Origin of the sequence: Pseudomonas sp. UBA6562 (assembly GCF_002434265.1) — a bacterium.
Classification (GTDB): domain Bacteria; phylum Pseudomonadota; class Gammaproteobacteria; order Pseudomonadales; family Pseudomonadaceae; genus Aquipseudomonas.
In genome coordinates this window covers 115344-173014 of record NZ_DJJS01000008.1, presented here as the reverse complement: position 1 = coordinate 173014, position 57671 = coordinate 115344, and the positions used below count along the sequence as shown (strand labels likewise).

Annotated in this window: 48 protein-coding genes (2 of these 48 cut by a window edge); 23 read left to right on the top strand and 25 right to left on the bottom strand. The window is 65.9% G+C overall.

Annotated elements, in window-relative coordinates:
- From lolA to B4M43_RS16490, 7 genes are all read left to right on the top strand, one after another.
- On the top strand, nt 1–37 hold the 3' end of the coding sequence (gene lolA / locus B4M43_RS16520) for an outer membrane lipoprotein chaperone LolA (RefSeq protein ID WP_296268553.1). 587 nt of this gene lie to the left of the window's left edge; the window shows 37 of its 624 coding nt (coding positions 588–624); its start codon lies beyond the left edge, outside the window; its stop codon occupies nt 35–37.
- Nucleotides 38–48: 11 nt separating this feature from the next.
- Entirely contained in the window at nt 49–1374 is a 1326-nt protein-coding gene (locus B4M43_RS16515; protein ID WP_296268552.1) for a replication-associated recombination protein A, read from the top strand.
- Nucleotides 1371–1745, top strand: coding sequence for a fluoride efflux transporter CrcB (crcB, locus tag B4M43_RS16510; RefSeq protein WP_296268551.1), 375 nt, complete (start codon nt 1371–1373; stop codon nt 1743–1745). Before B4M43_RS16515 ends, crcB begins: the two co-directional genes overlap by 4 nt.
- Before the next feature lie 29 nt (nt 1746–1774).
- Nucleotides 1775–3055 carry a serine--tRNA ligase gene (serS, locus tag B4M43_RS16505; protein WP_296268550.1) on the top strand — a complete coding sequence of 427 codons (1281 nt, stop codon included), beginning with the start codon at nt 1775–1777 and terminating at the stop codon, nt 3053–3055.
- The gene (gene cysG / locus B4M43_RS16500) at nt 3056–4447 is read left to right on the top strand and encodes a siroheme synthase CysG (protein ID WP_296268549.1); all 1392 of its coding nucleotides are present in this window, start codon (nt 3056–3058) and stop codon (nt 4445–4447) included.
- Between the two features lie 173 nt (nt 4448–4620).
- Entirely contained in the window at nt 4621–4947 is a 327-nt protein-coding gene (locus B4M43_RS16495; protein WP_296268548.1) for a hypothetical protein, read from the top strand.
- Between the two features lie 87 nt (nt 4948–5034).
- A complete protein-coding gene (locus B4M43_RS16490; protein WP_296268547.1) occupies nt 5035–6183 on the top strand; it encodes a PQQ-dependent sugar dehydrogenase in 1149 nt (382 codons plus the stop codon).
- A 144-nt stretch (nt 6184–6327) separates the two neighbouring features.
- Here the strand turns inward: B4M43_RS16490 and B4M43_RS16485 are convergent, their stop codons facing one another.
- From B4M43_RS16485 to B4M43_RS16475, 3 genes are read right to left on the bottom strand one after another with little or no spacing between them, the layout of a single operon-like run.
- Nucleotides 6328–8721, bottom strand: a complete 2394-nt coding sequence (locus B4M43_RS16485) for a hybrid sensor histidine kinase/response regulator (RefSeq protein ID WP_296268546.1) — start codon at nt 8719–8721, stop codon at nt 6328–6330.
- 10 nt (nt 8722–8731) lie between these two features.
- On the bottom strand, nt 8732–9193 hold the full coding sequence (locus B4M43_RS16480; RefSeq protein ID WP_296268545.1) for a response regulator: 462 nt from the start codon (nt 9191–9193) through the stop codon (nt 8732–8734).
- A 15-nt stretch (nt 9194–9208) separates the two neighbouring features.
- Entirely contained in the window at nt 9209–11449 is a 2241-nt protein-coding gene (locus B4M43_RS16475) for an ATP-binding protein (protein ID WP_296268544.1), read from the bottom strand.
- 330 nt (nt 11450–11779) lie between these two features.
- Between B4M43_RS16475 and B4M43_RS16470 the strand changes: the two genes are divergently transcribed.
- The 7 genes from B4M43_RS16470 (at nt 11780) to B4M43_RS16440 (ending at nt 18092) form a co-directional block, all read left to right on the top strand.
- The gene (locus tag B4M43_RS16470) at nt 11780–12286 is read left to right on the top strand and encodes a Csu type fimbrial protein (RefSeq protein WP_296269017.1); all 507 of its coding nucleotides are present in this window, start codon (nt 11780–11782) and stop codon (nt 12284–12286) included.
- 31 nt (nt 12287–12317) lie between these two features.
- Nucleotides 12318–12851, top strand: coding sequence for a Csu type fimbrial protein (locus tag B4M43_RS16465; RefSeq protein WP_296268543.1), 534 nt, complete (start codon nt 12318–12320; stop codon nt 12849–12851).
- A gap of 16 nt (nt 12852–12867) precedes the next feature.
- Complete coding sequence (locus tag B4M43_RS16460; protein ID WP_296268542.1) at nt 12868–13401, top strand: Csu type fimbrial protein; 534 nt, start codon at nt 12868–12870, stop codon at nt 13399–13401.
- Nucleotides 13402–13409: 8 nt separating this feature from the next.
- Nucleotides 13410–13910 (top strand): Csu type fimbrial protein, encoded by a 501-nt coding sequence (locus tag B4M43_RS16455; protein WP_296268541.1) that lies wholly within the window; start codon nt 13410–13412, stop codon nt 13908–13910.
- Nucleotides 13911–13966: 56 nt separating this feature from the next.
- On the top strand, nt 13967–14728 hold the full coding sequence (locus B4M43_RS16450; protein ID WP_414707874.1) for a fimbrial biogenesis chaperone: 762 nt from the start codon (nt 13967–13969) through the stop codon (nt 14726–14728).
- An 80-nt stretch (nt 14729–14808) separates the two neighbouring features.
- Complete coding sequence (locus tag B4M43_RS16445) at nt 14809–17130, top strand: fimbria/pilus outer membrane usher protein (protein ID WP_296269015.1); 2322 nt, start codon at nt 14809–14811, stop codon at nt 17128–17130.
- Entirely contained in the window at nt 17127–18092 is a 966-nt protein-coding gene (locus tag B4M43_RS16440) for a Csu type fimbrial protein (RefSeq protein WP_296268540.1), read from the top strand. The genes B4M43_RS16445 and B4M43_RS16440 overlap by 4 nt, the downstream gene beginning before the upstream one ends.
- An 89-nt stretch (nt 18093–18181) precedes the next feature.
- On the opposite strand, the gene B4M43_RS16435 is transcribed toward B4M43_RS16440, so the two are convergent.
- The 3 genes from B4M43_RS16435 to B4M43_RS16425 form a co-directional block, all read right to left on the bottom strand.
- Nucleotides 18182–19330, bottom strand: a complete 1149-nt coding sequence (locus B4M43_RS16435; protein ID WP_296268539.1) for a M14 family metallopeptidase — start codon at nt 19328–19330, stop codon at nt 18182–18184.
- Between the two features lie 41 nt (nt 19331–19371).
- The gene (locus B4M43_RS16430) at nt 19372–19887 is read right to left on the bottom strand and encodes a DUF4880 domain-containing protein (RefSeq protein WP_414707864.1); all 516 of its coding nucleotides are present in this window, start codon (nt 19885–19887) and stop codon (nt 19372–19374) included.
- Nucleotides 19888–20316: 429 nt separating this feature from the next.
- Complete coding sequence (locus B4M43_RS16425) at nt 20317–20622, bottom strand: DUF6124 family protein (protein ID WP_296268538.1); 306 nt, start codon at nt 20620–20622, stop codon at nt 20317–20319.
- A gap of 131 nt (nt 20623–20753) precedes the next feature.
- Between B4M43_RS16425 and B4M43_RS16420 the strand changes: the two genes are divergently transcribed.
- Nucleotides 20754–21422, top strand: coding sequence for a LexA family protein (locus tag B4M43_RS16420; protein ID WP_296268537.1), 669 nt, complete (start codon nt 20754–20756; stop codon nt 21420–21422).
- Between the two features lie 85 nt (nt 21423–21507).
- Here B4M43_RS16420 and B4M43_RS16415 read toward each other — a convergent pair whose 3' ends face one another.
- From B4M43_RS16415 to B4M43_RS16400, 4 genes are all read right to left on the bottom strand, one after another.
- Nucleotides 21508–23439, bottom strand: a complete 1932-nt coding sequence (locus B4M43_RS16415; RefSeq protein WP_296268536.1) for an acetyl/propionyl/methylcrotonyl-CoA carboxylase subunit alpha — start codon at nt 23437–23439, stop codon at nt 21508–21510.
- Nucleotides 23436–24254, bottom strand: coding sequence for a gamma-carboxygeranoyl-CoA hydratase (locus B4M43_RS16410; RefSeq protein ID WP_296268535.1), 819 nt, complete (start codon nt 24252–24254; stop codon nt 23436–23438). Before B4M43_RS16410 ends, B4M43_RS16415 begins: the two co-directional genes overlap by 4 nt.
- Nucleotides 24255–24258: 4 nt before the next feature.
- Nucleotides 24259–25863 carry a carboxyl transferase domain-containing protein gene (locus B4M43_RS16405; RefSeq protein WP_296268534.1) on the bottom strand — a complete coding sequence of 535 codons (1605 nt, stop codon included), beginning with the start codon at nt 25861–25863 and terminating at the stop codon, nt 24259–24261.
- 161 nt (nt 25864–26024) lie between these two features.
- Complete coding sequence (locus B4M43_RS16400; protein ID WP_296268533.1) at nt 26025–27188, bottom strand: isovaleryl-CoA dehydrogenase; 1164 nt, start codon at nt 27186–27188, stop codon at nt 26025–26027.
- Between the two features lie 301 nt (nt 27189–27489).
- Here B4M43_RS16400 and B4M43_RS16395 point away from each other — a divergent pair, with 301 nt between their 5' ends.
- Complete coding sequence (locus B4M43_RS16395; RefSeq protein ID WP_296268532.1) at nt 27490–29193, top strand: AMP-binding protein; 1704 nt, start codon at nt 27490–27492, stop codon at nt 29191–29193.
- A 187-nt stretch (nt 29194–29380) separates the two neighbouring features.
- Here B4M43_RS16395 and B4M43_RS16390 read toward each other — a convergent pair whose 3' ends face one another.
- The gene (locus tag B4M43_RS16390) at nt 29381–29539 is read right to left on the bottom strand and encodes a hypothetical protein (RefSeq protein ID WP_296268531.1); all 159 of its coding nucleotides are present in this window, start codon (nt 29537–29539) and stop codon (nt 29381–29383) included.
- 141 nt (nt 29540–29680) lie between these two features.
- On the opposite strand from B4M43_RS16390, the gene B4M43_RS16385 reads away from it, so the two are divergent.
- The 3 genes from B4M43_RS16385 to glgB all read left to right on the top strand — a co-directional run bounded on the left by B4M43_RS16385 (nt 29681) and on the right by glgB (nt 37495).
- On the top strand, nt 29681–31699 hold the full coding sequence (locus tag B4M43_RS16385) for an alpha-1,4-glucan--maltose-1-phosphate maltosyltransferase (protein WP_296268530.1): 2019 nt from the start codon (nt 29681–29683) through the stop codon (nt 31697–31699).
- Nucleotides 31700–31955: 256 nt separating this feature from the next.
- Nucleotides 31956–35270 carry a maltose alpha-D-glucosyltransferase gene (gene treS, locus B4M43_RS16380; RefSeq protein ID WP_296268529.1) on the top strand — a complete coding sequence of 1105 codons (3315 nt, stop codon included), beginning with the start codon at nt 31956–31958 and terminating at the stop codon, nt 35268–35270.
- Complete coding sequence (glgB, locus tag B4M43_RS16375; protein ID WP_296268528.1) at nt 35267–37495, top strand: 1,4-alpha-glucan branching protein GlgB; 2229 nt, start codon at nt 35267–35269, stop codon at nt 37493–37495. Before treS ends, glgB begins: the two co-directional genes overlap by 4 nt.
- A 144-nt stretch (nt 37496–37639) precedes the next feature.
- Here the strand turns inward: glgB and B4M43_RS16370 are convergent, their stop codons facing one another.
- The 5 genes from B4M43_RS16370 to B4M43_RS16350 all read right to left on the bottom strand — a co-directional run bounded on the left by B4M43_RS16370 (nt 37640) and on the right by B4M43_RS16350 (nt 42655).
- Nucleotides 37640–38506, bottom strand: coding sequence for an urea carboxylase-associated family protein (locus tag B4M43_RS16370; RefSeq protein WP_296268527.1), 867 nt, complete (start codon nt 38504–38506; stop codon nt 37640–37642).
- Nucleotides 38507–38542: 36 nt separating this feature from the next.
- Nucleotides 38543–39208 (bottom strand): GntR family transcriptional regulator, encoded by a 666-nt coding sequence (locus B4M43_RS16365; protein ID WP_296268526.1) that lies wholly within the window; start codon nt 39206–39208, stop codon nt 38543–38545.
- Nucleotides 39205–40707: an amino acid ABC transporter permease/ATP-binding protein gene (locus B4M43_RS16360; RefSeq protein ID WP_296268525.1), complete on the bottom strand. Its 1503-nt coding sequence runs from the start codon at nt 40705–40707 to the stop codon at nt 39205–39207. Before B4M43_RS16360 ends, B4M43_RS16365 begins: the two co-directional genes overlap by 4 nt.
- A 15-nt stretch (nt 40708–40722) precedes the next feature.
- Nucleotides 40723–41565, bottom strand: coding sequence for a transporter substrate-binding domain-containing protein (locus B4M43_RS16355; RefSeq protein ID WP_296268524.1), 843 nt, complete (start codon nt 41563–41565; stop codon nt 40723–40725).
- Between the two features lie 184 nt (nt 41566–41749).
- Entirely contained in the window at nt 41750–42655 is a 906-nt protein-coding gene (locus B4M43_RS16350; RefSeq protein WP_296268523.1) for a LysR family transcriptional regulator, read from the bottom strand.
- Between the two features lie 137 nt (nt 42656–42792).
- Between B4M43_RS16350 and B4M43_RS16345 the strand changes: the two genes are divergently transcribed.
- The 3 genes from B4M43_RS16345 to B4M43_RS16335 are packed head-to-tail and all read left to right on the top strand — an operon-like array spanning nt 42793 to nt 45151.
- Entirely contained in the window at nt 42793–43542 is a 750-nt protein-coding gene (locus tag B4M43_RS16345) for a 5-oxoprolinase subunit PxpA (protein ID WP_296268522.1), read from the top strand.
- Nucleotides 43539–44243, top strand: a complete 705-nt coding sequence (gene pxpB / locus B4M43_RS16340) for a 5-oxoprolinase subunit PxpB (protein ID WP_296268521.1) — start codon at nt 43539–43541, stop codon at nt 44241–44243. Before B4M43_RS16345 ends, pxpB begins: the two co-directional genes overlap by 4 nt.
- Nucleotides 44240–45151, top strand: a complete 912-nt coding sequence (locus tag B4M43_RS16335) for a biotin-dependent carboxyltransferase family protein (RefSeq protein WP_296268520.1) — start codon at nt 44240–44242, stop codon at nt 45149–45151. Before pxpB ends, B4M43_RS16335 begins: the two co-directional genes overlap by 4 nt.
- Before the next feature lie 184 nt (nt 45152–45335).
- Here the strand turns inward: B4M43_RS16335 and B4M43_RS16330 are convergent, their stop codons facing one another.
- The 6 genes from B4M43_RS16330 to speB all read right to left on the bottom strand — a co-directional run bounded on the left by B4M43_RS16330 (nt 45336) and on the right by speB (nt 53175).
- Complete coding sequence (locus B4M43_RS16330; protein ID WP_296268519.1) at nt 45336–46769, bottom strand: aldehyde dehydrogenase family protein; 1434 nt, start codon at nt 46767–46769, stop codon at nt 45336–45338.
- A 249-nt stretch (nt 46770–47018) separates the two neighbouring features.
- Entirely contained in the window at nt 47019–48617 is a 1599-nt protein-coding gene (locus B4M43_RS16325; protein WP_296268518.1) for a 5-guanidino-2-oxopentanoate decarboxylase, read from the bottom strand.
- 76 nt (nt 48618–48693) lie between these two features.
- Nucleotides 48694–50073 carry a sodium:solute symporter gene (locus B4M43_RS16320; protein WP_296268517.1) on the bottom strand — a complete coding sequence of 460 codons (1380 nt, stop codon included), beginning with the start codon at nt 50071–50073 and terminating at the stop codon, nt 48694–48696.
- A 76-nt stretch (nt 50074–50149) separates the two neighbouring features.
- Nucleotides 50150–51643 carry a purine-cytosine permease family protein gene (locus B4M43_RS16315; RefSeq protein ID WP_296268516.1) on the bottom strand — a complete coding sequence of 498 codons (1494 nt, stop codon included), beginning with the start codon at nt 51641–51643 and terminating at the stop codon, nt 50150–50152.
- 171 nt (nt 51644–51814) lie between these two features.
- A complete protein-coding gene (locus tag B4M43_RS16310) occupies nt 51815–52219 on the bottom strand; it encodes a YybH family protein (protein ID WP_414707863.1) in 405 nt (134 codons plus the stop codon).
- Entirely contained in the window at nt 52216–53175 is a 960-nt protein-coding gene (speB, locus tag B4M43_RS16305; protein ID WP_296268515.1) for an agmatinase, read from the bottom strand. Before speB ends, B4M43_RS16310 begins: the two co-directional genes overlap by 4 nt.
- Before the next feature lie 153 nt (nt 53176–53328).
- Here speB and B4M43_RS16300 point away from each other — a divergent pair, with 153 nt between their 5' ends.
- A complete protein-coding gene (locus B4M43_RS16300) occupies nt 53329–54234 on the top strand; it encodes a LysR family transcriptional regulator (protein ID WP_296268514.1) in 906 nt (301 codons plus the stop codon).
- An 18-nt stretch (nt 54235–54252) separates the two neighbouring features.
- Here the strand turns inward: B4M43_RS16300 and B4M43_RS16295 are convergent, their stop codons facing one another.
- The 3 genes from B4M43_RS16295 to B4M43_RS16285 form a co-directional block, all read right to left on the bottom strand.
- A complete protein-coding gene (locus B4M43_RS16295) occupies nt 54253–55047 on the bottom strand; it encodes an endonuclease/exonuclease/phosphatase family protein (protein ID WP_296268513.1) in 795 nt (264 codons plus the stop codon).
- Nucleotides 55048–55112: 65 nt separating this feature from the next.
- Entirely contained in the window at nt 55113–57260 is a 2148-nt protein-coding gene (glgX, locus tag B4M43_RS16290; RefSeq protein ID WP_296268512.1) for a glycogen debranching protein GlgX, read from the bottom strand.
- Between the two features lie 309 nt (nt 57261–57569).
- Nucleotides 57570–57671, bottom strand: the final stretch of a protein-coding gene (locus B4M43_RS16285) for a DUF2934 domain-containing protein (protein WP_296268511.1). It continues 282 nt past the right edge of the window; 102 of the gene's 384 nt are visible here — the last part of the coding sequence; the start codon falls outside the window, past its right edge; the stop codon is at nt 57570–57572.

The following is a 57671-nucleotide window of genomic DNA, read 5'->3' as shown; positions in this document are numbered from 1 at the left end:
CGATGTCCCGAAAGGTGCGGACATCATCCAGGAGTGACCTGACACACCATGGACCTGTTTCGAAGCGAACCTGTCGCCCAGCCTCTGGCCGCACGCATGCGTGCGACCAACCTGGACGAGTACGTTGGTCAAGCGCACCTGCTGGCGCGTGGCAAGCCGCTGCGCGAAGCCCTGGAGCAGGGCGCCCTGCATTCGATGATCTTCTGGGGGCCGCCCGGAGTGGGCAAAACCACCTTGGCGCGGCTGCTGGCGCAGTTTTGCGATGCGCACTTCGAAACGGTTTCCGCGGTACTGGCCGGGGTCAAGGAGATTCGCCAGGCCGTTGAAGTGGCTCGCCAGCAGGCGGCTCAATATGGCCGGCGCACCATTTTATTCGTCGATGAAGTGCACCGTTTCAACAAGTCCCAGCAAGACGCCTTTCTGCCCTTCGTCGAAGACGGCACGCTGATCTTCATCGGCGCCACGACCGAAAACCCATCGTTCGAGTTGAACAACGCGCTGCTGTCACGGGCACGGGTCTATGTGCTCAAGAGCCTCGACGAAACCGCCCTGCGCCAATTGGTCGACCGCGCTCTGAACGAGGAGCGCGGCTTGGGCAAGCGTCGCCTCAGCGTCAGCGACGAGGCGTTTCAGATGCTCTTGGCCGCCGCCGACGGCGATGGCCGGCGCATGCTCAATTTCCTCGAGAACGCCGCAGACCTCGCCGAAGACGGCGAAAGCATCGACACCGAAATGCTGCAAAGCCTGCTGGGCGACAGCCGTCGCCGCTTCGACAAAGGCGGCGAGGCGTTCTACGACCAGATTTCCGCACTGCACAAGTCGGTGCGCGGCTCCAATCCCGATGCTTCGCTGTATTGGTATGCGCGCATGCTCGACGGTGGCTGCGACCCGCTCTACATCGCCCGGCGTGTGGTGCGCATGGCCAGCGAAGACATCGGCAACGCCGATCCACGAGCGTTGAGCCTGTGCCTGGCCGCCTGGGACGTACAGGAGCGTCTGGGCAGCCCCGAGGGCGAGTTGGCGGTGGCTCAGGCCATCACCTATCTGGCCTGCGCGCCCAAGAGCAACGCGGTGTACAGCGGCTTCAAGAGTGCCCTGCGCGAGGCTGCCGAACACGGCTCGCTGGAGGTGCCGCTGCATCTGCGCAACGCGCCGACCAAGTTGATGAAGCAGCTCGGCTACGGCGACGAATACCGTTATGCCCACGACGAGCCTGACGCCTATGCCGCCGGTGAAGACTACTTCCCCGAGCAATTGCCGCCGCGCCCCTATTACCAGCCGGTGCCGCGAGGCCTGGAATTGAAGATCGGCGAGAAGCTGCGTCACCTTGCAGATCTCGACCGCACCAGCCCTCGCCAACGGAGAAAACCATGATTACCCTCATCGCAGCCGTTGCCGCCGGCGGTGTCGCCGGTACACTGTTGCGCTTCGCGACCAGTCAATGGGTGCTGGCCAATTGGCCACGCCACTTCTACCTCGGTACGTTGGCGGTCAACCTGGTGGGTTGCCTGCTGATCGGCCTGCTGTACGGCTCGTTTCTGCTCAAGCCGTCGGTGCCGGTAGAATTGCGCGCCGGACTGATCGTCGGCTTCCTCGGTGGTCTGACGACCTTTTCGTCTTTTTCGCTGGACACCGTACGTCTGCTCGAAAGCGGGCAAGTCCCCATAGCGTTGGGCTACGCCGGGCTCAGCGTGCTGGGTGGATTGCTCGCCACCTGGGCGGGCCTGGCCCTGACCCGAATCTGAACCAACCTATTACATAACGAGAGAACGCTATGCTCGATGCCAAACTGTTACGCGGCCAACTCCAGGACGTGGCGGACCGCCTGTCCACCCGTGGCTTCAGCCTGGATATCGCGCGCATCGAATCGCTGGAAGAACGCCGCAGGTCGGTGCAGACCCGCACCGAACACCTGCAGGCCGAGCGCAACGCGCGTTCCAAGTCCATCGGCCACGCCAAGGCCAAGGGCGAAGACATCGCGCCGCTGATGGCCGACGTCGAGCGCATGGCCGCGGAACTGGCCGAAGGCAAGGCCGAGCTGGACAGCATCCAGGCCGAGCTCGACAGCCTGCTGCTCACCCTGCCCAACCTGCCCGACGCCAGCGTGCCGGTCGGCGCCGACGAAGACGGTAACGTCGAAGTGCGCCGCTGGGGCACTCCGGTGCAATTCGACTTCGATGTCAAGGACCACGTCGCCCTAGGCGAAGTCAGCGGCGGTCTGGATTTCGAAGCCGCCGCCAAGCTGTCCGGCGCCCGCTTCGCCGTGTTGCGCGGGCCGATCGCCCGCCTGCACCGTGCCCTGGCGCAGTTCATGGTCAACCTGCACACCAGCGAGCACGGCTACGAAGAGGCCTACACGCCGTACTTGGTGCAGGCCCCGGCTTTGCAAGGCACCGGCCAGTTGCCCAAGTTCGAAGAAGACCTGTTCAAGATCAGCCGTGAAGGCGAGGCCGACTTCTACCTGATTCCCACTGCCGAAGTGTCGTTGACCAACCTGGTCGCTGGCGAAATCCTCGATGCCAAGCAACTGCCGCTCAAGCTCGTCGCGCACACCCCGTGCTTTCGCAGCGAGGCCGGCGCTTCGGGTCGCGATACACGCGGCATGATCCGTCAGCACCAGTTCGACAAAGTCGAAATGGTCCAAGTGGTGGCACCCGCCACGTCCATGGAAGCGCTGGAGGGCTTGACCGCCAACGCCGAGCGCGTGTTGCAGGCCCTGGAATTGCCGTACCGGGTGCTGGCCCTGTGCACGGGCGATATGGGCTTCAGCGCCGTGAAGACCTACGACCTGGAAGTGTGGGTGCCGAGCCAAGGCAAGTACCGCGAGATCAGCTCCTGCTCCAATTGCGGCGACTTCCAGGCCCGGCGCATGGGCGCGCGCTGGCGCAATCCGGAAACCGGCAAGCCGGAGCTGGTGCACACCCTCAATGGTTCGGGCCTGGCCGTAGGCCGTACCCTGGTTGCGGTCCTGGAAAACTACCAGCAGGCCGATGGCTCGATCCGCGTACCTGAGGTGCTCAAGCCGTACATGGCAGGTGTCGAGGTTATCCGCTAAATGGATTACCTGCCGCTGTTCCACAAGTTGCAAGGCGGACGTGTATTGGTCGTCGGCGGTGGCGAGATCGCCTTGCGCAAGGCGCGCCTGCTGGCCGACGCCGGTGCCGAGCTGCGCGTAGTCGCGCCTGTGGTCGATGCGCAGTTGCGCGAGATGGTCGATGCCGGCGGCGGCGAAATCCGCTTGCGCGGCTATGCGGCCGACGACCTGCACGGTTGCCGGTTGGTGATCGCCGCCACCGACGATACCCAGCTCAACGCGCAGGTGTCCCACGACGCCCAGGCCCTCAGCCTGCCGGTCAATGTGGTGGACGCGCCGGCCCTGTGCACCGTGATCTTTCCTGCCATCGTCGACCGCTCGCCCTTGGTGGTCGCCGTGTCCAGTGGCGGCGATGCGCCGGTACTGGCTCGCCTGATCCGGGCCAAGCTGGAAACCTGGATTCCAGCGGCCTACGGCGAATTGGCCGGGCTCGCGGCGCGCTTCCGCCATCGCGTCAAGGCGCTGTATCCAGACGTCAACCAGCGCCGTGGATTCTGGGAAGAGGTCTTCCAAGGCCCAATCGCCGAGCGGCAACTGGCCGGGCGGGGCGCCGAAGCCGAGCGCATGCTGCGCGACAAGGTCGAAGGCGCGCCGGCCCAGCAGGGTGGCGAGGTGTATCTGGTCGGTGCCGGCCCTGGCGATCCCGACCTGCTGACCTTCCGTGCCTTGCGCCTGATGCAGCAGGCCGACGTGGTGTTGTACGACCGCCTAGTAGCGCCGGCGATCATCGACATGTGCCGGCGCGACGCCGAGCGCATCTATGTCGGCAAACGCCGCGCCGAGCATGCCGTGCCGCAGGACCAGATCAACCGTCTGTTGGTCGAGCTCGCCAGCCAGGGCAAGCGAGTATTGCGCTTGAAGGGTGGCGACCCGTTCATCTTCGGCCGGGGTGGCGAAGAGATCGAAGAACTGGCCGAGCATGGCATTCCTTTCCAGGTGGTGCCGGGCATTACCGCCGCCAGCGGCTGTTCGAGCTATGCCGGCATTCCGCTGACCCACCGTGACCATGCCCAGTCGGTACGTTTCGTCACCGGCCACCTGAAAGACGGCAGCAGCAACTTGCCATGGCGTGACCTGGTCGCGCCCAACCAGACCCTGGTGTTCTACATGGGCCTGGTGGGGCTACCGGCCATATGCGCCGAGCTGATCGCCCACGGCCGCGCGGCCGACACCCCAGCAGCGCTGGTACAGCAGGGCACCACGCGCAACCAGCGGGTGTTCACCGGCACCCTGGCGGATTTGCCGGCGTTGGTCGCGCGCCATGAGGTGCACGCGCCGACCCTGGTGATCGTCGGCGAGGTGGTCAAGCTTCGTGAGAAACTGGCTTGGTTCGAGGGTGCCGAACAGCATTAGACGATGCCTGTAGCCCTTGCTGCCAACGCTTCGACAAGGCGGCAAGGGCGCGTATAGCGCTCTTGGAAACATCGCGAATCATCGTCCTCAGCACGCCGAGTCCTTTGTAACGAACCTGACGCCATTCCAGCCCTCCAAGCCTTGAGCACGAATCTTCGTACACGAGGTGGAGTATGCGTCCTACAGCACTTTCAGCCTTACTACTCAGTCTGCTGCTGAGCGCCCCGGCCTTGGTGCACGCCGCTACGGTGACTGTCCCGCGCACCCAGGCGCCGACCGCCAATCCGTACAACAGCCCAATCCAACGCGCCAACCCCAACAGCCATCAGGGCAGTGTGCCCGCCACACCGCCAGTGCGGGGGCCATCCACCATGCCCCGCCTCGTGCCGCCCACGCTGGAAAACCGCGGTGTCGGCAGCGGCGACAACCTGCGTCGCCAGCAGCGGACACCCACTCTCGAACCCTCGCGCCCGCCACGTGATGCCCAGCGCACCCCCTGATCGACCACTCGCGCGCTTCGACGGCCGGCCGCTTCGGCTTTCGCCTGATTGACCACTGCCCGTTTCGACTATTGGAAGGAATCGAACATGCCCCCACGCTTTCTGCTCACCTTGACTGCCGCCGCCCTGTTTCCCTTGCTGGCGCACGCGGCCGACCAGCAGCGCCTGCCCAGCGAAGAAGGCGAGCTGACCATCGACACCGTCGCCGAAGGCCTGCGCCAACCTTGGGCGCTGGCCTTCCTGCCCGGAGGCAAGGACATGTTGGTCACCGAACGCCCCGGCAACCTGCGGCTCGTCAGTGCCGATGGCCACGTCGGCCCCGCCATTTCCGGCGTACCCAAAGTCTGGTACGAGGGGCAGGGCGGGTTGCTGGATGTGGTGCTGTCGCCGAGTTTCCCCAAGGACCGCACGGTCTACCTGTCGTTCGCCGAGGTCGGTGAAGACGGCAAGGCCGGTACCGCCGTGGGGCGCGGCCAGTTGTCGCAAGACCGCGCTCGCCTGGAGAATTTCAACGTGATCTTCCGCCAGACGCCAAAGCTGTCCGAAGGCAACCACTTTGGCTCGCGCTTGGTGTTCGACCGCGAGGGTTACCTGTTCATCGCCTTGGGCGAGAACAATCAGCGGCCCACGGCTCAGGACCTGGACAAACTGCAGGGCAAGGTGGTGCGTGTCCTGCCCGATGGCGAGGTGCCCAAGGACAATCCGTTCGTAGGGCAGAAAAACGTCAAACCCCAGATATGGTCCTTCGGCCACCGCAACCCTCAGGGCGCGGCACTCAACCCCTGGACCGACCAGGTCTGGATCAATGAGCATGGTCCGCGTGGAGGCGACGAAATCAACATACCCGAAGCAGGCAAGAACTACGGTTGGCCGATCGCGACCCATGGCATCAACTATTCGATGACGCCCATCCCGGAAGCCAAAGGCAAACACGTCGACGGCATGGAAGACCCGCACCATGTCTGGGAGAAGTCGCCTGGCATCAGCGGGATGGCGTTCTATGACAGCCCGACCTTCAAGAAAGCCTGGGACCACAACCTGTTCATCGGAGCACTGGCCACCGAGGAGCTCATCCGCTTGCAACTCGAGGGCGACAAGGTGGTGCACGAAGAGCGCATGCTCGGTGAGCTGAAGGCGCGTATTCGCGACGTGCGGGTGGGGCCGGACGGCTACCTGTACGTACTGACCGACGCCAAGGATGGGGCTTTGCTCAAGGTGGGGCTGGGCGCGCAGTAAGGTACTGACTTGGCTGCTAGACCGCATCCGCCAGGGTACGGTGCCATGCGGGCAGCATCCTAGCCACCCGCATGCCATGGCCGACTATGGCAGGCCAAGCGTCTGCCTACAGGTGAACCTTCAAGGCGCCAACGCCGCCGGCGCTCACAACACCGGCACAGCCAGTAGATCCTTGAGGGCCTGGGCCAGCACCTGCGGCTGCACCGGTTTCTGCATCACCAGGCTGGTAGGCAGGTCCAGCCCCTCCAACTCCGGGTAACCGGTCAGGAACACCACCGGCAACGACGGGAAACGCTCGCGCACGGCACTGGCCAGTTGTCCGCCGTTGAATTCCGGCATGGCGAAGTCGGTCAGCAGCACGTCGATCTGGTCATCCAGCAGCGCCAGTGCCTGCTCGCCGCTGTGCGCCTGACGCACGCGGTAGCCATATTGGCGCAACACGTCGCCGAGCAGATCGCGCACCAGGTGGTCGTCGTCCACCAACAGCACGGTACGGTCCAGGCCGCTGTCTTCCAGGTCGGTCGACAGCGGTGTGTTCAACGTCGGCTCGACCACCGGCAGCTCGCGCACGGCGGGCAGGTAGACGCTGACCTGGGTGCCCTTGCCCGGTGCGGTATCGATGCGCACGCCGCCGCCGGATTGCTTGGCGAAGCCGAACACCTGGGCCAGACCCAAGCCCGAACCCTTGCCGATGTCCTTGGTGGTGAAGAAGGGTTCGAAGACCTTGGCCACCACCTCTTCGCTCATGCCAAACCCCGTGTCGCGGATCGCCAGCATCACGTACTCGCCCGGCTCCGGGTCTTCGGGTCGGCGCGCCGGCTCGTGCACCGTAGTGTTGCGCGTCATCAGCACCAGCTGGCCACCAGCCGGCATGGCGTCGCGGGCATTGATCGCCAGGTTGAGAATGATCATCTCGGTCTGGGTCGGGTCGGTCATCGCCTGCCACAGCGCCGGGTCCAGGTCCAGACGCACGGAAATGTTGCCGCCCAGCGAGCGTTGCAGCAGCTCTTCGACGCCGTCCAGCGTGCGGTTGAGGTTCAGCGCGACCGGGTCCAGGCGCTGGCGTCGGGAGAAGGCCAGCAACTGGGCCGTGAGCTTGGCCCCGCGCTCGCCGGCTTCGCGGATGTGCTGCAGACGCGAGCGGGCCTTGGACAGGTCTTCACGGTTGAGGTCGCGCTCGAGGAAACTGGAGCCGGTGATGATCACCGTCAGCAGGTTGTTGAAGTCGTGGGCCACGCCTGCGGTGAGCTGGCCGACCGCCTCCAGGCGCTGCATCTGCTGCAAGGCCGCCTCGATGCGTTCGCGCTCGGCGATCTGTTCGCGCAGGCGGCTGTTGGCCTCGACCAGGCCCAGGGCCGACTCGCGCTCGCCGGTGATGTCGCGGGCCACGACATAGAGCATGTTGTCTTCGCGCACCACCACCCACGACAGCCAGCGCTGATCGCCGCTGACATGCTGCACCCGCCCGACGAAGCGGGCGCTGGTGCTGCCCTGGTCCAGTGCGGCCAGCGCATCGACGAAAGCCTGTTGTTCCGGATAGGGAATGATGTCGAGCAGCGAAGTCTGGCTAAGGCGTTCGCGACTGATGCCCAAGGTCGCCTCCCACGCAGGGTTGAGCGCCACGGGTGTGAGGTCGTTGCTGAGCACGGCCAGCAGATCCTGGGACAGTTCCCAAGCCCGATCGCGCTCGCGGGTACGCCGCTCGACGCGCTCGCCGAGCATCTCGTTGATCTGCTTGAGGCCCTGGGTCGCCTGGCGTTGCTGGTGAATGTCCTGTATCACCCCGGAAAAGCGCACGCATTGGCCATCGACGAAGCGCGCTTGGCCGCTGCTGAGCAGCCAGTGCGGCTCGTCGTGGTAGGGCCGTTCGATGCGGAATTCGGCGCGGTACTGGCCGTCGTTGCCAGGCTGCATGGCCAGGTCCACGGCGGCGCGGACCTGTTCCAGGTCTTCGGGGTAGATGCCGTCGTAGAACACTTGCAAGGACAGCTCGGTGTCCGGCGCGAGGCCGAACAGCGCCTTGGCCCGCTCGTCCCAACGCAGGACGCCTTCGAGCGGGCGCAAGTCCCAGGTGCCCATGCCGGCGGCGTCGATGGCGATGCGCGCGCGCGCTTCGACGTCGGCCAGCGCTTCCTCGGCCGTGCGCCGCCGCTGGCGCTCCTGGACTTCGGTCAGCGCTCGGCGCACGGCCTTGGGCAACAGCGACAGGTTTTTCTTCAAGACGTAATCGGTGGCACCCAGGCGGATCATCTCCACCGCATGTTCTTCGCCGTAAATGCCGGAGAGGAAGATGAAGGGTGTGGCCGGGGCCAGCTGCTGGGCGATGGCCAGCACCTGGGTGCCCGACGAACTGGGCAATACGCAGTCGCACAGGATCAGGTCGAAATCTTCTTCGAGCAGGGCGTTCTCGACGCCGACATGGTCGAACACCACCTTGGCCTGCATGTGCAGGCCGTTACGCTCCAGGCGTAGCAGGGTCAGTTCGGCGTCCATCGAGCTGTCTTCGACCATCAGCAATTTCAGCGACATCTGCTGCATCCGGTACGCCTCAGGTAATGCCGCGGCGAGGCAGACGCAGCGAGCCGGGTGGCGGCTCGTTGAGCACGGCCCAGAACACCCCCAGGTCAGAGATGGCTGTGACGAATTCCTTGAACTCCACAGGCTTGACCACGTAGGCGTTGACGCCCAGCTCGTAGGCGCGCAGCAAGTCCGGCTCTTCGCGCGAGGAGGTCAGCATCACCGTGGGGATGCTGCGCAGTTCGGGGGTGGAGCGCACTTCCTTGAGCACTTCCAGACCATCGACCTTGGGCAGTTTCAAGTCCAGCAACAGCACGGCGGGGTTGCCGTCGTCGCGGTCGCTATAGGCATTGCGACGCATCAGGTAATCCAGAGCATCGGCGCCATCGCGCATGACGATGACTTCATTGGCCAGCTGGCTGCGTTCCAGCGCCACGAGGGTCAACTCCAGGTCTCTGGGGTTGTCTTCGACCAACAGGATGGGTTTGAGCATGTTCGGTACGGTCCCTCAAGCGTGCTGGGGGTGGAGGGGAAGGGCGAAGTGGAACGAGGCGCCCTGGTCGATCGCGCCTTCGGCCCAGACACGCCCGTCGTGGCGCTCGATGATGCGGCGCACACTGGCCAGGCCGATGCCGGTGCCTTCGAAGTCTTCCATGCGGTGCAAACGCTGGAACACCCCAAACAGTTTGTTAGCGTAGGCCATGTCGAAACCGACGCCATTGTCGCGTACGTAGATCTCGACTTCCTCATCGTTCTCATGCGAGCCGATTTCGATACGTGCCGGGTTGCGCTCGCGCGTGTACTTGATGGCGTTGGAGATCAGGTTCTGCAGGACTAGGTTGATGAACGCAGGGTCGGCGATCACCTTGGGCAGGCGGGCGACGTCCCAGACGATTTCCCGCCCGGCATAGTCGGGTGCCGACTCGGTGCGGATGGTGTCGATCAACGCATTGAGGTTGACGTCCGACATGCGCAGCGCCGAGCGGCCCATCTGCGAGAAGTTGAGCAGGTTGTCCACCAGGGTGCCGGCGAACTGCGCCGCTTCCTCGATGTGCTGCAGGAAGCGCTTGCCGCGCTCGGACAGCCCTTGGCCTTCGAATTCGCTGAGCAGCTCGCTATAACCGGCGATGTGCCGCAGCGGCGCGCGCAGGTCGTGGGACACGCTGTAGGAAAACGCTTCGAGTTCCTTGTTGGAACGCTTGAGTTCACCGGCCAGTTGCGCCATTTCCTCGGCTTTGCGCAGCACGATACCGAGTACGGCAATGCGCAGCTCCAGCACGCCTTCGACGATCAGCGGGTCCCAGGGTTGCGAGAAACCGCGAATCTCTTCGTGCCAGCGCTCGAAGCTGTGCCGCGGGCTGAGGCGGCCGGTGGCGTCGTCGATGTGCTTGTCCGGGCGCCCGGCCCAGTGCACGGTGCGCACCTGCTCGGGACGGAACCACAGCAGGTAGTGCGAGTGGATCTGCGAGATCGCCACCGCCAGCACGCCGCCGGCATGGTCGGCAAGCTCGGGCAGCAGCGGAATGTCGCGGCGGATGTTGTCGGTGTGGAACACGCCTTCTTCGTCGCGTTGCCCCAGCCAGTGCACCAGCGCCAGCAACTGCGCCTCGGGCGGGGTGTCGCCGATCAGGTCGCAACGCTCGGCGCTGATGATGGCCACGCCCTTGGCAGAGGCGAAATCCAGCATAACGTCAGGCAGGGCCAGTAGGCCCTCGCTGACGCTGTCGCGGTCGGCCATGGACGAGAGCATGCGCACGATGTGGCGGCGCAGGTCGAGCAACTGGCGGGTGTTGGTGTGCGACTCGCGCGCTTCGATCTGCAACGACAGCACGCTGGCCAGCAGCTCGCAGGCGGTGCGGGTCTGGAAATCGACGGCGCGGGGTTCGGCGTGGTGACAGGAGATCAACCCCCACAATTGGCCGTCGACCACGATCGACAGCGACATCGACGCCAGCGTGCCCATGTTGCGCATGTATTGCAGGTGCACCGGCGACACGCTGCGCAAGGACGCGAAGCTCATGTCCAGCGGCTTGCCGGTCAAGGGGTTGAGCGTGGGCAGCAGCGCGGAGGGCTGGTAGGTGGCGTCCTGGATCAGGCGGATGCGGTTGATCCGGTACAGCTCGCGGGCCTGGCGCGGAATGTCCGAACCTGGAAAGCACAAGCCCAGGTAATGCGGATAGCCAGGGTCCACGGCTTCGGCGATGACCAGGCCGTTGCCCTCGGCATCGAAGCGATAGGCTTTGACCCGTCCGAAACCGGTCAGGCGCTTGATCTGTTGCACCGACTGGTCGAGCAGCGCTTCGAGGTCGATCGCCTGGTTGAGGCTGCCGACGAAGCCGCGCACCAGTGGGTGGTAGTCGGCGCGCGGGGTGCTGCCGCAGGGTTCGAATTCGGCGATCAGCACTTGGTCGTGGCGGTGTACCAGCAGGCGCAGGGGTTCTTGCCAGATGGCGTCGGCACTCAGGCGAACGTCGGCCAAGTGGAAGGGGAACACGTCGTCTTCCGGCACTTGATGCAGGTGCGCATGCAGGTCGAAGCCGTCGAACAACGCCGCGAAGGGGCGATCGAGCACGTCCTGCGCACTGATGCCCAGCCACTGGCGCACGTTCTCGCTGGCCTGGACGATGCGCAGGTCGCGTTCGTCGAGGACCAGCATGAAGCCTTGGGGCTGGATGCTGCCCGGAACCTGGATAGGCTCCTGGGCGCAGCGTTCGACCGCTTCGTCAAAAGCGTTCTGGGCGGTTGTCAAGAAACACTCTCCGTTTATGGCCACGGGGCGAGGCCGCAAGCAGGTGAAAAAGAAAGGGAAATTCGTGCGCCCACGTTATCAGAAAAGTACGAATTGATCGTCGGAAAGTGGCCATTTGAGGCCAGACTGGGCACTAGGTTCTACGTCGGCGGAGGTTTTGTACAAGTTTTTTTGTCGGCGCTACCGTTCATCGCCAAAACGACCCTAGCGTTGGCGGACAGGTGCGAGGCGGCACGACTCGTGTTGTGGGATCGCAGGGTACTGCTACGCTCCAAAAACATCAGGAGATGAGCGGAGCAGGGACGTACCGTGAACACCTATAGCCTATGGATGCTATCGACCTGGCTGGCCAGTGGCGGCGTCTGGGCCGCCGACTTTCTAGTCGAAGTGCAGGTACAGGTCGAGCGTGGCTGCCTGCTGGTCCACCGTGCCCGTGAGGCCGGTGCGCAGGCGCTGGGGCGCATCGATCTAGGGCGCGCAGCGCGTCTGGACGGCGCGATGGCGCCGCTCACCGGTACCTTGTTCAGCCAGCGGCCACCGCGACTGGAGTGCAATCCCGACACACCTTTCCAAATGCGCGTCGACGGTGGGCGCCATGGCGGCGTGGGTGAAGTGCGTTTCCTGGCCAGTGGCGACCCTCGAGCCAAACCCATCGCGTATCGACTCTACCGCGATGCGGCCTGGCGCCAACCCTTGGCGGTCGACGTGCCGCTGGACGGGCGCACACCGGACAGCGGCACGGTCGAGCTCCCGCTCTACGCCCGTCTCGACCCTGTGGCCGAGGTGCCGCGCGCGGGTCTGTACGCCGACCTGCTGAACGTCACGCTGACCTGGTAAGGATGCCAACCATGCACACGGAGCTGCGGCCATGAACCGCTCCCCCTTACTGTTACTGACCTTTGGCCCGCTGCTGTGGCCCATGCTGCCTGCGCATGGCAGCGTCACTGGCTTCATCCAGGCCCAGCTGCGCATCAACGCCGCCTGCCAGATCGACAGTGCCGGGCAACCGCCCGCCGTGCTGGGCAATCCCGGGCGTCTGGATTTCGGTGCCCAGGGGCCGCGCTGGAACGATGCCTTGCGCACCCAAGTGGACCACGCTGCCGGTTCTGCCTTGCAGATCAGTTGCACCCCGTCGGTACGGGCCTTCAGCGTGCACATCGACGAAGGCCAGAACGGTGGCGACGGTGTGCGTCGCCTGAGCAACGGTCGGCAGACCATCGTCTACCAATTGGCGGTGGACCCGCTAGGCGCCGAGCGTTACACGGCCGGCCAGGCGCAGACCTTCACCATTACCAGCAGCCGGCAGATGCCGATCCCGATCTATGGCGTGGTGGTCGCGCAGCCGCGCGCGCTGCCCGCCGGAATCTACCGCGACACCCTGAGAGTCACCCTGGACTGGTAAACGCAAGGAGATTGCAATGTACGCGACGACCACCCGCTGCCTGCTCGCCGGCCTTGGCCTGGCACTGGCAGCCAATAGCCACGCTGCCACCTCGACTGGCACCTTGAACTCGACCCTCACGCTCACTGCGGCCTGCCAGGTCAACGGGGGCACCGGCACCTCGGGCCTGGATTTCGGCACCTTGGACTTCGGCACCCAAGACGCGCTGTTCGCCAGCGCCGACGGCCAGGTGCTGGGCACTGGCGGCGGGGCGTTGAGCGTACTGTGCTCGGCCGGGACCATTCCCGAAGTACGCGTGCTGGCCGGCAGCAACGACGGTGCGTCGGAAGGCGGCACGCGCGCACTGGCCGACGGCAGTGGCAACTTCGTGCCCTACGACTTCTATACCGACACCGGCCGTACCCAGTTACTGGGCATCGGCGACCCGATCACCCTGGCGACCAGCACGGGCGTTGCGCAAACGGTCGAGCTGTATGGCCGAGCCTTGGGCAAGCCTGGCCTGCCGGCTGGGGTATACAGCGACACCGTGGCGGTCGAGCTGAGCTTCTGAGCCGGCGCATGCGGGCGCGACGATGGATCCTGGCGTTACTGGGCATTGCCGTGAGCGGCACGACCGAGGCGGCTACCAGCAGCAGTTTCGAGGTCAGCGCTTCGATCGTGCCGGGTTGCCTGGTGCAAAGCGGTACCCAGGTGTTCGGCGTGCTCGATTTCGGTACGCACTCGGCGCTGGCCAGGGGCGCCGTCAGCGCCAGCCTGGGCGGTACCGGCGTGCGTCTGCGCTGCACGCCTGGGGTGTTGCTGAGCATGAGCCTGGATGCCGGCCAGCATGCGGTCGCAGGCGTGCGTCATCTGCAGCGTGTCGGCGCCGGTCAACGACTGGCCTACCAACTGTACCGCGATGCCGGGCTGAGCCAGGTAGTGGGTATCGGCCAGGCATTGAGCCTCATCTACAGCGACCCGAACGCCATCGCGTTGCCGCTGTATGGGCGTCTGCAATTGCCAGGCGACCTGCCTGCGGGTCAGTACAGCGACGCCGTGCAGGTCACGCTGACCTGGTAGGCGCAAAAAGAACGATCCAGGCTAAGGAGAGCGAGATGGGATGGGCGTTGAACACACTGCGAGCCGGGGCGGCCGGGGTGCTTCTGGGGCTGCCGGGCATGGCGGCCCAGGCCGCGACCTCGGTGCTGATCTGGCCGGTCGATCCGGTCATCGAGGCCGAGCAGAAAGCCGGAGCGTTGTGGCTGGAGAACCGTGGCGACGAACCGGCCAGCCTGCAAGTGCGGGTTTTCGCCTGGCGTCAGGACGGCTTTCAGGAGCAGTTCCAGGCGCAGCGCCAGATCATCGGCAGCCCGCCGGTGGCCAACATCGCGCCGGGTCAGAAACAGCTGATCCGCCTGACCCGCAGCGGCACTTCGCCCGCCGGCCAGGAGCAGGCCTATCGTATCATCATCGACGAGATCCCTTCGCCGCTGCCCAACGAAGCGCGCGGTCAGGGTGCGCAGGCGGCGATCCGCTTGCAGATGCGCTACTCGGTGCCGTTGTTCGTATACGGCGAGGGCCTGTGGGGCAAACCCGATCCGCAGGGCCGGCGCAGCGCCGACGGTGTCGGCCGGCCCCAGTTGGCCTGGCAGGCGGTGACGGTAGGGGGCAAGCCTTATCTGGAACTGCACAACAACGGCCCGGTGCACGCGCGGCTCACGGACGTCAGCCTGCAAGTCGACGGCCGCGAGCGACCCTTGGCGCAAGGGTTGCTGGGCTATGTGCTGCCAGGCGCGCGCATGCGCTGGCCTGCGCCAGCCACGGTGCCTGTGGGCGGCACGGTCAAGGCGCGGGTCAACGGCGATGCGGCAGCGCAGGTGATCGAGCGTGGTCGGTGAGAGGCAGCCAAGCGTAGGGCAGGGGCCAAGGAGGGCCCGAACATGGTGGGAAGAGGTGCGTGAAGTGGCTGACGACGGCCATGCGCCATGGCGGCCTGGGCTTGTGTCTGGCAGCGGCGAGCAGTTGGGGCGAGGGCTTGCCGCCGCCACCGGGCGAGGCGCTACTGGAAAGCGATGCGCTGCTGTACCTGGACCTGTCGGTGAACCAGGTGCCTAAGGCCGAACTGGTCGCCGTCCAGCAGCGCGCCGGGCGCCTGTATCTGGACAGCGGCGTGTTGCAGGCTGCCGGTGTCCAGGTGCCGGGCCAGCCGCAGGGCGAGCTGGCGCTCGACGGCATTGCCGGCCTGCATGCCGACTACGACAGTGCCGGCCAGCGCCTGAACCTGCAAGTGCCCGCCGCCTGGCTACCCGAGCAGCGTATCGGCGGGCCGGCACTGTATCCGGCCAGCGAGGCGCGCAGCAGTTTCGGCAGCTTGCTCAACTACGACGCCTACCTCAACGACACCGACGACGGCGGCACCCACCTGGCCGTGTGGAACGAGCTGCGCGTGTTCGACACATGGGGCACCTTGTCCAGCACAGGACAGTGGCGCCAGGCCTTCGGCGACACGCCAGAGGCGCTGCGACGCGACGGCTACCTGCGCTACGACACCACCTGGCGCTACACCGACGAGCAGCGCCTGCTGACCTTCGAAGCGGGCGATGTGCTTAGCGGCGCCTTGCCCTGGAGCCGTTCGGTGCGCATGGGCGGCGTGCAGGTGAGCCGGGATTTCGCGGTGCGGCCGGACATCGTCACCTATCCGCTGCCGGCGTTTTCCGGAGAGGCGGCGGTGCCGACCTCACTTGAGGTCTTCATCGACGGCTACAAAGCCAGCGCCAGCCAATTGCAACCGGGGCCTTACACCCTGACCAACGTGCCGTTCATCAACGGTGCCGGCGAAGCGGTGGTGGTGACCACCGACGCCCTGGGTCGGCAGGTGTCTACCACCTTGCCGTTCTATGTCACCAGCAGCTTGTTGGCCAAGGGCCTGAGCGACTTCTCCCTGGCGGCCGGGCGCTTGCGCCGCGACTACGGGCTGCGCGACTTCGCCTACGGCGCAAGCGGCGCCACGGCCAGCCTGCGCCACGGCCTGAGCGACAGCCTGACCCTGGAGGGCCATGTCGAGAGCGGCGAATCGCTGCAGTTGGGCGGGCTGGGCGGCAACCTGCGCGTAGCCACCTTCGGGGTGCTCAACGCCGCAGTGGCGCAGAGCCGCCTCGACGGCGAGCGCGGTCAGCAGGTGGCGTTCGGCTACCAGTACAACAGCCGGCGCCTTGGCTTCAATTACCAGCATGTGCAGCGCAGTGGCGAGTACGCCGACCTGTCGCGCCTGGACAGCCCACTGGCACGCCTGAGCCGACGCAGCGAACAGCTCACCCTGAGCCTCAACCTGGACCGCTACGGCAGTCTTGGCGCGGGCTATTTCGACATCCTGGCCGCCGACCGCAGTCGTACCCGCCTGCTCAACCTCAGCTGGAGCAAACCGCTGTGGGGCAGCAGCAGCCTGTACCTGTCGGCCAACCGCGAGGTGGGTACGCAGCGCTGGGCGGCCCAAGCGCAATGGGTCGTCCCGTTCGGCGCCAGCGGAACGCTGGCCACCAGTCTGGAGCGCAACCAGGCCGGGCAGAGCTTGCAACGCGTCAACTACAGCCGCGCCGTGCCGCCCGGTACGGGCATTGGCTACAACCTGGGCTATGCCCGCGGCGAGGATCGCGCCGACTATCGCCAGGCCGACGCCACCTGGCGTCTGCAATCGGTGCAGCTGCAGGCGGGCCTGTACGGCACCGCCGAGCAGACCACGCGCTGGGCCGATGCCAGCGGCTCGCTGGTGCTGATGGATGCCGGTGCGTTCGCCGCCAACCGCATCGACGACGCCTTCGTGCTGGTCAGCACCCAGGGGCATGCCGATGTACCGGTACGCTACGAAAACCAGTTGATCGGCCGTACCGATGACGACGGCCATCTGCTGGTGCCCTATAGCAGCGGGTACTACCGCGGTAAATACGAGATCGACCCGCTGGAACTGCCGGCCGACGTGCAGGTGTCGCAGGTCGAGCAACGCGTGGCCGTACGTCGCGGCAACGGCTATCTGCTGGAGTTCGAATTGCAGCAGGTCCGCGCGGCCAACATCGTTCTGGTCGATGCGCAGCGGCGGCCCCTGGCGTTGGGCAGCCGCGTCGTGCACCGGGAGAGCGGCGCGCAGGCGGTGGTGGGTTGGGACGGTCTGGTCTATCTGGAGCAACTGGCCGCACGCAATCGCCTGCAGGTCGAGTCTGCCGACGGCGCAGCGTGCGAGGTGGTCTTCGAGCTACCGGCAGCCACTGGCGAAATCGCCCAGCTCGGCCCTCTGGTGTGCCGGTGAGACGGCTCGCCTGGCTGCTGCTCAGCGGCTGCTTGCCGTTGACGAGCGCCTGGGCCGCGTGCGAGTCCATCGCCACCGCCCCGGCGAACTTTGGCGATGTGCCGTCGACCGGGGTACGCAGCACGGCGCAGAGCGCTTCGACCCTCAATGCCGGCCTGCGCTGTACGGGCGCCGTACTTTCGGTGCTGGCCAGCACCGACCGCTTCCAGCTCACCGTCACCCCCAGCAGCGGTGGCTTGGTAGGGCCGAGCGGCGATGTCATCGGCTACACCCTGTTCGCCGACAGCGCGCGCAGTTTTCCGATTACCCGCGGCGTCACCTTCGAGTACGCGCGTACCGGCCTGCTCGAAGCCCTGGGCCTGCTCAACGGCAGTACGCCCAAATCGGTGCCGTTGTACCTGCGTACTGTGGTCGGCAGCAACGTGGCCGCCGGCCTGTACCAGGAAACCCTGACCCTGGCCTGGAACTGGAACTACTGCTCGGCTATCGGCATTGGCAATCTATGCACCGGTCGCGACACCGGCGCGCGTAGCCAGCAATTGACGGTCAGCCTGCGGGTGACCAACGACTGCCAGATCGTCGCGCCCGCAGTGAGCTTCGGCAGCGCCCCGGTGGTCGGCGAATTCGCCACGGTTCGCCAGAGCATCGGTGTGGCCTGCACCAAGGGCAGCAACTACAGCGTCGGGCTGGACGACGGGCTGGCCGCGGCCGGGGGGCGGCGGCGCATGGCCAATGGCGCTGGCGGCTTCATCGCCTATGACCTGTACAAGGGTGCCAGCACGTTACGCTGGGGCAACCAGGGCGCGGCGCGGCGTGCGAGCGGTGAGGCCGAGGTCAACGGTGGGGTGGGTACCGGGATAGGCAGTCAGGTGTTCAATTACAACGCCAAGGTCTACACCGACCAGGCCACGCCGCCGGAGGGGCGCTACCGCGACAGCGTGGTGCTGGACGTACAGTTCTGAAGCGCACGTGAGTGGCTGCGCAATCGACCGCAAACAGTATCCTGCACGGGTAGCTACCCTGGACTGCCCAGGGCAGATACCCGTGAGACTCAGCGCAGCTCGGCGGTCAGTTCGAGCAAGGTGTCCAGCACGGCGCCCGCCAGCGCCTTGGAGCGCGCGCCCGACCAACCGGTGCGCGGATTGGGCGCGTCGTCGTGGTCCTTGAACGGCATCTCCAAGGTCAGCGACAGGCAATCGTAGGTCTGGCCGACGGCGTTGCACGCCAAGGCCATGTTGGCCTGGCCGGGCGCGTCGCGGGTGTAGCCGTACACCTGTTGGAAGTCCTCGGTGAGCCCGCACAGCGTATCGCGAAAGCGCTGTTCCAAATCGGCCAGGCGTGGGCCGTAGTTGGGATTGCCCTCGCAGGCGGCGGTGAACACGTGAGGGATCTCTTCGTCGCCGTGCACATCGATGAACGCGTCCACGCCATGGCGCTGCATCTGCGTCTGGGCGAAGAACACCTCGGGGCTGAGCTCGAGGCTGGCGCTCTGCCAGGCGCGGTTGAGGTCCTGGCCCTTGAAGTTGGTGCGCAGGTGGCCGTGGTAGGCGCCGTCGGGGTTCATGTTGCAGATCAGGTAGAGGTCGGCCGCGGCCAGCAACGCCTGGACCTTGGCATCGTTCTGCTCGAGGCGGTCGATGACGCCTTCCATGAACCATTCGGCCATGTGCTCGCCGGGGTGCTGCTGGGCGATCAGCCACAACTTGCGTTTGCCGGGGGCGCCGTCGCCGGCGCGCAACAAGGGAATGTCGCGGCCCTGCACACTGCGCCCGCTGGCCAGCAGCGCCACACCGGCGATGCCTTGCGCGCGTTCGATCAGTTGGTTGTGCCTTGCGCGCGGGTAGGGCTCGAAATAGGCCAGCCACACGTGCGCCTGCTCGGCATCGAGGTCGATGTGCAGGGCGGTGCCGTCGAACTGGCTGGGCACGCGGAACCAAGTCTGCTGGTCGTAGGAGGCGACCGCATGGTAGCCCGTCCAGGCGTTGGGGTAGGAGGATCGGCTGGCGTTTTCCAGGCTGAAGCGATGGCGCTGGCCTGGGGTCAGGCCTTGGGCACGGAAGTGGAACCACTGGAAGTGGCCGCTATGGCTGTCGGGCCGCAGGGCCAAGCGTACGTGTCGAGGCTGGGAGGCATCCACGACCTCGATGTTGCCCGAATCGAAGTCGCAGTCGATGTGCAGCGGGGATAGCGTCACGGCCATTGCCAAGCTCCTCTGGCGTTATTGTGCCGTCACTTTACCCCTCAGGCTCCCAGGCCGAAAGCCAGGACCGCCGCCACGCCCAGACCCACCGCCAGGGCGCAGCCGCCCAGCGACAGCGCGGCGCGCCCCTGGCGGTAGCTGCTGCGCTCGCCCAGCGCCTGGGCGGGAGCCAATAGGCTGCGCCAATGCAGCTCGGTGGCGTGGAACGCGTGCAGGTGCGCAGGCGAGGCGTCGAGCCAGCGACGAAAGTCGATGCGTTCGCAGGCGGTGGTGGCCGGGTTTTGCAGCCTGACGTACCAATGACAGGCCTGAGCGGCGATAGCGTTTGGCGGCGGCAGGGTCGCATGCAACGCCTGCGCCATCAGTCGCTCGACGCATTCGATGCGCAGGTCGAGGCGCTCCCCGATCTGGGCGAAGTCGAGACCGTCCAAGCGGCTGAGCAGAAACACCTGCTGGGCGCGACGCGGCAGGCGTGCGAAGCGTTGCGGCATAGCGTTTCGCAGCGGCTTGTCGACGGCGCACGCAGGTTGCATCGGGGGCAGCGATACACGGCTCATGGACAGCTCCTTGCGTAGCGGCGGGAAAGTAGGGGGCGTCGTCCGTGACGCTGCATGAGCTTAGTGGTAACGAGATTGATTCTCAAGTGCTGATTGGTGAAAGCTTCGCGCGATTGTGTTCTCGCCATGCGCAGCTTTGCTATTATTCGGCCACTCAAGCGGCAACCCTTCTTCATTAGCCTGAAGAGCACCAAAAAAAAGACCCAGCAAAAGCTGGGTCAAAAACCGTGATTAGCCTGATGAGGAGATAAACTGAACGCCCGACCTAAGGGCTTTCAGAATATCCAGCGAGCCTCTCGACCCGCTGAGTGCAATAATAATCGTTATCATTTGGCAGTCAAATGATTTTTAGCGATGTGGCGAAAAAAGCCTGAGCACTTCCTGATCGCGGTTTCCAAGCAGGCCTCGGCTTTCGGCCCTTTCATACCCTCATCCTTCTTGCGAATGCCGCTGCTCCAGCAGCGACCTGGCCATGTTGATCATGTGCATCAAGGCGTACATCACTTCACGCACATTGCCCTGTTGGTGGCTGGCGCTTTCGCATGCGGTGGCGGCAGCGCTGCGCAACAGGTTCATGACGTGGGCGTCGACCATGTCGGGGCTGACGTCGTCGCGGACGGTCCAGGGCGTGCGGTCGACCGAGGTGCTGGCTGCGGTAGGATTGAGGTAGTAGTCCAGCGCGCGGCGGGCGGCTTCGCTGTCCAGTTCTTTATCTGAATATGTCGTGGGTTTCATCCTGTTACCAAATAGTGATGAGCGGGGAGGGAATGTTTCCCTACTATAGTACAAGCAGTATTAGCTCAGGCTGTTACAAATAATACCATTTGTGTATTGAGCGCAACGGGACAGGACGTATCGTGCGGGCGATGGATAAATGGATCGCATTGGTAAAGCTAAAACTGCGCGAGCTCGGCCTCTCCCAAGAGCAGCTGGCCGAGCGCGTCGGCGTCACCCAAGGCGGTGTCGGCCACTGGCTGCGTGGTACGCGCACACCGAAAATCGACATGATGAACAAGGTCCTGGTGGCCTTGGGCATGCCGCATTTGCACGTATCCCTGAGCATCGCGCCGGTGAACGCCATCGCCGAACGCGCTGGCCGTTACGGGGCGCAGGACGCTTCCGACACGGACGCCGAAACAGACATATCTCAATACATCTTGTGTTTCCGCTACCCGGTCTTGGCGTGGACCGAACTCGACGGTCCGCTGCCAACCTCCAGCATCGTCACCGAGCAGACCGACTACTGCGCCCAAGGCAAGGCGTTCTGGCTGCGCGTCGAGGGCGATCTGATGAGCTCGGCCACCGGTCCCAGCGTGCCGGAGCACATGTTGGTGCTGGTCGACCCTGGTGTGCCCGCCGCTCCCGGAAAGTTGGTGATCGCTCGCCAACAGGGGACCACGGCCATGTTCCGGCAGTTGGTGGAAGATGGCGGCCAGCGTTTCCTCAAGCCGCTCAACCCCACGTATCCGAAACTGTTGTGCGGTGTGGGGTTTGAGGTGATCGGGGTAGTGGTGCGCTCGCATGGGGTGCATTGAGGCGACGAAAAGCCGTCATGGCGTGCGCGACGCGCGGTAGGGCGAGCGGCCTAGGCAAGCCCGCTCGCGCCTCGGACGCCCATTTCTACAAAGCGACCAACAACGTACCTTCGCTGACCATCTCGCCTTCGGCGCACAGCAGCGCGCTCACCACTCCCGCTTCGGGCGCGCGAATGCTGTGCTCCATCTTCATCGCCTCCAGGATCACCAGCGCAGCGCCTGCCTCCACGGCCTGGCCGGGTGTGACCAAGACCCTTACGATGCTGCCGTTCATCGGCGCGCTGAGCCCGCCGGCCAGTGCCGCACTGCCTTGCGCGGCACTGGCCGGATCGTAAGCGCGCAGGCCGTACCATTGCTGCTGCCAGCGCAGATACAGCGTGTCGCCACGGCGTATGGCCGGCGTAGCGGGCGACGCTGCCGGCGCTGTCGAGTCCGCCCGAGTCTCCCAGCAGGCCGTACCCTCCAGCGTCACGACGCGATCCACGCCGTCGCACTGCAAGGCCACCACGCGCCGCGCTGCCAGCCCCAGGCGCAAACCGTCGGTGCGCGACCAGGGCGACTGGGCATCGTCGTCGCGACGGCGACTGCCCATCTCCTGCAACCAGACCTGCGCCGCACGCTGCCAGAACGCGTCGGGCAAGACGTCGGCAGGAGGCAGCAACACGGCCTGATGGCGGGCGATGAAGCCGGTGTCCAGCTCGGCCGCTGCGAACGCGGGGTGGGCGAGGATGCGCTGCAGGAACGCCAGGTTGGTCTTCACACCGCCGATGGCCATGCCCGTCACCAGCTCCAGCAGGCGTTGGCGCGCCTGTTCGCGGTCCTCGCCCCAGGCGATCAGCTTGCCCAGCATGGGGTCGTAGTAGGGCGAGACCGTGTCGCCTTCGCCCACCCCGCTGTCGATACGCTGGCCGGCTCCCAGCGTAGGCTCCCGGTATAACGCCAAAGTGCCTGTCGCCGGCAGGAACTCCTGCGCCGGGTCTTCGGCATACAAACGCACTTCGATCGCATGCCCGCGCAATGGCACCTCAGCCTGGGTCAGGGGCAGCGCTTCGCCCCGCGCCACACGAATCTGCCAGGCCACCAGGTCCAGCCCGGTGATGGCCTCGGTGACCGGATGCTCGACTTGCAGGCGCGTGTTCATCTCCATGAAGAAGAAATCGCCACGGGCATCCAGCAGAAACTCCACCGTACCGGCGCCCACATAGCCGATGGCCTGCGCGGCGCGCACCGCCGCCTCGCCCATGGCCTGACGCAAGTCCGGGGAGAGGCCGGGCGCCGGCGCTTCTTCGACCACCTTCTGGTGGCGGCGCTGGATCGAACAGTCACGTTCGTTGAGGTACAGACAATGGCCGTGACGGTCGGCGAACACCTGGATCTCCACATGCCGCGGTTGCAGCACGTATTTCTCCACCAGCATGCGCGCGTCGCCGAACGACGCCTGCGCTTCGCGCTGTGCCGAAGCCAGTGCTTCGGCCAATTGCGCTTCTTGCTCGACCACCTTCATGCCCTTGCCGCCACCCCCGGCGCTGGCTTTGAGCAGCACCGGGTAGCCGATGCGTGCGGCGGCCTCGCGGAAGGTGTCCGGGTCCTGCGCCTGGCCGTGGTAACCCGGCACCAACGGCACCCCAGCCTGTTCCATCAAGGCCTTGGCCGCCGATTTGCTGCCCATGGCTTCGATGGCGCGTGCCGGTGGGCCGAGAAAGATCAGCCCGGCGTCTTCGACGGCCTGGGCGAATGCCGCGTTCTCGGAGAGAAAGCCGTAGCCCGGATGCACCGCCTGCGCGCCACTGGCACGCGCCGCAGCCAGCAGCTTGTCGATGTCCAGATAGCTGTCGGCCGCCTTGGCCCCGCCCAGGTCGACGCTGAGGTCGGCTTCGCGCACGTGCCGTGCCTGGCGATCGACGCCGCTGTGCACGGCCACCGTGGTCAGGCCCATGGCCTTGGCGGTGCGCAGAATGCGGCAGGCGATCTCGCCGCGGTTGGCGATGAGCAAGGTATTCAGGGTGGATGAAGTCATGGGCGCGGCTCCTGCTCGCGGGGGGTGGCCTGCCAGGCAGGAGGTCGCTTGTGCAGGAAGGCCTGCAAACCCTCCTGGCCTTCGGCGCTGACACGAATCTGCGCGATGCACTGCTCGCACGCCTCGCGCAGCGCCTTCGAGGGAACGCTACCGTCGACCTGGCGCAACAGCGCCTTGCTGGCGCGCATCGCCTGGGGGCTGTTGAGCAGCAGCGTTTCGATCCAGGTGTCGACCTGGGCATCGAGCTCTGCCGCTGGGTAGACCTCGGCCAGCAAGCCCAGCCGCTGCGCCTGCACGCCGCTGAAACGCTGCGCGGTCAAAGCGTAGCGCCGCGCGGCACGGGCGCCGATGGCCTGGACCACGAATGGGCTGATCACCGCCGGCGCCAGACCGATGCGCACCTCCGACAGGCACAACTGCGCATCGTCCGCACCGATGGCCATGTCGCAGCAACCGATCAGGCCCAGCGCGCCGCCGAACGCCGCGCCTTGCACCACGGCCAGGGTCGGCATGGGCAGCGCGTGCAGGCGGTACATCAGCTCGCCCAGGGCTTGGGCGTCGCTCAGGTTCTGCGCCAGGTCCAGTTGCGCCGCCCGCTGCATCCACTGCAGGTCGGCGCCGGCGCTGAAGTGCCGCCCACGCCCGCGCAGCAGCACGAAGCGCAGGCTGGCGTCCTCGCCCAGCTGGGTGAGCGCACTCGACAACTCGTCGATCATCTGCGCGTCGAACGCATTGTGCTTGTCCGCACGGTCCAGCCACAGGGTGGCGAACCCGCGAGGATCGTGGATCACTTCCAGGGTGTCGAAAGGCTTCATGGCGTCACATCCGGAAAATGCCGAAACGGCTAGGCGCGATGGGCGCGTTGAGGGCGGCGCTCAGGGCCAGGCCCAGGACGTCGCGGGTCTGTGCCGGGTCGATGACGCCGTCGTCCCACAGGCGCGCGCTGGAATAGTAGGGGTGGCCCTGGCGCTCGTACTGGTCGAGGATCGGCTGGCGCAGGCGTGCTTCGGCCTCGGCGTCGAACGGCTCGCCGCTGCGCAGGCTCTGCTCGCGCTTGACCTGCACCAGTACCCCGGCCGCCTGTTCGGCGCCCATCACACCGATTCGCGCGTTGGGCCACATCCACAGAAAGCGCGGGTCGTAGGCGCGGCCGCACATGCCATAGTTGCCGGCGCCGAAGCTGCCGCCGATGATCACGGTGAATTTGGGCACTTGCGCGCAGGCTACTGCGGTGACCAGCTTGGCGCCGTGCTTGGCGATGCCGCCTTCTTCGTATTTCTTGCCGACCATGAAGCCTGTGATGTTCTGCAAGAAGAGCAGGGGAATGCCGCGCTGGCAGGCCAGTTCGATGAAGTGCGCACCCTTTTGCGCCGCCTCCGCGAAGAGGATGCCGTTGTTGGCCAGGATCGCCACCGGATAGCCGTGCAGGTGGGCGAAGCCGCACACCAGCGTGGTGCCGAACAGCGCCTTGAATTCGTCGAACCGCGAGCCGTCCACCAGGCGCGCGATCACCTCGCGCACGTCGAACGGCTGCTTGGCGTCGGCCGGGACCACACCGTACAGCTGCTCGGCCTCATACAGCGGCGCGCTGACTGGCTGGCACTGCACCTGGCCGTGCTTGCGCCAGTTCAGATTGGCCACGCAGCGGCGTGCCAAGGCCAGGGCATGCGCGTCGTTCTCGGCGTAGTGGTCGGCCACGCCGCTGGTGCGGCAGTGCACGTCGGCGCCGCCCAGGTCTTCGGCGCTCACCACCTCGCCCGTGGCGGCCTTCACCAGGGGCGGGCCGGCGAGGAAGATGGTCGCCTGCTGGCGCACCATGATCGCTTCGTCGGCCATGGCCGGCACGTAGGCGCCACCTGCCGTGCACGAGCCCATCACCACGGCGATCTGCGGGATGCCCTGGGCGCTCAGGTTGGCCTGATTGAAGAAGATCCGCCCGAAATGCTCGCGATCGGGGAACACTTCGTCCTGGCGGGGCAGGTTGGCGCCGCCCGAATCCACGAGATAGACGCACGGCAGCCGATTTTCCAGGGCGATGGCCTGGGCGCGCAGGTGTTTTTTCACCGTCAGCGGATAGTAGGAACCTCCTTTGACCGTGGCGTCGTTGGCCACGATCACGCATTCGACCCCTTCGACCCGGCCGATGCCCGCCACCAGGCCTGCGGCGGGCACGTCTTCGTCATACACCTGGTAGGCGGCCAACTGGCCGATTTCGAGGAAGGGCGAGCCTGGGTCGAGCAGGCGGTCGATGCGTTCGCGCGGCAGCAGTTTGCCGCGCGCAGTGTGCCGGGCCTGGGCCTGGGCCCCGCCGCCCTGGCTGACCTGGGCCAGCAGGGCGTGCAGCGCTTCGACCTGGGCCAGCATCGCCTGGCGGTTGCGGGCGAACTCGGGCGAATGGGCGTTGAGCTGGGTCTTGAGAATCATCGTGAGCCTCGTTGAGCGGCAAGTCGTTGCGGCATGGCCGGCTGAAAAGGTGAGGCGATGCCGAGGGGCGACGTCGCCATCGAATCGGCATTGCCGGCCAGTGCAGGTCGAGCCAGAGTCGGCTGCCCGAGCCTATGGGCAGTGAGCGATACAGCGAGCGCTCACCGCGTTTCGTTGAACAACTCGCGGCCGATCAACATGCGCCGGATCTCACTGGTGCCCGCGCCGATTTCGTACAGCTTGGCGTCACGCAGCAGACGCCCGGCAGGAAATTCGTTGATGTAGCCGTTGCCCCCAAGGATCTGGATCGCCTCCAGGGCCATCTGCGTGGCGCGCTCGGCGGTATAAAGGATCACGCCGGCGGCATCCTTGCGCGTGGTCTCACCGCGGTCGCAGGCCTGCGCCACGGCGTACAGGTAGGCGCGGCTGGCGTTGAGCTGGGTGTAGAGGTCGGCGACCTTGCCCTGGATCAGCTGGAACTCGCCGATGCTCTGGCCGAACTGCTTGCGGTCGTGGATGTAGGGCACCACCAGGTCCATGCAGGCTTGCATGATCCCGGTAGGACCGCCGGCCAGCACCACGCGCTCGTAGTCCAGCCCGCTCATCAGGACGCGCACGCCGCCGTCGAGCTGGCCGAGAATGTTTTCCTGCGGCACCTCGACGTCGTCGAAGAACAGCTCGCAGGTGTTGGAGCCGCGCATGCCCAGCTTGTCGAACTTCTGGCTGCGGCTGAACCCCTTGAAGTCGCGCTCGACGATGAACGCGGTGATGCCGTGGGCGCCGCGTTCCAGATCGGTCTTGGCGTAGATCACGTAGGTGTTGGCGTCGGGGCCGTTGGTGATCCAGGTCTTGCTGCCGTTGAGCACGTAACGGTCGCCGCGCTTGTCGGCGCGCAGCTTCATCGACACCACGTCGGAGCCGGCATTGGGCTCGCTCATGGCCAGTGCCCCGACGTGTTCGCCGCTGATCAGCTTGGGCAGGTACTGGCGCTTTTGCGCTTCGCTGCCGTTGCGGTTGATCTGGTTCACGCACAGGTTCGAGTGCGCGCCGTACGACAGCGCCACCGAAGCCGAACCGCGGCTGATCTCCTCCATCACCAGCACATGGGCCAGGTAGCCCAGGCCGGCGCCGCCGTATGCTTCCGACACGGTCACACCCAACAGGCCCATGTCGCCGAACTTGCGCCACAGGTCGGCGGGGAAGAGGTTGTCCTGGTCGATCTGCGCAGCCCGTGGGGCGATTTCGGCGGCGACGAAGGCGCGCACATGGTCGCGCAGCATGTCGAGGGTTTCGCCCAAGGCGAAGTTGAGGGAGGCGTAGTACATGGCGGCACCTTGTTGTTCTTGGAAATCGGCAGTGATGTTCGACAGCCTAGTCAGCAGGACCGGGCCCTGCGGGCCAATGTCTTGATTGCATTGGCCACAAGTCACGAAGACTTTGCTGGCCGTGCCGAGCGCAGGCCAGCACGGCCAAGTGCAATTCGAACGTCTGGGCTTTCACCTTTACGTTAACGTAAACATGGCGCTCGAGACTGTCAATCCACCGATCACCTTTACGTAAACGGAATCCTGGGCCAGAGTACGTGCGGCTCGTTCGTACCCAGAACAATCACAAGAAGGGACGCCCATGACTCAACCCAGCTACAGCCGTGGCCGCCAGGACCCACCGCTGCTCACCCAGACCCTCGGCCAGGCGTTCGATGCCTGCGCCACCCGCCATGCCGACCGCGAAGCGCTGGTCGTGCGCCACCAAGGCTTGCGCTACAGCTGGCGGCAATTGGCCGAGGCGGTCGACACCCATGCGCGGGCCTTGATGGCGCTGGGCATCGAGACCGGCGAGCGCATCGGCATCTGGGCGCCCAACTGCGCCGAGTGGTGCATCCTGCAGATCGCCAGCGCCAAGGTCGGCGCGGTGCTGGTGACCATCAACCCGGCCTATCGGGTCAGCGAATTGGACTACGTGCTGCGCCAGTCGGGCTGCCGCTGGCTGGTCTGTGCCGACGCGTTCAAGACCTCCGATTACCACGCCATGCTCATCGAGCTGATCCCGAGCCTGGCGACCCACGCACCAGGCCACTGGCGCAGCGACACGCTGCCGGCGTTGCGCGGTGTCGTCAGCCTGGCCGCGCAGCCACCGCAGGGCTTCGTCGCCTGGGCCGACCTGGCCGGGCGGGCAGGGGAGGTGCAGTGGCCGGCCTACTGTGCCCGCCAGGCCAAGCTGCGCTGCGACCAGCCGGTGAACATCCAGTACACCTCCGGCACCACCGGCGCGCCCAAGGGCGCCACATTGAGCCACCGCAACATCCTCAACAACGGCTTGATGGTCGGCCACAGCCTGGGCCTGACCGAGCACGACCGTCTGGTGCTCCCGGTGCCGCTGTACCACTGCTTCGGCATGGTCATGGGCAACCTGGGCTGCATCACCCACGGCAGCACCCTGATCTACCCCAGCGACGCCTTCGACCCGGAACTGACCCTGCGCTGCGTCGCCGAAGAGCGCGCCAGCGTGTTGTATGGCGTGCCCACCATGTTCATCGCGCTGCTCGACCACCCGGCACGCGCGCAACTCGACCTGTCGACCCTGCGCAGCGGCATCATGGCCGGCGCCACCTGCCCGATCGAGGTGATGCGCCGGGTCATCGACCAGTTGCACATGGCCGAGGTGCAGATCGCCTATGGCATGACCGAGACCAGCCCGGTGTCGCTGCAGACCGGTGCCGACGACGAGCTCGAACGGCGCGTCACCACCGTGGGCCGCACCCAGCCGCACCTGGAAACCCAACTCGTCGACGCGCACGGCGCAGTGGTGGCCCGTAACGAGATCGGCGAGCTCTGCACCCGCGGCTACAGCGTGATGCTCGGCTATTGGGACAACCCCCAGGCCACCGCCGAGGCCATCGACGGCGAAGGCTGGATGCACAGCGGCGACCTGGCGGTGATGGACGAGGAGGGCTACGTGCGTATCGTCGGGCGCGGCAAGGACATGATCATCCGCGGCGGCGAGAACATCTACCCGCGCGAGCTGGAGGAGTTTCTCCATACCCACCCGGCGATCGCCGAGGCGCAGGTGGTCGGGGTGCCCTGCGAGCGCTATGGCGAACAGGTGGTGGCCTGGGTGAGGTTTCGTCAAGGGCAGGCGCTGGAGGCCGATGCGCTGCGGGACTGGTGCAAGGCACGCATCGCGCATTTCAAGGTGCCGCGGCATTTCCGGTTCGTTGAGCAGTTTCCCACCACGGTGACGGGCAAGGTGCAGAAGTTCAGGATGCGCGAGATCAGCCTGAAGGAGCTTGAGTCGAGGGCTTGGTGTGATCCAGATCGATCAGGTACTTGATGAATAGGGGTCGCGAACCGGTGAGGGCCGTCTGAGCGGCCCAGATCATGCCTCGAATCTGGGTCGCGCATTTAGGGTGCACTGCATTGTCAAAGTAAGAACGCCGACCCCATAACCCAATACAGCGGCGGCCGCCCGAGAGAGCGAGCCGCGCTATCCGCCTCGGGCGTGGATGTGCTCGGCAACATCAGCGCCCCGCTTTGATGGGCGGCTCCTGCGCCGGCGGATCGCCTACCGGCGCCTGCTCCTCGGCAGGGTCGTGGGGCTCCTGCTCGGGCACCGGAGTCGGCAATTCCGGCTCGTCGATGTTCGGGTCGGGCGTTTTTCCAGGCATGGGCAGGGGCATGGTGTCACCTCGCAACGTAAGTTGAGCTGTTGGCCCTAAGTCCGACCGCTGCCAAGCCGGCTTGGCTCAATTGTTTTTGAACCCTGGCACGTTACGGCGGCTCTGAACCTTCACCGCCTCAGTCTCAGGGAGCAAGCTCAGATGTCACGTAACGAGCCTTATGAAAGCGTGCCCATGGCCAATGACCACCCGCAGCAGGCGATCAGCCTGGCCCAGGCGTTGATGGCGCCGCGCATCGTGATCGAAGACATCCAGCCGACCCTGGACGGTGGCGCCTTCGCTGCCAAGGCCGTGGTCGGCCAGCCGGTCGCGGTCAGTGCCAAGGTCTACAGCGACGGCCACGACCGCCTGGCCGTGGTGCTGCACTGGCGCGCCGCCGCAGCCGATGCCTGGCACAGCACCAGCCTGATCGACATGGGCAACGACCTCTGGCAGGGCGAGTTCACCCCCGAGGCGCTTGGCCCGCACCAGTTCCGCATCGAAGCCTGGATCGATCCGTTCGCGACTTACTGCTACGACCTGGAGAAGAAGTACCAGGCCGGCGTCGATGTGAGCCTCGAGCTGCGCGAAGGGCAGATGATGCTGGGCCAGGCCGCCGACCGTTGCCAGCCGGAGCTGCAAGGCCGCTTGCACCAGGTGCGCGAGCGCTTGGAAGGCTTGTCTACCCATGAACAGGTGGCGACGCTGCTGGAGCCGCAAACCTCCCTGTTGATGACCGAAGCCGAACACCGCAGCTACCTGACCCAAAGCCCCATACTACCGCTGGACGTCGACCGCGAAGCGGCGCTGTTCGCCAGCTGGTACGAGCTGTTCCCCCGTTCGATCACCGACGACCCGGCGCGCCACGGCACCTTCAACGACGTGCATTCGCGTCTGCCGATGATCCGTGACATGGGCTTCGATGTGCTGTACTTCCCGCCCATCCACCCTATCGGCCGCCAGCACCGCAAAGGCCCGAACAACTCGCTCGATGCCGGCCCGGACGATGTGGGCAGCCCCTACGCCATCGGCAGCGCCGACGGAGGACACGACGCCATTCATCCGCAATTGGGCAGCCGCGAAGACTTCCGCAAGCTGGTCGCCGCCGCCGCCGAGCACGGCCTGGAGATCGCCCTGGACTTCGCCATCCAGTGCTCGCAGGACCACCCCTGGCTGCAGGAGCATCCAGGCTGGTTCAGCTGGCGCCCTGACGGCACCATCCGTTACGCCGAAAACCCGCCGAAGAAATACCAGGACATCGTCAACGTCGACTTCTACGCGGCCGACGCCGTGCCTGACCTATGGATCGCCCTGCGCGACGTGGTGATCGGCTGGGTCGAGGAGGGCGTAAAAACCTTCCGCGTCGACAACCCGCACACCAAACCCCTGCCGTTCTGGCAGTGGCTGATCGCCAACGTGCGCAGCCAGTACCCCGAAGTGCTGTTCCTCGCAGAAGCCTTCACCAAGCCGGCGATGATGGCGCGCCTGGGCAAGGTCGGCTATGCGCAGAGCTACACCTACTTCACCTGGCGTAATACCAAGGAAGAGCTCAGCGAGTACTTCCAGCAGCTGAACCAGGCGCCGTGGCGCGACTGCTACCGGCCGAACTTCTTCGTCAACACGCCGGATATCAACCCATTCTTCCTGCAACAGTGCGGCCGCGCAGGCTTCCTGATCCGTGCCGCATTGGCGACCATGGGCTCGGGCCTGTGGGGCATGTATTCGGGGTTCGAGCTGTGCGAAGCCGCGGCCCTGCCGGGCAAAGAGGAATACCTGGACTCGGAGAAGTACGAGATCCGCACGCGCGATTTCACCGCACCCGGCAACATCATCGCCGAGATCGCCCAACTCAACCGCATCCGCCGGCAGAACCGTGCGTTGCAGACCCACCTGGGCGTGACGATGCTGACCTGCTGGAACGACAACATCCTGTACTTCGCCAAACGTACGCCGGAACGCGACAACTACATCCTGGTGGCCGTCAGCCTCGACCCGCACAACGTGCAAGAGGCGCATTTCGAGTTGCCGCTGTGGGAGCTGGGGCTGGAAGACCATGCCGATACCCAGGGTGAAGACTTGATGAACGGCCACCGCTGGACCTGGCATGGCAAGACGCAGTGGATGCGCATCGATCCGAACTATCAACCCTTTGGTATCTGGCGGATCAGCCGCGGCGAATGACCTGGACTGCCGCAGGCGGCCTGTCGGTGGAGCTGCGCCCCGGCGTTTTGTGCCGCAGACCCAGCATGTGCGGGAACAGGTCCACACGCGACAGGCGCAAGTAGTCGGCCGTACGTCTGGATCGGAGGTGTACGGTGTTTATTTGGGGCCGCCTTGCGGCCCATCGCGGCTTAAGCCGCTCCTACAGGCGCTAGGCTCATGCAGGCGCGAGACTGATGGGGCGATGGGTTTACCACCGACTTCAAAGGAGTTGCACATGGCCAAACGTTCGCGCCCGACAGCCTTTATCGACGATCCGCTGTGGTACAAGGACGCGGTGATCTACCAGCTCCACGTCAAATCATTCTTCGACGCCAACGGCGACGGTATCGGCGATTTCGCCGGGCTGATCGGCAAGCTCGACTACATCGCCGACCTTGGAGTCAACACCCTTTGGCTGCTGCCGTTCTACCCCTCGCCACGGCGCGACGACGGTTACGACATCGCCGAATACAAAGCCGTGCATCCCGACTACGGTACCCTGGCCGACGCCAAGCGTTTCATCGCCGAAGCGCACAAGCGCGGCCTGCGCATCATCACCGAGCTGGTCATCAATCACACCTCTGACCAGCACCCCTGGTTCCAGCGCGCGCGCCACGCCAAACCCGGCAGCAAGGCGCGCAATTTCTACGTGTGGTCCGACAGCGAGCAGAAATACGACGGCACGCGCATCATTTTCCTCGACACGGAAAAGTCCAACTGGACCTGGGACCCGGTCGCCGGCCAGTACTTCTGGCACCGCTTCTATTCGCACCAGCCGGACCTCAACTTCGACAATCCGCAGGTGATGAAGGCGGTGCTCGGGGTCATGCGCTTCTGGCTCGACCTGGGCGTCGACGGCCTGCGCCTGGACGCCATCCCGTACCTGATCGAGCGCGACGGCACCAACAACGAGAACCTGCCCGAGACCCACGCGGTGCTCAAGGCCATCCGCGCCGAGATCGACGCCCACTACCCGGACCGCATGCTGCTGGCCGAGGCCAACCAATGGCCCGAGGACACCCGGCCCTATTTCGGCGAAGGCGAGGGCGACGAAGGCCACATGGCCTTCCACTTCCCGTTGATGCCGCGCATGTACATGGCCCTGGCCATGGAAGACCGCTTCCCGATCACCGACATCCTGCGCCAGACCCCGGAGATCCCCGCCAAGTGCCAATGGGCGATCTTCCTGCGCAACCACGATGAGCTGACCCTGGAAATGGTCACCGACCGCGAGCGCGACTACCTCTGGAACCACTATGCCGAAGACCGCCGCGCGCGCATCAACCTCGGCATCCGCCGCCGTCTGGCGCCGCTGTTGCAGCGCGACCGTCGGCGTATCGAACTGCTCACCAGCCTGCTGCTGTCCATGCCCGGCACGCCGACCCTCTACTACGGCGACGAACTGGGCATGGGCGACAACATCTACCTGGGCGACCGCGACGGCGTGCGTACGCCCATGCAGTGGTCGCCCGACCGCAACGGCGGCTTCTCGCGCGCCGACCCGCAGCGCCTGGTATTGCCGCCGGTGATGGACCCGTTGTACGGGTTCCAGACGGTCAATGTCGAAGCCCAGGCCCACGACCCGCACTCGTTGCTCAACTGGAACCGCCGCCTGATCGCCGTGCGCAACCAGCAGAAAGCCTTCGGCCGCGGCACCCTGAAAGCCTTGACGCCGAGCAACCGGCGCATCCTGGCCTATGTGCGCGAGTACACCGACGAGGCCGGCAACCACGAAATCATCCTGTGCGTGGCCAACGTGTCGCGCACGGCCCAGGCTGCCGAACTCGACCTGTCGCAGTACGCCGACAAGGTGCCGGTCGAGATGCTCGGCGGCAGCGCGTTCCCGCCCATCGGCCAACTGCCATTCCTGCTTACCCTCGCGCCCTACGGCTTCTATTGGTTCCAGCTGGCCAGCCACGAGCGCATGCCCAGCTGGCACCAGCAGCCGGCCGAGGCCCTACCGGAGCTGACTACCTTGGTATTACGTCGACGTCTCGAAGAGCTGCTGCAACCCCCCGCCCGCGATGAGCTCGAAGGCACCATCCTGCCGCAATACCTGCCCAAACGCCGCTGGTTCGCCGGCAAGGAAGGCCCGCTCGACAGCATCAGCCTCAGCTATGGCGTGCGCTTCGGCAGCGACGAGCATCCTGCATTGCTCACCGAAATCGAAGTGCTGAGCAATGGTGTCGCCAGCCGCTACCAGCTACCTTTTGGTTTGTTGCGCGAAGAGCACATCAGCACCGCCTTGCCCCAGCAACTGGCCCTTTCACGGGTGCGCCGCAGCCATGAGGTGGGCTTGATCACCGACGCCTTCGTCCTCGAACCGTTCATTCGCCAGGTGCTGCGCGCCTGCCAGGACGAAAAGCGCCTGCCTTTGGAACAGGGGGAGTTGCAGTTCCACCGCACCGAGCATCTGCAAGGCTTCGAGCTGGCGGACGACACCTCGGTGCGCTACCTCAGCGCCGAGCAGTCCAACAGCTCTGTGGTGGTCGGCGAGCACTTGGTGCTCAAGATGATCCGCCGGGTCAATGGCGGTGTGCACCCCGAACTGGAAATGAGCGCCTACCTGACTCAAGCCGGTTTCGCCAACATCTCGCCGTTGCTGGCCTGGGTCAGCCGCGTCGACGAGCAGGCGCAACCGCACCTGTTGATGATCGCCCAGGGCTATCTGAGCAACCAGGGCGACGCCTGGGCCTGGACCCAGAACACCCTGGAGCGGGCCATCCGCGACGAGCTGGAAGCGCAGCAGGGCACCGAACAGGGCCATGCCGACGCGCAAACCGAACTGGCCGAGTTCGCCGCATTGTTCGGCCAGCGCCTGGGCGAAATGCACCTGCACCTGGCCGCGCCCACCGACGACGCCGCGTTCGCGCCGCAGGTCAGTGGCCACGAGGACAGCCAGCGCTGGGCGCAGCAGATCGGCGCCGAGCTGAACCATGCGCTGGATTTGCTGGCCCAGCACCGCGACGCGCTGGATGCCGATAGCCAGGCGCTGGTCGACGACCTGCAACGGCAGCGCGAGGGCCTGGCCCAGCACGTCGCCCGTCTGGCCGCACAGGCCCAGGGCGGGCTGTTGATCCGCGTGCACGGCGACTTGCACCTGGGGCAAGTGCTGGTGGTGCAGGGCGACGCCTACCTGATCGACTTCGAAGGCGAACCCTCGCGTCCTTTGCAAGAGCGGCGTGCCAAACACAGCCCTTATAAAGATGTCAGCGGCGTGCTGCGCTCTTTCGACTATGCTGCCGCGATGATCTTGCGCAGCGCGTCTGCCGCGGACCTTTCCGAGACGGAGCGACAAGCCCGGCAACGTGTGGCCCGGCAGTATCTGCACCAGTCGCGACACGCCTTCGTCGAAGCCTATGGCCTTGCCACCGCCGCCATGCCCCATGCCTGGGAGCAAGGCGATGGCGAGCGGGCGGCGCTGGAGCTGTTCTGCCTGGAAAAGGCCGCCTACGAAATCACTTACGAAGCCGAAAATCGTCCTGCCTGGCTTGCCGTGCCCTTGCACGGCCTACACGGACTGATCAGTACCTGGGGAGAGACAGAATGAATGCCACAACGCGTGACAACGGCGGCTTGCGCCAGCGCGACCTGGATGCGCTGGCGCGTGCCGAGCACGCCGATCCGTTCGCCATCCTTGGCGCCCATGCCGATCCTGCCGGCGGCGTGACGGTCCGCGCCTTCCTGCCTTCGGCGCTCAGCGCCCGGGTGCTGGCCCGCGACGATGATCGCGTGCTGGCCGACATGCAGCAGGGCAGCCTGCCGGGCCTGTTCTTCGCCCACCTCGAAGAGCGACAGCCCTACCGTTTGCAGATCGGCTGGGCCGGCGGCGAGCAGGTCACCGAAGACCCGTACAGCTTCGGTGCCCTGCTCGGTGAGATCGACATGCACCTGTTCGCCGAAGGTACCCACCGCGAGCTGGCCGAGCGTTTCGGCGCACAGCTGACCCAAGTCGATGGTGTGGACGGTGTGTGCTTCTCCGTATGGGCGCCCAACGCGCGCCGCGTTTCGGTGGTCGGCGCCTTCAACGGTTGGGACGGACGTCGCCACCCCATGCGCCTGCGTTCGGAGTCGGGTGTATGGGAACTGTTCATACCGCGCCTGGGTGCGGGGGGGTCGTACAAATTCGAGGTGCTCGGCCGAGACGGTGCCGTGCTGCCGCTCAAGGCCGACCCGCTGGCGCGTGCCACCGAACTGCCGCCGAGCACCTCGTCGAAGGTCACCGGGCCTTTGGCCCACGCCTGGAATGACGAGCGCTGGATGAGCGAGCGCGAGCGGCGCCATGACATCCATGCGCCACTGTCGATCTATGAATTGCACGCCGGTTCCTGGCAATGCGAAGTGGACGACGGCGGCGCCGTGTCGCATGTCTACAACTGGCGCGAACTGGGCGAGCGCCTGATTCCCTATGTCAAGGAACTGGGCTTCACCCACATCGAACTGTTGCCGATCATGGAGCACCCGTTCGGCGGCTCGTGGGGCTACCAGCCGCTGTCGATGTTCGCGCCGACTTCGCGCTACGGCACACCGGAAGACTTCGCCGCGTTCATCGACCAATGCCACCAGCACGACATCGGCGTGATCCTCGACTGGGTACCGGCGCATTTTCCGACCGACGCCCACGGCCTGGCGCAATTCGACGGCACCGCCCTGTACGAATACGCCAACCCCCACGAAGGCTTCCACCAGGATTGGAACACCCTGATCTACAACCTCGGCCGCAACGAGGTGCGTGGCTTCATGCTGGCATCGGCGGTGCATTGGCTCAAGCGCTTCCACATCGACGGCCTGCGCGTCGACGCGGTGGCCTCGATGCTCTACCGCGACTACTCGCGCAAGGCGGGGGAGTGGGTGCCGAACGTCCATGGCGGGCGTGAGAACCTCGAAGCCATCGAGTTCCTGCGCCAGCTCAACGACATCGCCGGCCAGGAAGCGCCGGGCGCGCTGATCATCGCCGAGGAATCCACCTCCTGGCCGGGCGTCAGCCATCCCACCCAGCAAGGCGGCCTGGGCTTCACCTACAAATGGAACATGGGCTGGATGCACGACACGCTGCATTACATCCAGAACGACCCGATCTACCGCGCCCACCACCACAACGAGCTGAGCTTCGGCCTGGTCTACGCGTACTCGGAAAAGTTCGTACTGCCCATCTCCCACGACGAGGTGGTCCACGGCAAAGGCTCGCTGATCCAGAAAATGCCGGGCGACCAGTGGCAGCAGTTCGCCAACCTGCGTGCGTATCTGGCCTTCATGTGGCTGCACCCCGGCAAGAAACTGCTGTTCATGGGCTGCGAGTTCGGTCAGTGGCGCGAGTGGAACCATGATGCCCAGCTCGACTGGTACTTGCTGCAGTACTCCAACCACAAAGGCGTGCAGGACCTGGTCGGCGACCTGAACCGTCTGTACCGCGACCTGCCGGCCTTGCATGAGCTGGACTGCCAGCCCACGGGCTTCCAGTGGTTGATCGGCGACGACGCGCAGAACAGCGTCTACGCCTGGCTGCGCTGGAGCAGCAAAGGCGAGGCGGTGTTGGTGGTGGCCAACTTCACGCCGGTGGCGCGCGAAGGCTATCGCGTCGGCGTGCCGTTCGAAGGCCAATGGCGCGAGTTGCTCAACAGCGACGCCGAGCGCTATGCCGGGAGCAACTTCGGTAACGGCGGCGGCGTGGATGCCGAGCATCTGCCCAGCCATGGCCAGGCATATTCGCTGTCGCTGAACCTGCCGCCGCTGGGTGTGCTGGTGATGCAGCTCGAAGCGCCTCTGGAGCCATAAGCCATTCGGGGCCGTTTCGCGGCCCCATTCTTTCTGTGGGCATGAGCCTCGGTCGAGGGTCGACCCGACGTCTTCGTCAAACCTCTTCAACTCGCGCCGGTCGCTCGTTTCCTCGAGCGACAGCGGCGTGCCTTTGGCCGGACCTCAACCCTCGACGCCATGCGAACGGTCATAGCCATTGGCCTGGGGCGTTACCCAGCCTTCGGGCTGCTGCGCGGCCGCGTAGATTTCCACCCGCAGCGGGTAACACTTGGCCGAATCGGACGAGTGCTCAGAAGAGCAATCGCCGCCCGGGCAGGCCGACAGACACCCCAACAAATCGATCTCGGCGAAGAACTCCAGAAAATCCCCTGGCCGTACAGGGCTGGCCTTCATGAAGTACTGTCCGGTGTCGCGGGTGAACCCTGTGCACATGAACACGTTGAGCACATCGTGCACATGGGGTTCGGCCTGGTGCGGCGTGAGGCCAGTGGCAGCCGACAGCGCGCGGGTCAGGTTGGAATGGCAGCAATGGTGGTACTGGCCGCCGTCGCTGAGCAGGTTGTGTGTATAGGGGTCGCAGCGCGTGCCGATGACATCGTGCACCGAGCCGCCGAAGGCGTCGAAGCCGTACCAGTCGAGGGTGTCGTGGGTGATGGTCGCCATCGGCCGCAAGGTCGGAAAGCTTGCAAATAGCTGGTCGCCGACGCCCAAGTGGGTGCCGTTCAGGGCGCGGGTCTTGCCGGTGTAGAAACGTTCGCTGAGGTCGTGTGAGTTGAACAGGTTGAGGTCGCCGACCTGCGGGCCTTCGGTGGAGACGATGCGGAAGAAGCCGCCGGCGGGCACGCGGAAGGTGGCGGCGTCGCGCGCCGGCACCACCACGGTTTCGACGAGCGTGAGCCCTCCGCGCACGGCGCGGTAAGCGTCGATGTCAGGCCGTGGCAGGGTTTCGACCGGGTAGCAGAGCACGGGCGCGATGGCCTTGCGCTGCGCGGCGTCGTCGGGGGCTTGGGTCAGGGCAACGGGTTTCATGGGCATCTCCATAAGACGGCCAGCATGGGGGCTGGGCTAGGCGCGGGCAGGGTGGCTCAACAGGTCGAGCAGGGCATGCTCGGAGTCGTCGAGGTAACGGTTCATGGCTTCGGCCGCCGCCTGGCGTTGGCCGGCGGCGAGCAGGTCGTGGATTTCGTGGTCGCGTTCGAGCCACGGGCGTTGGAAGTTCTCTTCGTCGGGCGCCACCGCGAACACCAAGCGCATCTGCGCTGCGGTGTTGGTGAAGAAATCGTCCAGCAAGGGGCTGCGCAGCAAGCCGACGATGTGCTGGTGGAAACGCAAGCTGTGGGTGCCGAAGGCTTGCCAGTCTTCGCGGTCGCGGGCCAGTTCCGCCGCCTCGATGGCTTCGAGCATGCGGTCGGACTGGTATTCGCGCAGCGGCTTGCTGCCCAGGATGGCCTGGATCTCCAGCGTGCGCCGCACCAGGAACAGGTCGCGCACCTCGGCCGCGCCGACGCGCCGGACTATCACCCCCTTGTTGCGCACATAGGTGGCCAGGCCTTCGCGACCGAGCCGGTGCAGTGCTTCGCGCACGGTGTTGCGCGAGGCGTTGTAGCGATTCACCAGATCCGCTTCGACCAGCGCCATGCCTGGCAACAGGCGCCCGCCGATGATGTCTTCGCGCAGCTCGCAAGCCACTTGGTCGGCCAGGCACAGGCCGGTTTGGGTCGAGGTCTTCATGCCAGTTGCACGTCCTTGAGAAAGCGACCCATGCGCTCGCTGCGGTTGTCCAGCAACTGGCGCGGCGAGCCGGCCTGGACGATCTGCCCGCTTTCCATGAACACCACGCGGTCTGAGACCTGGAACGCGAATTTCATTTCGTGGGTGACGATGATCATGGTCATGCCCTCGCGGGCCAGGTCCTCAATGACCTTCAGTACGTCGCCCACCAGTTCCGGGTCCAGGGCCGAGGTCGGTTCGTCGAACAGCATTACCTTGGGCCGCATGGCCAGGGCACGGGCGATCGCCACGCGCTGCTGCTGCCCCCCAGACAGCTGATGGGGATATTTGCCGGCGTGCTCGCGTAGCCCCACCTTGGCCAGCAGCGACAGCCCCCAGGCATGCAGCTGTTCGGCATCGGCGTGGCCATGGTGGCGCGGGGCGAGCAGCACGTTGTCGAGCACGGTCCGGTGCGGGAACAGGTTGAAGCCCTGGAACACCATGCCCACCTGTACGATGCCGTCCATGTGCCGACGCGCACCTAGCGCGCCGCCGGGCTCCTGGGCTCCGCGCAGGAAGGCATGCCCGCACAGCTCGACGCTGCCGCGGTCCAGGTTTTCCAGGCCGTTGAGGGTACGGATCAGGGTGGTCTTGCCCGAGCCGGACGGGCCGATGATCGACACCACTTCGCCGAAACGCACGTCCAGGTCGATACCCTTGAGCACTTCGAGCTGGCCATAGTGCTTGCCCGCGCCGCGTACGCTGAGCGCCAGCGCGTCTTGCGCGGCGGCATTCGGCGCAGGCGTTGCCACCACGGCAGTGCTGTCGACCACCGCGCGCGGCTTGCGCTGGCTGACGTCCAGATGACGCTCCAGGCGCTGCAGCAGGAAGCTGAACACGGTGACGATCAGCACGTAGTAGAACGCCACCGCCAGCATGGTCTCCATGACCAGGAAGTTCTGCGTGTACAGCTGTTGGCCGACCAGCAGGATTTCGGCCAGCGAGATCACCGACACCAGCGAGGTCAGCTTGACGATGGTGATGTACTCGTTGGCGAGCGTCGGCAAGGCCACGCGCAGGGCCTGGGGAATGACGATCAGCCGTTGCACGCCGCCGTAGCCGATGCCCAGGGCCTTGCCGGCTTCCAGTTGGCCCTTGGCCACGGCCAGCAGGCCGCCGCGATGGATCTCGGCGATGTAGGCCGCCTCGCTCAGCACCAGAGCGATCAGCCCTGCCGCATAAGGGTTGGACAACAGCACGCTGGTGGACGGAAACACCTGCGGCAGGTTGTAGACGAAGATCAACAGCACCAACAGCGGAAGGCTGCGGAAGAACCAGATGTACAACGCCGCGGCCCGGTTGAGCAGGCGCTTGGGCGATTGCCGGGCCAGAGCCAGGAGAAAGCCCAGCACGATGCCCAGCACCCAGGTTTCCAGGCTCAGCTCGACCACCGTGCCTACGGCCTTCCAGAAGTCGCCGTTGGCCAATAGGCCGAGGGCGTAATGCCAGTCGAATTGCATGGGAAAGACTCCGATCTACTGCGCGGCGGCGGTGGGCTGGCCTAGGGCCTGGGCGATGTCGGCGGCGCTGGGTTCGGCCAGGTTGTACTGGGTGAGCAGGGTCTGGTATTCGCCGCTGGCCTTGAGGGCGCTGAAGCCCTCACGCAGCTCGCCGAGCAGCGCCTCGTTGCCCTTGCGCACAGCCAGGCCGATGACCACCGGGTAGATCAGGCTGTCGGAGCTGAGAGTGACGCGGCCCTTGAGCTTGTCGCTGATGATGCGCGCCACGGCGGCGTCTTCGAACTGCACGTCGACGGCCTTGGCCAGCAGGGCTTGAGCCGCTTCCGGCGAAGTGGGGTACTCGCGCGAGTCGATCGGCGCCTGGCCATTGGCCTGGCAGTAGTCCTTGGACAGGCTCGTCAACTTTGGAATCCACGAGCCGCCCTTGATCGAGCCGACCCGCTTGCCGCACAGGTCTTCCGGGCGCTGCGGACGGAAGCTGTCGTCGGCGCGCACCATCAGCGATGCGCCGCTTTTCAGGTAGGGCAGGAAATCCACTTGGGCTGCGCGCTCCGGGGTGACGTACAGCGCCGAGGCGACCAGATCGAAACGGCGGGCGTTGACGCCCATCACCAGGTTGGCGAAGCGCGTGTCGAGGAATGCCGGTTCCAGCTTCAGGTGCTTGCCCAGCAGGCTCATGAAGGTCGGATCGAAACCGGCCGGTTTGCCATGCTCGAGGTAAGCGTAGGGTGGATAGGTGAGGTCGGAGCCGATGCTCAGGCGTTGTGGCTGCAAGGTCGCGTCGGCGGCATGCGCGCCGGCGCTGGCGAGTAGGGCGGCGACAAGCAGGGAAAGGGCAGGGTTGGCACGTCGAGACATGAGGCGGCTCCGGAAGATGGATTGTTCAACAATCGTTATCCAGATCCATATCAATTGGCGTGCCAACTGAATGCTTTGCCATGTTTCCAGAAGGCTTTTCAACCGTCGCTGAGCCGCATGTGCGTTTCGCTTTTGCCCAGTTTCGAGGCGTCAGCAGGCCAGGGTGTCACCCGATGGTGCGTCGTCAGCGCACACGGGCATGTCCTTGGGGCAATCCGGCGGCATGAACGGCGACGGCGGCACGCGCTGCATCGACTAGATTCTCGACCCTGTCCAGGCCCGCGCCCACGCGCCAGGTGGCGAACATCTCCAAGTCCGCAGGCAATGGCTGCACGCCCAACTGACACAGACGGCCATGGCGTAAGGCGTCGTCGACCAACGCAGGCGGCAGCGCGGCGATGCCGAAATCTTCGGCCAGCAGCCGTTCGATGGCCGCCACCGAATTGATGCAGCACAAGCGCGGAGCGCGCAGCCCGTGGGCGTGCAGCAGGCCGAGCAGATCCTGATGCGGGCGCGAATGGCGGGAAAAGGTGATCAGGCGCTGTTGTGCAATCTGCGCAAGGTCTGCAGCGGCCCAGGCACTCCCCGGACGCGCCAGCCAGGCCATGGGATAGCTCGCCAGGTGCGCGTTGCGCAGGCCCTCGTCGGGCAACGGGTCGGTTTGCAGGATCAGGTCCAGCTGGCCACGGCGCAGTTGCTCGGCCAGATGGCGCGCGGTGTCGGCCTGCAGGTCCAGCTCCAGGGCCGGGTACAGGCTGCCGACGCGCTGGATGAAGGGCGCCAGCCAGGTATGGATCACGCTTTCCATCACGCCCACACGCACGCGCCCCGGCTGGTCGGCGGTGGCCGCCTGGCGCAGCGCGTGGCTGCTGTCTAGCACCTGTTCGGCATGGCCGATCAGCGCCTGGCCGCGGGGCGTCAGGGTCGCGCCGCGGGCGTCGCGCTCGAACAGGCGCACGCCCAGGTCCTGTTCCAGTGCGGCGATGCGGTTGGACACCGCGGCCTGGGTGCTGAACAGCTTCTGCGCCGCTAACCGAAAGCTGCCCAGACGCGCGACCCAGACGAAAGTTTCCAGGAATTTGAGGTTCATGCCGCCTGCCTGTGCCAGGGAAAGGCCCCCATCATAGGGTGATCGACTTTACTGTTCACCCCTGGCCGAAATAACCCGTTGGACGTGCGCACAAGGCGGGCGTGACCATCGAGCCCATCGCTCATCTGGAGACGCCCATGAAACGCCCCCTGCTCAACTGCGACATCGGAGAAAGCTTCGGCGCCTGGTCCATGGGGCTGGACGAAGAGGTCATGCCCTTGATCGACTGCGCCAACATCGCCTGCGGCTTCCATGCCGGCGACCCGGGCATCATGCGGCGCACCGTGGCCCTGGCCGTGCGCCACGACGTGCGCATCGGCGCGCACCCGGCCTATCCGGACCTGGCAGGCTTCGGCCGGCGCAGCATGGCCTGCTCGGCGCAGGAGATCGAAGATCTGGTGCTGTACCAGCTGGGCGCGCTGGAGGCGATGTGCCGTGCCGAGGGCACCCAGGTGCGCTACGTCAAACCTCACGGGGCGCTGTATAACGACATGATGGCCGACCCGGAGCGTCTAGCGGCGGTGATGCGGGCCGTGCGCGCCTTCGATGCGCAGTTGCCGCTGATGTTGATGGCCACCGCCGACACCACCGCGAGCCTCGCATTGGCTGCCGAACACGGCCTGAGCCTGTGGTTCGAAGCCTTCGCCGACCGCGCCTACGAGCCCGACGGCCAATTGGTCAGCCGCCGTCTGCCCGGCGCCGTGCACCACGAGCCGGCGCAGGTCGTGGCACAGGCCTTAGGCCTGGCCCGCGGCGAGCCTTTGCTCACCCGCGACGGCAGCGCCTTGCGCTTGCAGGTCGATACCCTCTGCGTGCATGGCGACAACCCGGCGTCGGTGGCCGCAGTGCGGCAGATCCGTCAGGCACTGGACGGTCTGCCGGCATGAACCTGCGCTTCGAAGTCGCCGCCATCGACTGCCTGACCCTGCGTCTGTTCGACGCTATCGACGAAGCCAACGTGCCTTGGCTGCTGGCCGCCGCCGAACGGCTCCGCGAAGCCTTCGGTACGGCGTTGGTGGACCTGGTGCCGTCGTACACCACATTGATGCTGCACTACGACCTGGCGCAACTGGACGATGCCCAGGCCCGTGTCCGCTGCCGGCAAGCCTTGACCGGGCTCACTCCCGCGACGGCCGCGCAGGGCCGCGAGGTGTCGTTGCCGGTCTGGTACCACCCAAGCGTCGGCCCCGACCTCGAACCCCTGGCCCGTCAGCGTGGCATGGCCGTGGACGAACTCATCGCCCTGCACAGCGGCCGCGCCTATTCGGTGTTCGCCCTGGGCTTTGCGCCGGGCTTCGGCTTCATGGGCCTGGTCGACCCACGCCTGGCCAGCCCGCGCCTGGCCACGCCACGCAAGGCGGTGGCCGCCGGCAGCGTGGGCATCGCCGAGCGGCAGACGGCGATCTACCCGGCCGTCTCGCCCGGTGGCTGGAACCTGGTGGGGCGCAGCCCGACACGCCTGTTCGACCCGGCGCTGGAGGGTTTCAGCCTGCTGCGGCCCGGCGACCGGGTGCGCTTCGTGCCGATCGAACGTGACGAATTCCTTCGCCTGGGCGGCGATGCGACGCCGATAGAGGCACAGCCATGACGGCACTGATCGTGGAAAAGGCCGGCCCGCAAGCCAGCGTGCAGGACGGCGGCCGCAGCGGGGTGCGGCACCTGGGCCTGACCCAGGGCGGCGCGCTCGACTGGCTGGCCCAGCATTGGGCCAACTGGATGCTGGGCAACGACCTCAACGCCGCCGTAGTGGAAATCACCCTCGGCGGGCTGCACCTGGAGTGCCAGGGCGAGGGCTGGCTGGCGTTGGCCGGCGCGGACCTGGGCGCGACGCTGGACGAGCAGCCGCTGGCGGTCTGGCGCCCGTTCAAGGTCGTTGCTGGGCAGCGGTTGCGTTTCGCCAGCCCGCGCCTGGGCGCCCGGGCCTATCTGGCGTTGCCCGGCGGCGTGCAGGCGCCGCTGCTGGCCGGCAGTTGCGCCACGGTGCAGCGCGAAGGGGTCGGCGGGCTGGATGGGCAGGGCAATGCTTTGCGCGAGGGCGACCGGATCGCCTGGGCAGGCGAGCCGGCCGCCGTGCGCGCTGTGCCGGCGGGGCGCGTGCCCGACCTACACAGCCCGGCGCGCCTCGAGCTGATCCTCGGCGCCCAGGCCGGTGGCTTCACCGGGCAAAGCCTGTTCGATACCTTCAATCGACCCTGGGTCGTCGACGCACGCAGCGACCGCATGGGCCTGCGTCTGACCGGCGAGCCGCTGCGCTACACCGGGCCTGGCCTGATTTCCGAAGGCATCCCCCTGGGCGCGGTGCAAGTGCCGCCCGATGGGCAGCCGATCGTCCTGCTCAACGACCGCCAAACCATCGGCGGCTATCCGCGGCTGGGCGCGTTGAGCCCGTTGGCGGTGGCAAGGTTGGCGCAGTGCCTGCCGGGGGAGACGGTGCGCTTGTGGCCGCAGGTGGTCTATGCGGCGCAGGAGCGGCACCGCCAGCTCGCGGTGGGATGATGCCCGCTTTTTCACGCAGGCCAGTCATGGCCTGACGCTCGAATGAGGTGTGGATTTCCCAGGTGGGTCTGCTGAACGGTTTCCAAGCGTCCCTAGCGGCAAGCCTCAATCGTCCGATCTGCAAAAAGGCCCGCGCTGCGGGCCATCGCAGACGGCTCGTAGCGTCGACAGCCTGCTCCAGTCGTCACCCCAGGCAGCGGGTCACATGCTTGACCGATTGATACGCGCTCAACCCCCAAGGCCCCAGCTCGCGGCCGATGCCGCTGCCCTTGGTGCCGCCCCAGGAGGTTTCGACGAACACCGCCTGGATCGAGTTGATCCACACATGGCCCACCTCCAGCGCCGCCGCTACCCGCTCGGCACGTTCCAGATCGGCGCTGGCGACGGTGGCGACCAGGCCGAAGCGGCTGTCGTTGGCCAGGGCGATGGCTTCGTCTTCCTGGCTGAAGCGTCGGGCGCAGAGGACCGGGCCGAAGATTTCTTCGGTCCACAGGCGGCTGTCGGTCGGAACATCGGCATACAGCGTCGGCGCGACGAACCAGCCCGGCCCGTCCAGTTGCCGTCCCCCCGCCAAGCAGCGCAACCCCTCTTGCTCGGCTACCGCAAAGTACTCGCCCACCTTGTGCCACTGGGCTTGGCTGGTCAGCGGGCCCATGTCGATGTCCTGCTCCAGCGGGTTGCCGACCCGCAGCGCGTCGAGCGCCTCGGCCAGACGCGGCAGCAGCGCATCGGCAATGCCGTCCTGCACCAACAGCCGCGAGGTGGCCGAGCACATCTGGCCGGCGTTCCAGGCGATGCCCGCGACGATCCATTCGACGGCCTGTGCGACGTCGCAGTCGTCGAACACCAGGATCGCCGACTTGCCGCCCAGCTCCAGGGTCAGCGGCCGGCAGTGCTCGGCGGCGCTGTGCATCACGCGGCTGCCCACGGTATTGCTGCCGGTGAAGGAGAGCTTGTCCAGGCCGGGATGGGCGCTGAGCGCCGCGCCCACCTCGGCCTTGCCGCCGACGATGTTGAGCACGCCTGCGGGCAGGCCGAGTTCGTCGGCGATTTGACCGTAGGCGAGTTCGATCAGGGGCGTGACTTCCGAAGGTTTGAGCACCACCGTGCAGCCTGCGGCCAGGGCAGGGGCGATCTTCCAGGCGCTGGTCACCAGGGGGAAATTCCAGGGCACGATCAGGCCGACCACGCCGATGGCTTCCAGGCGCGTATGCGAGCTGAAGCCGGACGCCGCCAGCGCCACCGGACGGTTCTGCCGGTCGCTCAAGCCTTCGGCCAGGTCGGCGTAGTAGGCGAAGGTCGCCACGGCGTCGTCGAGGTCGACTTCGGCTTCGTGGCGGGGTTTGCCGTTGTTGCGCATTTGCTGTTCGATCAGGCTGGCGCGGCGTTCGCCGAGAGCCTGAGCGAAGCCGCGCAGGTAGCGGGCGCGCTCGTCAGGCGCGGTGGTTTTCCAAGCCGGCAGTGCCCGGCGCGCGGCGGCGACGGCCTGGTCGACCTGCTCCGTGCTGGCGGCGCGCAGTTCGGCGTAGGCATGGGCCGTGGCGGGTTCGAACGCGTCGATCACGTCTGCGCCTTCGCCAGCCAGCCAGCGGCCGGCGATGTAGTGAGGGGTGTTCATGGGGGCTCCAGTGGCCTGAGTCAGGCGCGGGGGTGGATGATGGACAGTGGAATGTGAGTGGGGCGCGGCAGTAGATGACGGGCGGTGGAACGTTGCGAGCGCCTATAGGGCTGCTGCGCAGCCCATCGCGGCTGAAGCCGCTCCCACAGGGATCTTGCGATAGCCGCCTCCATGGGGGGCTGTAGGAGCGGCCGGTTCAGCGCTCCGATTAGCCGCGATGGCCGGCAACGCCGGCCCAAAGGCGGGATCTCAAGGCGCAAACGGCGGCGCTTCGGCCAGTTCGATCAACAACGGCCGATCGTCCGGCGCCTCGCGCAGCAACGCTTGTAGATGCGCAGGGTCGCGGGCGCGCTTGGCCAGGCAACCGAAGCCGCGGGCGATGGCGATGAAGTCCGGCGTGTAGATGTCGACGCCCACTGGGGTGATGTCGCGCCGCTCCATGTAGCGCTTGATCTCGCCATAGCCCTGGTTGTTCCACAGCAGCACGATCACACCCACCCGCGCCTCCACGGCGCTGGCGAGCTCCGGCAACGTGAACTGGATGCCGCCGTCGCCCATCAGGCTGATCACCGGGCGCGTCGGTTCGGCCAGCTTGGCGCCGATGGCCGCCGGCAGGCCGTAGCCCAGGGTGCCGTAGCCGGTGGATGAGTTGAACCAGCGGCGCGGGCCGTCCAGTTCCACCAGGTGGTTGCCGCTGTACACCGTTTGCGTGGAGTCGCCGACGAAACGCGCGTCGGGCAGCACCTCGAGGATGCAGTCGAACAAGCGTCGGTAGTGCGCCCAGCCGCTGAAATCCTCGGCCAGTTGGCGACGCGCCGCTTCGGCGCGAACAGCGCCATCGCGGTCGGGTACTGCGCGCTCTGGCAGGGCGGCGAGCAGCGCTTCGATGGCAAGGCCTGCCTCGCTGTGGATGGCCACGGCGGGGCGGTGGTTGCGGTCCAGTTGCTCGGCATCGATATCGATCCGAATCAGCGCGCCGCCGATCCGGAAGCCACCGTCGAACACCACGTCGTAGTCGGTTTCGCCCAGTTCGGTGCCGATGGCCAGCACCACGTCGGCGTCCCGCGCCAACTGCCGCACCGGCACCAACGACTGGTTGCTGCCCAACAAGAGAGGGTGATCCGGCGGCAGCAGCCCTTTGGCGTTGATGGTCAGCGCTGTCGGCGCATCAAGGGCTTCGGCCAGCTGGCGCACCAGCGCCGGCTGCGCCACACAACCGCCGCCGATCAGCAGCAGGGGGTTGAGCGCTTCGCGCAAGCGCTGCGCCGCCTGCTCGATGAGCGCGGGTAACGGGGCGGGTGGCTGTGTGACCAAGCGCGGTTGCAGGCGCAGATGCTCGGCAGAGGCTGTAATCACATCCAGCGGCAACTCGATATGCACCGGCCGAGGCCGCTGGCCGTCGAACACTGCGAACGCCCGTGCCAGCACTTCAGGGAGTTCCTCGACTGCTAGCACGGTCTGGCTGAACGCAGCGACGCCGGCCACCAGCGCACGCTGGTCGGGCAGTTCGTGCAGGTAGCCCCGGCCCTGGCCCAGGCGCTCGCGCTCGTTGACGCTGGAGATCACCAGCATCGGAATCGAGTCGGCATAGGCCTGGCCCATGGCGGTCAGGATATTGGTCATCCCCGGCCCGGTGATGATGAAGCACACGCCGGGCTTGCCGCTGACCCGTGCGTAGCCGTCGGCCATGAAGCCCGCGCCCTGCTCGTGGCGCGGCGTGACATGGCGGATGCCGCTGCCGGGCAGGCCGCGGTACAGCTCCACGGTGTGTACGCCGGGAATGCCGAACACGGTGTCCACGCCCCAGGCCTGGAGCTGCTGGACGAGAAATTCTCCACAGGTGGTCATTGCAGTTTTCCTTTCAGAGTGGAACGCGGTGCCGGCGTCTAGCGGCCGGCACCGCATGCAGCGATCGACACCGCCCTCAGGCGATCCGTGTGGCGTGCGCCTGCGGCCGGGTCAACAGGCTGCCGGCGACGAAGGCGAGCAGGCCGACGGCCAGGCTGTAGTAGATCGGCGTATTGGCCTCCAGGCCGTCGCGGAACATGAACACCAGCGCCGTGCCGCAGCCCAATGCCATGCTCAGGATCGCTCCGGTGGTGGTCGCGCGCTTCCAGTAGATGGCGCCGAGCATCGGGATCAGGATGCCGCCGACCAGCAGGTTGTAGGCCAGGGTCAGGGCGCCGATCACATCGTTGACCACCAGCGCGATGCCCAACACCACCAGCCCTGTGAGGAAGGTGAAGGCACGGGCCATGCCCAGGCTGGAGGCGCGGCCATTGCGCAGTTTGGGCAACAGGTCTTCGGTGATGGTGGTGGAGGCGGCCAGCAGGCCGGCGCTGGCGGTGGACATCATCGCCGCCAGGGCGGCGGCGATCACCAGACCGCGGATGCCGTCGGGCAAGGCGCTCTGCACGATCGAGGCGAAGGCGTTGTTGGCGTTGGCCAAATCCGGCAGCAGCACCTTGGCGGACATGCCGATCAGCGCGCCGACCAGGCCGTAGACCACGCAGTACACCCCGGCCAGGCTGCCGGCCACCCGCGCTACACCCTCGCTGCGCGCGGTGAACACACGCTGCCAGATGTCCTGGCCGATGAGGATGCCGAAGAAGTAGATCAGGAAGTAGGTGAGGATCGTATCGTAGCCAATGGTGCTGAAGCTGAACGCCGTCTCGGGCAGCTTGGCCTGCAAGGCGTCCCACCCGCCGACGCGCCATAGGCAGATCGGCAGCAGCACGAACATCAGGCCCACGGTCTTGATCACGAACTGCACGATGTCGGTCAGGGTCAGCGACCACATGCCGCCGATGCTCGAATACACCACCACCACGCCACCGGCCAGAAGGATGGCCGTCACGAAAGGCAGGTCGAACAGCACTTGCAGCACGGTGCCGCTGGCCAGGGTCGAGACCACCGCGATCATCAGCGCGTAGGCGAACATCACCACCGCGCTGGCCTGGCGTGCCATGGGCGTGTAACGACGCTCAAGGATCTGCGTCACGGTGCTGATGCGCAGTTTGAGCAGGGGTTTGGCGAGGAACAGGTTGAGCACGATGATCCCGGCGCCCAAGGCGGCGCACAGCCAGAACCCGGAAATGCCGTGCACATACCCCAGGCGCACGGTGCCGACGGTCGCCGCGCCGCCGAGCACCGTGGCAGCCATGGTGCCGAGGTAGAAGGCCGGGCCGAGGTTGCGCCCGGCCACCAGGTAATCTTCCTGGGTGCGGGCGCGGCGCATGCCGTACCAGCCGAGCAGCAGCATGCCGGCGGCGTAAAGGATCACTACGGAAATATCCAGGAGCATGGTGTTGTTCTCATTGTTCTGGAAGGAAGGGACGCCGGGCGCAGCACGCCCGGTGCACGGAAGGTCGCAGACGCGCTCAGGCGATCCCGGCGCTTTCGAGCCTCAAACCGACGGGGCTTTTCTGCCGCACCCAGCGCGGGCCCAAGGGGCCGTAGACCTCGGCCGGCTCCGGGAACAGGTTGAGCAGCGCCAGGTACAGCAGCGCCGCCATCCCCAAGGTGATCGGCAGGCTGACGTCGATGCCGCCGGCCAGGTCGCCCAAGGGGCCGACGAACTGCCCGGGCAGGTTGACGAAGCACAGGCCCAGCGCCGCGCTCGGAATCCACGCACCCAGGCCGCGCCAGTTCCAGCCGTGCTGGAACCAGTAACGCCCGCCGCGCTCGCCACGGGTGAACACTTGCAGGTCGTCGGCGTGGTAGTGGCCGCGACGCACGATCAGGCCGAGGATCATGATCACCATCCACGGGCTGGTGCAGGTGACGATCAGCACGGCGAAGGTCGAGACGCTCTGTACCAGGTTGAAGGCGAAGCGTCCGATGAAGATGAAGGCGATCGCCGCTACGCCGATCAGCAGCGTGGCCACCGCCCGGCTCAGCACCCGCGGGAACATGCTCGACATGTCCAGGCCCGTGCCGTACAGCGCGGTGGTGCCGGTGGACATACCCCCAATCAGCGCGATCAGGCACACCGGGAGGAAGAACCAGCTCGGCGAAATCGCCAACAGGCCACCGACGTAGTTGCTCGCTTCGATGTACTGCGGCGCCTGGGTAGCCACCAGCGTGGCCGTGCACAGGCCGAACAGGAACGGGATCAGCGTACCGGCCTGGGCTGCGACCACGGCCAGCATGATCCGGCGCTTGGGCGTGCGGCGCGGGATGTAGCGCGACCAGTCGCCGAGGAAGGCGCCGAACGACACCGGGTTGCTCATCGCCAGCAGGGCCGCGCCGATGAACGCCGCCCAGAACCCGGTCTGTCCGGCGCTGAGGGTGCCCGCGTAGTGCACGTCGAACGGCCCGGCGAAGGCCACCACACCCAGCAGGAACAGCAGGCTCGATGCCCACACCGCGACCTTGTTGACCCACAGCATGATGCGAAACCCATAGATGCACACCGCCAGCACCAGCACGGCGAACACCCCATAGGCCAGGCCCAGGGACAGGTCGTTCTCGGGCAGCCCGACCAGGCGCTTGGCGCCGCCGACCAAGGCGTCGCCCGAACTCCACACCGACAGCGAGAAGAACGCCACGGCGGTGAGCAGCGAGAGGAAGGAGCCGACGATGCGCCCGTGCACGCCGAAGTGCGCGCCGGACGACACCGCATTGTTGGTGCCGTTGAGCGCGCCGAACAGCCCCATGGGCGCAAGGATCGCCGCGCCCACGGCCACGCCCAGCACGATGGCCCAGACGCCGGCCTGGAACGACAGGCCGAACAGCACGGGAAAGCTGCCCAACACCGCCGTGGCGAAGGTGTTGGCGCCGCCGAAGATCAGGCGGAACAGGTCGATGGGGGATGCATCGCGCTGGGCGTCGGGAATCTGCTCGACGCCAAAGGTTTCGATACCCGTACTCATGGTGTGTCTCCGGTGCCTGTCACGGTTCTTGTAAGGCCGGTTCAGGCTCACCGGCCTTTGTTATTCACCCCCGGCTTTTCGCGGGTGGGCGGTGTTACGGCAGTACGGCAAGGCCCCCGGGTGTGGGGCCGTGGCAGGCGCGGGAAGGGTGGCCCCGCGCATGCCGGAAGGTCAGCTCGGGCTCAGGGCCGACAAGTGCTCATGGCACGCCAGCCAACGTCCGGCTCGATGGCGGAACACGATGGTTTCGCGTTCTTGTACATCGTGTTCCTGTCCATCCAGGTACAAGCGTGTCGCGACGTCATGGATGAAAATCGCGACCTCGTCACCTTGCAGGCTGACGAGCGCACCGCTGGAGCGACAGCCCAGCACGGCAAAGCCCTCCGCCTGCCACTGCTGCCAGAGCGCGCGATAGTTCTCGAGCGACAGCGGTTGCGGCTGGGTGTGGAACACGAAGGTGGCGTCCTCGCTGAAACAGGCGAAGTAACGCGCCGTGTCGTTGCTGGCGAAGGCCGCCACCAACGCCTCGGCGGCGGCCTGTACCTCGGCTTTTCGGCCCATCGACGTGGTTGTCATCGACGCACCACGCCCGGCAGCACGCAGAGCATTTCGTACAGCAGGTTGGCGCCCAGCAATGCGGTGTTGCCGGTGGTGTCGTAAGGCGGCGAGACCTCCACCAGGTCGCAGCCGACCAGGTTCAGGCCCTGGCAGCCACGGATGATTTCCAGCGCCTGGATGGTGGTCAGCCCACCGACTTCCGGGGTGCCGGTGCCCGGTGCCCAGGCCGGGTCGATGCCGTCGATATCGAACGACAGGTAGACCGGGCCGCCATCGACCTTGGCGCGCACTTCTTCCATCAACGGCGTCAGCGACTGGTGCCAGCATTCTTCGGCCTGCACCACACGGAAGCCCTGGTTGCGGCTCCAGTTGAAGTCGTCGGCGGTGTAGCCCTGGGCACGCAGGCCGATCTGCACCACACGGTCGCTGTCGAGCAGGCCTTCTTCCTGGGCGCGGCGGAAGGTGGTGCCGTGGGCGATCTTCTCGCCGAACATGTGATCGTTGACGTCTGCGTGGGCATCGATGTGCACCAGGCCGACCTTGCCGTACTTCTTCTTCATCGCCCGCAGGATCGGCAGGGTCAGGGTGTGGTCGCCGCCCAGGGTCAGGGGGATGATGCCGTGTTCGAGAATGCCGTCGTAGTGCTGCTCGATGATGCGCACGGTGTCGAGCAGGTTGAAGGTGTTGAGCGCCACGTCGCCGATGTCGGCCACGTTCAGCGAATCGAAGGGGGCAGCGCCAGTGGCCATGTTGTAGGGGCGGATCATCACCGATTCGGCGCGGATCTGCCGTGGCCCGAAGCGGGTGCCGGAGCGCAGCGAGGTGCCGATGTCGAGGGGGATGCCGACGAACGCGGCGTCGAGCCGGGCGAGTTCGTCCGGGCCCTGCACATGGGGCAGGCGCAGCATGGTGGCGATGCCGCCGAAACGCGGCATCTCGTTGCCGCCCAGGGGTTGGTGGAGGGAGTCGTCCACGGTGGGCCTCACAGATTTTATGGTTGTCGTGAGCCGATTCTGGACACAGCGCCGGGTGTGACAAATCGCTGCGAGCAAATAATCAGTTCAGAGATTTCTAAACTATCGGACGGTAGACTGGCGCCCACCGTGATCTTCGCCAGGAACGCCGTCATGTCGTCCGCCTTACCCGACCTCAAGCTGCTGCGCATCTTCGCCAGTGTGGTGCGCAACCAAGGCTTCGCCGCTGCCCAGCAGGAGCTGAACCTATCCACTTCGGCGATCAGCACCTACATGAGCCAGTTGGAGACGCTGCTCGGCGTCGCCCTGTGCCACCGCGGGCGCGGCGGCTTCAGCCTGACCGGCAAGGGCGAGCTGTTCCACCAGGAGACCTTGCGCATGCTCGCCGAGCTGCACGAGTTCGAGCGCTACGCCGCCTCGTTGAAGGGCGAGCTGCGCGGCACGCTCAACCTCGGCGTGCTCGACTCCACCGTCAGCGACCCGGCGCTGCCGCTGGCCGAGATCATTGGCGCCTACACCCAGGAACACCCGGCCGTGCACCTGCATTTGGCCGTACTGAGCCCGGCCGAGCTGCAACTGGGCTTGCTGGAAAACCGCCTGGACCTGGCCATCGGCGCCTTTTCGGTGCGCACCAGCGGGCTGGTGTACCAGGCGTTGTACAGGGAGCAGCACTGGCTGTACTGCAGCGACCGGCACCCGCTCTACGCGCAGACGCGCATCCCGGCCGAGGTGATCGCCCAGCAGCGCATGGTCGGGCGCGGCTATTGGAGCCAGACCGAACTGGCACGGCACGGCTTCAAGCACAGCGCGGCCACCGTGGAGTCGATGGAAGCGCAGCTGATTCTGGTACTGTCGGGGGCCTACATCGGCTATTTGCCCGAACACCATGCCCAGCCCTGGGTGGAGCAGAAGCGCCTGAAAGTGCTGTTGCCCAACACCTTCGGCTACCAAGCGCCCTTCACTACGGCGATCCGCCGTGGGCGTTCGCGGGAACCCCTGATCCAGAGTTTCCGGGATCGGATCAAGGCGCAGTCGGGCAAAGAGGCGGCAACGCTGTAGGTGCGGTACCGCAACGGTTCAGAAGTGCACTTCCACCGTCAATGGTAAATGGTCCGACAGATGTGTCCACGGCCGATGCCCAAGAATCTTCGGCGCATGGCTCTGTGCATTGCGCAGGTAGATGCGGTCAAGGCGCAGCATCGGCAGGCGCGCAGGGTAGGTGCGCGCTAGGCGGCCATGGTGGCGTTCGAAGGCTTCGTGCAGGTCGCGCTGCAAATGCAGCGTGCGGTTGCCGCGCAATTGCCAGTCGTTGAAGTCGCCGGCAACGATCACCGGGGCATCGGGCGGCAGCGAATCGAGCAGGGTGCGCAGGAGTTTGAGCTGTTTCTGCCGGTGGCTTTCGAGCAGCGATAGATGCACGCAAATCGCATGCACCGGGTGTGGCCCGGGCACATCGAGCACGCAATGCAGCAAGCCGCGGCGCTCGGGGCCGGTGATCGACACGTCGAGGTTGCGGTGTTCGAGGATCGGGTATTTGGACAGCAGCGCGTTGCCGTGATGGCCGTCGGGATAGACCGCGTTCTGCCCATAGGCGAAATCGCTCCACATGCTGTCGGCGAGGAATTCGTATTGCGAGGTGGTAGGCCAGCCTGGATGGCGGGCGGCGTGCCGGTCATGGCTGCCGAGCACTTCCTGAAGAAACACCACATCGGCTTGGGTGCTGCGCACCGCTTCACGCAGTTCCGGCAGAATGAAGCGCCGGTTGAACGCGGTAAAGCCTTTATGGGTGTTGACCGTCAGGACCCGCAGCCGATGGACGGCCGGGGTCTGATCGGGAGAGGCGAAACCCGTAACGTCGGCTTCGTGGTTCACACATCCTCCTGAACTGCCGTAGGGGCGGGCAGGTACAGATTCGGACCTGACCGCCCCTACAGGGTTCAGTCTTCCTCGCGCTGCAAGGCGAACAGCACCAGCGAACGGCCCGTCACTTCGTACTCGGTGTCGAACTGCAGCGGCTTGCCCTTGCGCAGCTTCGGCTGGTCGGTATCGATCAGGCAGGTCCAATGCTCGCCCTGCGGTACCGAAGGCAGCTTGAAGTTGACGGTGTCGTGGTGCGCGTTGACGATCAACAGCACCGTGGCGTCATCGCCCGGACGTTCGATACCGCTGACCTGCGCACGGCCGTCCATCAGCAAGCCTACGCAACGGCCGTTGGCATCTTCCCACTGCTCGACGCTCATCTCATTGCCGTCGGGCGCCAACCAGGTGGCGTCCTTGACCCCGAGCGCCTCGTTGTAGTCGCCGACCAGGAAGCGGGAACGGCGCAGTACCGGATAGGTGATGCGCACGCGGTTGAGACGCTTGACGAACGCCAACAAGTCTTGGCCTTCTTCGTCCAGATCCCAGTTGATCCAGCCGATTTCGCTGTCTTGGCAATAGGCGTTGTTGTTGCCGTGCTGGGTGCGGCTGAACTCGTCACCGGCGACGATCATCGGCGTGCCCTGGGACAGCAGCAAGGTAGCGAAGAAGTTGCGCATCTGACGCATGCGCAGTTCTTTGATTTCCGGGTTCTCGGTCGGGCCTTCTTCGCCGCAGTTCCAGGACATGTTGTTGCTGCTGCCGTCCTGGTTGTTCTCTTCGTTGGCCTCGTTGTGCTTCTCGTTGTACGACACCAGGTCGCGCAAGGTGAAGCCGTCGTGGGCGGTAATGAAGTTGACCGAGGCGTACGGACGACGACCGCGGTTGTTGAACAGGTCGCCGGAAGCGGTGATGCGTGCGGCGAAATCGGCGAGCTGGCCTTCGTCGCCTTTCCAGAACGAGCGCACGGTGTCGCGGAACTTGTCGTTCCACTCGGCCCAGCCCGGCGCGAAGTTGCCCACCTGGTAGCCGCCCGGGCCGCAGTCCCAAGGTTCGGCGATCAGTTTGACCTGGCTCAGCAGCGGGTCCTGGCGGCAGGCCACGAGGAAGCTGTGGCGTTCGTCGTAACCGTCATGGTAGCGGCCGAGGATGGTCGCCAGGTCGAAGCGGAAGCCGTCGACGTGCATTTCGCCGGCCCAGTAGCGCAGCGAATCGGTGACCAGTTGCAGCACGCACGGGTGGCTGAGGTCGAGGGTGTTGCCGGTGCCCGAGTCGTTGATGTAGTAGCGCTTGTCGTCGGGCATCAGGCGGTAGTACGAGGCGTTGTCGATCCCGCGCATGGACAGGGTCGGGCCCTTCTCGTTGCCTTCGGCGGTGTGGTTGTAGACCACGTCGAGGATCAGCTCCAGGCCTTTGTTGTGCAGGTGCGCGACCATCTCCTTGAACTCGGCGATCTTGCCGTTGGCAAGGTACGTCGGGTGCGGGGCGAAGAAGGCGATGGTGTTGTAGCCCCAGTAGTTGTTCAGGCCCTTGTCGAGCAGGTGCTGGTCGTTGACGAAGGCGTGGATCGGCAGCAGTTCGATGCTGGAGACGCCCAGGTCCTTGATGTGCTTGAGCAGGTCGTCGTTGGCCAGGCCGCCGAAGGTGCCGCGCAGTTTCTCGGGCACCGAGGGGTGCTGCATGCTGATGCCACGGGTGTGGGCTTCGTAGAACACGGTGCTTTCCCACGGCACCTGCACGCGCTCGTCGCGGCCCCAGGTGAAGGCCGGGTCGATGACCTTGCACTTGGGCACGAAAGGCGCGCTGTCGCGTTCGTCGAAGGTGGTGTCTTCCTCGCCCAGGACATAGCCGAACAGGGCCGGGTCCCATTTCAACTCGCCGACCAATTGCTTGGCGTAGGGGTCGATCAACAGTTTGTTGTGGTTGAAGCGGTGGCCGTTCTGCGGCTCGTACGGGCCATACACGCGGTAGCCGTAGACCATGCCCGGATGGGCGTCGGCCAGGTAGCCGTGGTAGATCTCGTCGGTGTATTCGGGCAGTTCGATGCGCTCGAGTTCGTTTTCGCCGGTCGAGTCGAAGATGCACAGCTCGACCTTGGTGGCATTGGCAGAGAACAGGGCGAAGTTGACGCCTAGGCCGTCCCAGGTGGCACCGAGCGGAAAGGGCATGCCTTCACGAATGCGCGAAGGGGCGACGGAGCGGTTTTTCTTCGGAGTACGTTGGGTCATGTCAGGTCTCGGATGGCCAAAAAAAGTGACGGGGCAGCGCTACTGGCCTCCACGCCAACCGGTCCGTTCTCCAGGGAGTCGAACCGTTTCGCGGGTGATGCCTACACCGGGGTATCGCGAGGCGGGACCGTGGACCGGCACCGCTTGGCTTTGCACGGAACGTGCGGGAGATGATCGTGCTGGGGGGTGAACAGGCCAGGCGTATCGTCCTGGCGATGAAACGCGACTCCTGTCGCTCCTGACCTGTTTACCGCTTGGCCTGACCGCCGCTGTGCGACGTTGCGTGCATTGCCGGGGACTGTCGGGCGATCACCCGGCAGAAGGTTTCTTCGCTGCGCGGGGTTTCTTTGCAGCTGGCGCTTTCGCAGGGGCAGGTTTGCTGGCCGAAGACTTGGCAGCCGACGATTTTGC

What these genes read in the sequence shown, in the direction of transcription:
- B4M43_RS16405 (WP_296268534.1), bottom strand. Translation starts at nt 25,863, where the DNA reads ATGATTCTCAAGACCCAGCTCAACGCCCATTCGCCCGAGTTCGCCCGC.
- B4M43_RS16480 (WP_296268545.1), bottom strand. Translation starts at nt 9,193, where the DNA reads ATGCTCAAACCCATCCTGTTGGTCGAAGACAACCCCAGAGACCTGGAG.
- B4M43_RS16300 (WP_296268514.1), top strand. Translation starts at nt 53,329, where the DNA reads ATGTCGTCCGCCTTACCCGACCTCAAGCTGCTGCGCATCTTCGCCAGT.
- crcB (WP_296268551.1), top strand. Translation starts at nt 1,371, where the DNA reads ATGATTACCCTCATCGCAGCCGTTGCCGCCGGCGGTGTCGCCGGTACA.
- B4M43_RS16345 (WP_296268522.1), top strand. Translation starts at nt 42,793, where the DNA reads ATGAAACGCCCCCTGCTCAACTGCGACATCGGAGAAAGCTTCGGCGCC.
- pxpB (WP_296268521.1), top strand. Translation starts at nt 43,539, where the DNA reads ATGAACCTGCGCTTCGAAGTCGCCGCCATCGACTGCCTGACCCTGCGT.
- B4M43_RS16470 (WP_296269017.1), top strand. Translation starts at nt 11,780, where the DNA reads ATGCTATCGACCTGGCTGGCCAGTGGCGGCGTCTGGGCCGCCGACTTT.
- B4M43_RS16515 (WP_296268552.1), top strand. Translation starts at nt 49, where the DNA reads ATGGACCTGTTTCGAAGCGAACCTGTCGCCCAGCCTCTGGCCGCACGC.
- B4M43_RS16410 (WP_296268535.1), bottom strand. Translation starts at nt 24,254, where the DNA reads ATGAAGCCTTTCGACACCCTGGAAGTGATCCACGATCCTCGCGGGTTC.
- B4M43_RS16320 (WP_296268517.1), bottom strand. Translation starts at nt 50,073, where the DNA reads ATGCTCCTGGATATTTCCGTAGTGATCCTTTACGCCGCCGGCATGCTG.
- B4M43_RS16330 (WP_296268519.1), bottom strand. Translation starts at nt 46,769, where the DNA reads ATGAACACCCCTCACTACATCGCCGGCCGCTGGCTGGCTGGCGAAGGC.
- B4M43_RS16445 (WP_296269015.1), top strand. Translation starts at nt 14,809, where the DNA reads ATGCGCCATGGCGGCCTGGGCTTGTGTCTGGCAGCGGCGAGCAGTTGG.
- B4M43_RS16365 (WP_296268526.1), bottom strand. Translation starts at nt 39,208, where the DNA reads ATGAAGACCTCGACCCAAACCGGCCTGTGCCTGGCCGACCAAGTGGCT.
- B4M43_RS16385 (WP_296268530.1), top strand. Translation starts at nt 29,681, where the DNA reads ATGTCACGTAACGAGCCTTATGAAAGCGTGCCCATGGCCAATGACCAC.
- B4M43_RS16390 (WP_296268531.1), bottom strand. Translation starts at nt 29,539, where the DNA reads ATGCCCCTGCCCATGCCTGGAAAAACGCCCGACCCGAACATCGACGAG.
- B4M43_RS16355 (WP_296268524.1), bottom strand. Translation starts at nt 41,565, where the DNA reads ATGTCTCGACGTGCCAACCCTGCCCTTTCCCTGCTTGTCGCCGCCCTA.
- B4M43_RS16370 (WP_296268527.1), bottom strand. Translation starts at nt 38,506, where the DNA reads ATGAAACCCGTTGCCCTGACCCAAGCCCCCGACGACGCCGCGCAGCGC.
- B4M43_RS16460 (WP_296268542.1), top strand. Translation starts at nt 12,868, where the DNA reads ATGTACGCGACGACCACCCGCTGCCTGCTCGCCGGCCTTGGCCTGGCA.
- B4M43_RS16315 (WP_296268516.1), bottom strand. Translation starts at nt 51,643, where the DNA reads ATGAGTACGGGTATCGAAACCTTTGGCGTCGAGCAGATTCCCGACGCC.
- B4M43_RS16485 (WP_296268546.1), bottom strand. Translation starts at nt 8,721, where the DNA reads ATGCAGCAGATGTCGCTGAAATTGCTGATGGTCGAAGACAGCTCGATG.
- B4M43_RS16425 (WP_296268538.1), bottom strand. Translation starts at nt 20,622, where the DNA reads ATGAAACCCACGACATATTCAGATAAAGAACTGGACAGCGAAGCCGCC.
- B4M43_RS16420 (WP_296268537.1), top strand. Translation starts at nt 20,754, where the DNA reads ATGGATAAATGGATCGCATTGGTAAAGCTAAAACTGCGCGAGCTCGGC.
- B4M43_RS16415 (WP_296268536.1), bottom strand. Translation starts at nt 23,439, where the DNA reads ATGACTTCATCCACCCTGAATACCTTGCTCATCGCCAACCGCGGCGAG.
- B4M43_RS16430 (WP_414707864.1), bottom strand. Translation starts at nt 19,887, where the DNA reads ATGAGCCGTGTATCGCTGCCCCCGATGCAACCTGCGTGCGCCGTCGAC.
- B4M43_RS16495 (WP_296268548.1), top strand. Translation starts at nt 4,621, where the DNA reads ATGCGTCCTACAGCACTTTCAGCCTTACTACTCAGTCTGCTGCTGAGC.
- B4M43_RS16325 (WP_296268518.1), bottom strand. Translation starts at nt 48,617, where the DNA reads ATGACCACCTGTGGAGAATTTCTCGTCCAGCAGCTCCAGGCCTGGGGC.
- B4M43_RS16400 (WP_296268533.1), bottom strand. Translation starts at nt 27,188, where the DNA reads ATGTACTACGCCTCCCTCAACTTCGCCTTGGGCGAAACCCTCGACATG.
- glgB (WP_296268528.1), top strand. Translation starts at nt 35,267, where the DNA reads ATGAATGCCACAACGCGTGACAACGGCGGCTTGCGCCAGCGCGACCTG.
- B4M43_RS16335 (WP_296268520.1), top strand. Translation starts at nt 44,240, where the DNA reads ATGACGGCACTGATCGTGGAAAAGGCCGGCCCGCAAGCCAGCGTGCAG.
- B4M43_RS16360 (WP_296268525.1), bottom strand. Translation starts at nt 40,707, where the DNA reads ATGCAATTCGACTGGCATTACGCCCTCGGCCTATTGGCCAACGGCGAC.
- B4M43_RS16490 (WP_296268547.1), top strand. Translation starts at nt 5,035, where the DNA reads ATGCCCCCACGCTTTCTGCTCACCTTGACTGCCGCCGCCCTGTTTCCC.
- cysG (WP_296268549.1), top strand. Translation starts at nt 3,056, where the DNA reads ATGGATTACCTGCCGCTGTTCCACAAGTTGCAAGGCGGACGTGTATTG.
- B4M43_RS16310 (WP_414707863.1), bottom strand. Translation starts at nt 52,219, where the DNA reads ATGACAACCACGTCGATGGGCCGAAAAGCCGAGGTACAGGCCGCCGCC.
- B4M43_RS16455 (WP_296268541.1), top strand. Translation starts at nt 13,410, where the DNA reads ATGCGGGCGCGACGATGGATCCTGGCGTTACTGGGCATTGCCGTGAGC.
- serS (WP_296268550.1), top strand. Translation starts at nt 1,775, where the DNA reads ATGCTCGATGCCAAACTGTTACGCGGCCAACTCCAGGACGTGGCGGAC.
- B4M43_RS16395 (WP_296268532.1), top strand. Translation starts at nt 27,490, where the DNA reads ATGACTCAACCCAGCTACAGCCGTGGCCGCCAGGACCCACCGCTGCTC.
- B4M43_RS16465 (WP_296268543.1), top strand. Translation starts at nt 12,318, where the DNA reads ATGAACCGCTCCCCCTTACTGTTACTGACCTTTGGCCCGCTGCTGTGG.
- glgX (WP_296268512.1), bottom strand. Translation starts at nt 57,260, where the DNA reads ATGACCCAACGTACTCCGAAGAAAAACCGCTCCGTCGCCCCTTCGCGC.
- B4M43_RS16350 (WP_296268523.1), bottom strand. Translation starts at nt 42,655, where the DNA reads ATGAACCTCAAATTCCTGGAAACTTTCGTCTGGGTCGCGCGTCTGGGC.
- treS (WP_296268529.1), top strand. Translation starts at nt 31,956, where the DNA reads ATGGCCAAACGTTCGCGCCCGACAGCCTTTATCGACGATCCGCTGTGG.
- B4M43_RS16435 (WP_296268539.1), bottom strand. Translation starts at nt 19,330, where the DNA reads ATGGCCGTGACGCTATCCCCGCTGCACATCGACTGCGACTTCGATTCG.